The organism is Terrabacter sp. RAF57, from assembly GCF_052113925.1.
In the GTDB taxonomy this organism is placed as follows: domain Bacteria; phylum Actinomycetota; class Actinomycetes; order Actinomycetales; family Dermatophilaceae; genus Terrabacter.
In genome coordinates this window covers 1-54,808 of sequence record NZ_JBFRDT010000022.1, presented here as the reverse complement: position 1 = coordinate 54,808, position 54,808 = coordinate 1, and the positions used below count along the sequence as shown (strand labels likewise).

General features: G+C 71.5%; 58 protein-coding genes and 1 tRNA gene (1 of these 59 cut by a window edge). 26 read left to right on the top strand and 33 right to left on the bottom strand.

The features are described from left to right. On the bottom strand, positions 1-1,135 hold the 5' portion of the coding sequence (mshA, locus tag AB4Y83_RS19495; RefSeq protein ID WP_442297868.1) for a D-inositol-3-phosphate glycosyltransferase. It extends 215 nt beyond the left edge of the window; 1,135 of the gene's 1,350 nt are visible here — the first part of the coding sequence; it begins with the start codon at positions 1,133-1,135; its stop codon lies off the left edge, out of view. A gap of 96 nt (positions 1,136-1,231) precedes the next feature. On the opposite strand from mshA, the gene AB4Y83_RS19490 reads away from it, so the two are divergent. Both AB4Y83_RS19490 and AB4Y83_RS19485 read left to right on the top strand, forming a co-directional pair. Continuing rightward, positions 1,232-2,032, top strand: coding sequence for a class I SAM-dependent methyltransferase (locus AB4Y83_RS19490; RefSeq protein ID WP_442297867.1), 801 nt, complete (start codon positions 1,232-1,234; stop codon positions 2,030-2,032). 149 nt (positions 2,033-2,181) lie between these two features. Further along, positions 2,182-3,117, top strand: a complete 936-nt coding sequence (locus AB4Y83_RS19485; protein WP_442276283.1) for an MEDS domain-containing protein — start codon at positions 2,182-2,184, stop codon at positions 3,115-3,117. A 109-nt stretch (positions 3,118-3,226) separates the two neighbouring features. Here the strand turns inward: AB4Y83_RS19485 and AB4Y83_RS19480 are convergent, their stop codons facing one another. From AB4Y83_RS19480 to AB4Y83_RS19440, 9 genes are all read right to left on the bottom strand, one after another. Continuing rightward, a complete protein-coding gene (locus AB4Y83_RS19480) occupies positions 3,227-3,691 on the bottom strand; it encodes a phosphomannose isomerase type II C-terminal cupin domain (RefSeq protein WP_082619379.1) in 465 nt (154 codons plus the stop codon). Between the two features lie 75 nt (positions 3,692-3,766). Further along, a complete protein-coding gene (locus tag AB4Y83_RS19475; RefSeq protein WP_442276284.1) occupies positions 3,767-4,081 on the bottom strand; it encodes a DUF2516 family protein in 315 nt (104 codons plus the stop codon). Positions 4,082-4,167: 86 nt separating this feature from the next. Then, complete coding sequence (dtd, locus tag AB4Y83_RS19470) at positions 4,168-4,593, bottom strand: D-aminoacyl-tRNA deacylase (RefSeq protein WP_442276285.1); 426 nt, start codon at positions 4,591-4,593, stop codon at positions 4,168-4,170. Positions 4,594-4,623: 30 nt separating this feature from the next. Then, positions 4,624-5,616, bottom strand: a complete 993-nt coding sequence (locus AB4Y83_RS19465; RefSeq protein ID WP_442297866.1) for an asparaginase — start codon at positions 5,614-5,616, stop codon at positions 4,624-4,626. 107 nt (positions 5,617-5,723) lie between these two features. Further along, entirely contained in the window at positions 5,724-6,749 is a 1,026-nt protein-coding gene (locus tag AB4Y83_RS19460) for a hypothetical protein (RefSeq protein WP_442297865.1), read from the bottom strand. A 1-nt stretch (position 6,750) separates the two neighbouring features. Beyond that, positions 6,751-7,236: a helix-turn-helix domain-containing protein gene (locus tag AB4Y83_RS19455; RefSeq protein WP_442297864.1), complete on the bottom strand. Its 486-nt coding sequence runs from the start codon at positions 7,234-7,236 to the stop codon at positions 6,751-6,753. Between the two features lie 192 nt (positions 7,237-7,428). Further along, positions 7,429-8,283, bottom strand: a complete 855-nt coding sequence (locus tag AB4Y83_RS19450) for a 3-keto-5-aminohexanoate cleavage protein (RefSeq protein WP_442276289.1) — start codon at positions 8,281-8,283, stop codon at positions 7,429-7,431. A gap of 35 nt (positions 8,284-8,318) precedes the next feature. After that, positions 8,319-9,362, bottom strand: a complete 1,044-nt coding sequence (gene ygfZ, locus AB4Y83_RS19445) for a CAF17-like 4Fe-4S cluster assembly/insertion protein YgfZ (protein ID WP_442276392.1) — start codon at positions 9,360-9,362, stop codon at positions 8,319-8,321. 28 nt (positions 9,363-9,390) lie between these two features. Continuing rightward, positions 9,391-9,888: an FABP family protein gene (locus AB4Y83_RS19440; protein WP_030199640.1), complete on the bottom strand. Its 498-nt coding sequence runs from the start codon at positions 9,886-9,888 to the stop codon at positions 9,391-9,393. Positions 9,889-9,911: 23 nt separating this feature from the next. Between AB4Y83_RS19440 and AB4Y83_RS19435 the strand changes: the two genes are divergently transcribed. Further along, positions 9,912-10,283: a DsrE family protein gene (locus AB4Y83_RS19435; RefSeq protein ID WP_442276290.1), complete on the top strand. Its 372-nt coding sequence runs from the start codon at positions 9,912-9,914 to the stop codon at positions 10,281-10,283. 101 nt (positions 10,284-10,384) lie between these two features. Here AB4Y83_RS19435 and AB4Y83_RS19430 read toward each other — a convergent pair whose 3' ends face one another. Both AB4Y83_RS19430 and AB4Y83_RS19425 read right to left on the bottom strand, forming a co-directional pair. Then, complete coding sequence (locus tag AB4Y83_RS19430) at positions 10,385-11,221, bottom strand: hypothetical protein (protein ID WP_442276291.1); 837 nt, start codon at positions 11,219-11,221, stop codon at positions 10,385-10,387. 6 nt (positions 11,222-11,227) lie between these two features. Beyond that, a complete protein-coding gene (locus AB4Y83_RS19425; RefSeq protein WP_442276292.1) occupies positions 11,228-11,518 on the bottom strand; it encodes a MoaD/ThiS family protein in 291 nt (96 codons plus the stop codon). A 66-nt stretch (positions 11,519-11,584) separates the two neighbouring features. Here AB4Y83_RS19425 and AB4Y83_RS19420 point away from each other — a divergent pair, with 66 nt between their 5' ends. Beyond that, on the top strand, positions 11,585-12,292 hold the full coding sequence (locus AB4Y83_RS19420) for a response regulator transcription factor (RefSeq protein WP_442297863.1): 708 nt from the start codon (positions 11,585-11,587) through the stop codon (positions 12,290-12,292). Positions 12,293-12,382: 90 nt separating this feature from the next. On the opposite strand, the gene AB4Y83_RS19415 is transcribed toward AB4Y83_RS19420, so the two are convergent. Beyond that, a complete protein-coding gene (locus AB4Y83_RS19415) occupies positions 12,383-14,125 on the bottom strand; it encodes a bifunctional metallophosphatase/5'-nucleotidase (protein WP_442297862.1) in 1,743 nt (580 codons plus the stop codon). Positions 14,126-14,446: 321 nt separating this feature from the next. Between AB4Y83_RS19415 and mshD the strand changes: the two genes are divergently transcribed. Together mshD and AB4Y83_RS19405 are read left to right on the top strand one after the other, a co-directional pair. Then, on the top strand, positions 14,447-15,418 hold the full coding sequence (gene mshD / locus AB4Y83_RS19410) for a mycothiol synthase (protein WP_442297861.1): 972 nt from the start codon (positions 14,447-14,449) through the stop codon (positions 15,416-15,418). A gap of 44 nt (positions 15,419-15,462) precedes the next feature. After that, on the top strand, positions 15,463-17,823 hold the full coding sequence (locus AB4Y83_RS19405; protein WP_442276296.1) for an RNA degradosome polyphosphate kinase: 2,361 nt from the start codon (positions 15,463-15,465) through the stop codon (positions 17,821-17,823). Between the two features lie 77 nt (positions 17,824-17,900). Here the strand turns inward: AB4Y83_RS19405 and AB4Y83_RS19400 are convergent, their stop codons facing one another. Further along, complete coding sequence (locus tag AB4Y83_RS19400; protein ID WP_442297860.1) at positions 17,901-18,299, bottom strand: nuclear transport factor 2 family protein; 399 nt, start codon at positions 18,297-18,299, stop codon at positions 17,901-17,903. A 135-nt stretch (positions 18,300-18,434) separates the two neighbouring features. On the opposite strand from AB4Y83_RS19400, the gene AB4Y83_RS19395 reads away from it, so the two are divergent. The 5 genes from AB4Y83_RS19395 (at position 18,435) to pstB (ending at position 23,640) form a co-directional block, all read left to right on the top strand. Beyond that, positions 18,435-19,382 (top strand): NUDIX hydrolase, encoded by a 948-nt coding sequence (locus tag AB4Y83_RS19395; protein WP_442297859.1) that lies wholly within the window; start codon positions 18,435-18,437, stop codon positions 19,380-19,382. Between the two features lie 257 nt (positions 19,383-19,639). Beyond that, positions 19,640-20,761 (top strand): phosphate ABC transporter substrate-binding protein PstS, encoded by a 1,122-nt coding sequence (gene pstS / locus AB4Y83_RS19390; protein WP_442276299.1) that lies wholly within the window; start codon positions 19,640-19,642, stop codon positions 20,759-20,761. Positions 20,762-20,873: 112 nt separating this feature from the next. Further along, positions 20,874-21,881, top strand: a complete 1,008-nt coding sequence (pstC, locus tag AB4Y83_RS19385; protein WP_442276300.1) for a phosphate ABC transporter permease subunit PstC — start codon at positions 20,874-20,876, stop codon at positions 21,879-21,881. After that, positions 21,878-22,843 carry a phosphate ABC transporter permease PstA gene (gene pstA, locus AB4Y83_RS19380; protein WP_442276301.1) on the top strand — a complete coding sequence of 322 codons (966 nt, stop codon included), beginning with the start codon at positions 21,878-21,880 and terminating at the stop codon, positions 22,841-22,843. Before pstC ends, pstA begins: the two co-directional genes overlap by 4 nt. A gap of 20 nt (positions 22,844-22,863) precedes the next feature. Continuing rightward, the gene (gene pstB / locus AB4Y83_RS19375; protein WP_020145738.1) at positions 22,864-23,640 is read left to right on the top strand and encodes a phosphate ABC transporter ATP-binding protein PstB; all 777 of its coding nucleotides are present in this window, start codon (positions 22,864-22,866) and stop codon (positions 23,638-23,640) included. 132 nt (positions 23,641-23,772) lie between these two features. On the opposite strand, the gene AB4Y83_RS19370 is transcribed toward pstB, so the two are convergent. The 4 genes from AB4Y83_RS19370 to AB4Y83_RS19355 all read right to left on the bottom strand — a co-directional run bounded on the left by AB4Y83_RS19370 (position 23,773) and on the right by AB4Y83_RS19355 (position 26,649). Beyond that, positions 23,773-24,777: an inorganic phosphate transporter gene (locus tag AB4Y83_RS19370; protein WP_056771687.1), complete on the bottom strand. Its 1,005-nt coding sequence runs from the start codon at positions 24,775-24,777 to the stop codon at positions 23,773-23,775. Between the two features lie 7 nt (positions 24,778-24,784). Beyond that, positions 24,785-25,405, bottom strand: a complete 621-nt coding sequence (locus AB4Y83_RS19365; protein ID WP_442276302.1) for a DUF47 domain-containing protein — start codon at positions 25,403-25,405, stop codon at positions 24,785-24,787. A gap of 171 nt (positions 25,406-25,576) precedes the next feature. Then, the gene (locus AB4Y83_RS19360) at positions 25,577-25,777 is read right to left on the bottom strand and encodes a hypothetical protein (RefSeq protein ID WP_442276303.1); all 201 of its coding nucleotides are present in this window, start codon (positions 25,775-25,777) and stop codon (positions 25,577-25,579) included. Between the two features lie 260 nt (positions 25,778-26,037). Then, complete coding sequence (locus tag AB4Y83_RS19355) at positions 26,038-26,649, bottom strand: hypothetical protein (RefSeq protein ID WP_442276304.1); 612 nt, start codon at positions 26,647-26,649, stop codon at positions 26,038-26,040. Positions 26,650-26,701: 52 nt separating this feature from the next. On the opposite strand from AB4Y83_RS19355, the gene AB4Y83_RS19350 reads away from it, so the two are divergent. After that, complete coding sequence (locus AB4Y83_RS19350) at positions 26,702-27,553, top strand: hypothetical protein (RefSeq protein WP_442276305.1); 852 nt, start codon at positions 26,702-26,704, stop codon at positions 27,551-27,553. On the opposite strand, the gene AB4Y83_RS19345 is transcribed toward AB4Y83_RS19350, so the two are convergent. From AB4Y83_RS19345 to AB4Y83_RS19335, 3 genes are read right to left on the bottom strand one after another with little or no spacing between them, the layout of a single operon-like run. After that, positions 27,546-28,166 (bottom strand): LutC/YkgG family protein, encoded by a 621-nt coding sequence (locus tag AB4Y83_RS19345; protein ID WP_442297858.1) that lies wholly within the window; start codon positions 28,164-28,166, stop codon positions 27,546-27,548. The two genes, AB4Y83_RS19350 and AB4Y83_RS19345, sit on opposite strands and share 8 nt — an antisense overlap. Further along, on the bottom strand, positions 28,163-29,653 hold the full coding sequence (locus AB4Y83_RS19340) for a lactate utilization protein B (RefSeq protein ID WP_442297857.1): 1,491 nt from the start codon (positions 29,651-29,653) through the stop codon (positions 28,163-28,165). The genes AB4Y83_RS19345 and AB4Y83_RS19340 overlap by 4 nt, the downstream gene beginning before the upstream one ends. Beyond that, the gene (locus AB4Y83_RS19335) at positions 29,650-30,402 is read right to left on the bottom strand and encodes a (Fe-S)-binding protein (protein WP_442276308.1); all 753 of its coding nucleotides are present in this window, start codon (positions 30,400-30,402) and stop codon (positions 29,650-29,652) included. The genes AB4Y83_RS19340 and AB4Y83_RS19335 overlap by 4 nt, the downstream gene beginning before the upstream one ends. 86 nt (positions 30,403-30,488) lie before the next feature. Between AB4Y83_RS19335 and AB4Y83_RS19330 the strand changes: the two genes are divergently transcribed. Together AB4Y83_RS19330 and AB4Y83_RS19325 are read left to right on the top strand one after the other, a co-directional pair. Then, the gene (locus AB4Y83_RS19330) at positions 30,489-30,803 is read left to right on the top strand and encodes a hypothetical protein (protein WP_442276309.1); all 315 of its coding nucleotides are present in this window, start codon (positions 30,489-30,491) and stop codon (positions 30,801-30,803) included. A 125-nt stretch (positions 30,804-30,928) separates the two neighbouring features. Further along, positions 30,929-31,717, top strand: a complete 789-nt coding sequence (locus tag AB4Y83_RS19325; protein WP_442276310.1) for a sigma-70 family RNA polymerase sigma factor — start codon at positions 30,929-30,931, stop codon at positions 31,715-31,717. 94 nt (positions 31,718-31,811) lie between these two features. Here the strand turns inward: AB4Y83_RS19325 and AB4Y83_RS19320 are convergent, their stop codons facing one another. After that, positions 31,812-32,333, bottom strand: a complete 522-nt coding sequence (locus AB4Y83_RS19320) for a YbhB/YbcL family Raf kinase inhibitor-like protein (RefSeq protein ID WP_442276311.1) — start codon at positions 32,331-32,333, stop codon at positions 31,812-31,814. A 155-nt stretch (positions 32,334-32,488) separates the two neighbouring features. On the opposite strand from AB4Y83_RS19320, the gene AB4Y83_RS19315 reads away from it, so the two are divergent. From AB4Y83_RS19315 to AB4Y83_RS19300, 4 genes are all read left to right on the top strand, one after another. Continuing rightward, positions 32,489-33,424 carry an LPXTG cell wall anchor domain-containing protein gene (locus tag AB4Y83_RS19315; RefSeq protein WP_442276312.1) on the top strand — a complete coding sequence of 312 codons (936 nt, stop codon included), beginning with the start codon at positions 32,489-32,491 and terminating at the stop codon, positions 33,422-33,424. 122 nt (positions 33,425-33,546) lie between these two features. Beyond that, entirely contained in the window at positions 33,547-34,173 is a 627-nt protein-coding gene (locus AB4Y83_RS19310) for a hypothetical protein (protein ID WP_442276313.1), read from the top strand. Between the two features lie 124 nt (positions 34,174-34,297). Beyond that, a tRNA-Lys gene (locus tag AB4Y83_RS19305) sits at positions 34,298-34,370 on the top strand. 73 nt (positions 34,371-34,443) lie between these two features. Further along, positions 34,444-35,637 (top strand): thiolase family protein, encoded by a 1,194-nt coding sequence (locus AB4Y83_RS19300; RefSeq protein WP_442276314.1) that lies wholly within the window; start codon positions 34,444-34,446, stop codon positions 35,635-35,637. Between the two features lie 204 nt (positions 35,638-35,841). Here AB4Y83_RS19300 and AB4Y83_RS19295 read toward each other — a convergent pair whose 3' ends face one another. The 9 genes from AB4Y83_RS19295 to AB4Y83_RS19255 are packed head-to-tail and all read right to left on the bottom strand — an operon-like array spanning position 35,842 to position 44,825. Then, on the bottom strand, positions 35,842-36,585 hold the full coding sequence (locus AB4Y83_RS19295) for an SDR family NAD(P)-dependent oxidoreductase (protein WP_442297856.1): 744 nt from the start codon (positions 36,583-36,585) through the stop codon (positions 35,842-35,844). Beyond that, positions 36,582-37,823, bottom strand: a complete 1,242-nt coding sequence (locus AB4Y83_RS19290) for a sialidase family protein (RefSeq protein ID WP_442297855.1) — start codon at positions 37,821-37,823, stop codon at positions 36,582-36,584. The genes AB4Y83_RS19295 and AB4Y83_RS19290 overlap by 4 nt, the downstream gene beginning before the upstream one ends. Beyond that, positions 37,820-38,623 (bottom strand): HpcH/HpaI aldolase family protein, encoded by an 804-nt coding sequence (locus tag AB4Y83_RS19285; protein ID WP_442297854.1) that lies wholly within the window; start codon positions 38,621-38,623, stop codon positions 37,820-37,822. The genes AB4Y83_RS19290 and AB4Y83_RS19285 overlap by 4 nt, the downstream gene beginning before the upstream one ends. After that, the gene (locus AB4Y83_RS19280) at positions 38,620-39,612 is read right to left on the bottom strand and encodes an aldo/keto reductase (protein ID WP_442297853.1); all 993 of its coding nucleotides are present in this window, start codon (positions 39,610-39,612) and stop codon (positions 38,620-38,622) included. Before AB4Y83_RS19280 ends, AB4Y83_RS19285 begins: the two co-directional genes overlap by 4 nt. Continuing rightward, positions 39,609-40,457 (bottom strand): ATP-binding cassette domain-containing protein, encoded by an 849-nt coding sequence (locus tag AB4Y83_RS19275; protein WP_442297852.1) that lies wholly within the window; start codon positions 40,455-40,457, stop codon positions 39,609-39,611. The genes AB4Y83_RS19280 and AB4Y83_RS19275 overlap by 4 nt, the downstream gene beginning before the upstream one ends. Beyond that, positions 40,450-41,289, bottom strand: coding sequence for an ABC transporter ATP-binding protein (locus AB4Y83_RS19270; protein ID WP_442297851.1), 840 nt, complete (start codon positions 41,287-41,289; stop codon positions 40,450-40,452). The genes AB4Y83_RS19275 and AB4Y83_RS19270 overlap by 8 nt, the downstream gene beginning before the upstream one ends. Continuing rightward, positions 41,286-42,239: an ABC transporter permease gene (locus AB4Y83_RS19265; RefSeq protein ID WP_442276321.1), complete on the bottom strand. Its 954-nt coding sequence runs from the start codon at positions 42,237-42,239 to the stop codon at positions 41,286-41,288. The genes AB4Y83_RS19270 and AB4Y83_RS19265 overlap by 4 nt, the downstream gene beginning before the upstream one ends. Next, positions 42,236-43,168 (bottom strand): ABC transporter permease, encoded by a 933-nt coding sequence (locus tag AB4Y83_RS19260; protein WP_056771735.1) that lies wholly within the window; start codon positions 43,166-43,168, stop codon positions 42,236-42,238. Before AB4Y83_RS19260 ends, AB4Y83_RS19265 begins: the two co-directional genes overlap by 4 nt. A gap of 28 nt (positions 43,169-43,196) precedes the next feature. Next, complete coding sequence (locus AB4Y83_RS19255) at positions 43,197-44,825, bottom strand: ABC transporter substrate-binding protein (RefSeq protein ID WP_442276322.1); 1,629 nt, start codon at positions 44,823-44,825, stop codon at positions 43,197-43,199. Positions 44,826-45,073: 248 nt separating this feature from the next. Between AB4Y83_RS19255 and AB4Y83_RS19250 the strand changes: the two genes are divergently transcribed. From AB4Y83_RS19250 to AB4Y83_RS19240, 3 genes are read left to right on the top strand one after another with little or no spacing between them, the layout of a single operon-like run. After that, positions 45,074-46,507 (top strand): four-carbon acid sugar kinase family protein, encoded by a 1,434-nt coding sequence (locus AB4Y83_RS19250; protein ID WP_442297850.1) that lies wholly within the window; start codon positions 45,074-45,076, stop codon positions 46,505-46,507. Beyond that, positions 46,504-47,511, top strand: coding sequence for a 4-hydroxythreonine-4-phosphate dehydrogenase PdxA (pdxA, locus tag AB4Y83_RS19245; RefSeq protein ID WP_442276324.1), 1,008 nt, complete (start codon positions 46,504-46,506; stop codon positions 47,509-47,511). The genes AB4Y83_RS19250 and pdxA overlap by 4 nt, the downstream gene beginning before the upstream one ends. Positions 47,512-47,521: 10 nt before the next feature. Continuing rightward, positions 47,522-48,310, top strand: a complete 789-nt coding sequence (locus AB4Y83_RS19240) for a DeoR/GlpR family DNA-binding transcription regulator (protein WP_442297849.1) — start codon at positions 47,522-47,524, stop codon at positions 48,308-48,310. A 63-nt stretch (positions 48,311-48,373) separates the two neighbouring features. Here AB4Y83_RS19240 and AB4Y83_RS19235 read toward each other — a convergent pair whose 3' ends face one another. Together AB4Y83_RS19235 and AB4Y83_RS19230 are read right to left on the bottom strand one after the other, a co-directional pair. Then, the gene (locus tag AB4Y83_RS19235) at positions 48,374-50,779 is read right to left on the bottom strand and encodes a phosphoketolase family protein (RefSeq protein ID WP_442297848.1); all 2,406 of its coding nucleotides are present in this window, start codon (positions 50,777-50,779) and stop codon (positions 48,374-48,376) included. Positions 50,780-50,970: 191 nt separating this feature from the next. Beyond that, complete coding sequence (locus tag AB4Y83_RS19230) at positions 50,971-51,165, bottom strand: CsbD family protein (protein WP_056771749.1); 195 nt, start codon at positions 51,163-51,165, stop codon at positions 50,971-50,973. Between the two features lie 135 nt (positions 51,166-51,300). Here AB4Y83_RS19230 and AB4Y83_RS19225 point away from each other — a divergent pair, with 135 nt between their 5' ends. From AB4Y83_RS19225 to AB4Y83_RS19205, 5 genes are all read left to right on the top strand, one after another. Continuing rightward, on the top strand, positions 51,301-52,329 hold the full coding sequence (locus AB4Y83_RS19225; protein ID WP_442297847.1) for a cation diffusion facilitator family transporter: 1,029 nt from the start codon (positions 51,301-51,303) through the stop codon (positions 52,327-52,329). Continuing rightward, on the top strand, positions 52,326-52,838 hold the full coding sequence (locus tag AB4Y83_RS19220) for a methylated-DNA--[protein]-cysteine S-methyltransferase (protein WP_442276328.1): 513 nt from the start codon (positions 52,326-52,328) through the stop codon (positions 52,836-52,838). Before AB4Y83_RS19225 ends, AB4Y83_RS19220 begins: the two co-directional genes overlap by 4 nt. A gap of 105 nt (positions 52,839-52,943) precedes the next feature. Further along, positions 52,944-53,444 carry an RNA polymerase sigma factor gene (locus AB4Y83_RS19215; RefSeq protein ID WP_442297846.1) on the top strand — a complete coding sequence of 167 codons (501 nt, stop codon included), beginning with the start codon at positions 52,944-52,946 and terminating at the stop codon, positions 53,442-53,444. After that, a complete protein-coding gene (locus tag AB4Y83_RS19210; RefSeq protein ID WP_442276330.1) occupies positions 53,437-54,045 on the top strand; it encodes a methylated-DNA--[protein]-cysteine S-methyltransferase in 609 nt (202 codons plus the stop codon). Before AB4Y83_RS19215 ends, AB4Y83_RS19210 begins: the two co-directional genes overlap by 8 nt. Before the next feature lie 117 nt (positions 54,046-54,162). Then, entirely contained in the window at positions 54,163-54,642 is a 480-nt protein-coding gene (locus AB4Y83_RS19205) for a nitroreductase/quinone reductase family protein (protein ID WP_442276331.1), read from the top strand. Positions 54,643-54,808 lie beyond the last annotated feature (166 nt).

Below are 54,808 nucleotides of genomic sequence, written 5' to 3'. Positions count from 1 at the left end.
CGGTCCAGTCGGGGGTCGCGTGACCGTCGACGAGGACGCCGGCGTCTCCGACGGCGGTCGGGAGGCCGCCGACGTGCGCCGCGACGACGGGGGTGCCACAGGCCTGCGCCTCGATGGCGACGAGACCGAAGGACTCGGAGTGGCTCGGCACGAGGACGAGGTCGGCGGCGCGATACCACTGCGCGAGCACCTGGCGGTCGACCGGTGACACGAAGCGGACGACGTCGTCGATGCCGAGCGAGCGGGCCAGCTCCTCGAGCTCGTGGGGCCGGGTGAGGCCGCTGCCGCTGGGGCCGCCGAGGACGGCGACCGTGAGGCGCTCGCGGCGGGACGGGTCGCGGCGGAGCAGCTCGCCGGCGACCCGGAGCAGAACGTCGGGTGCCTTGAGCGGCTGGATGCGCCCCACGAACAGGAGCAGCTGACCCTCGACGGCCAGGCCCAGGGCGCGCCGGGCCTCGCTGCGGTCCCCGGGGGTGAAGGTCGTCAGGTCGACGCCCGGGGGGACGACGGACACCTTGGCCGGCGGGGCGGCATACAGCTCGATGAGCTCGCGGGCCTCGTCCTCGGTGTTGGCGATGAGGCGGTCGGCCGCCTCGACGACCTGGACCTCACCGATCTCGCGCCCGCGGGGCTCCGGCGGGTCGCCCTCGGCGAGGTGGAGGTTCTTGACGCGCGCCATCGTGTGCATCGTGTGGACGAGCGCGACGCGCCAGCGGTCGGCCGCGAGCCAGCCGACCTGACCCGAGAGCCAGTAGTGCGAGTGGACGAGGTCGTAGTGGTCCTCGGGGACCGAGAGCCCGGCCTGCATGATGCCGGCGGAGAAGGCGCAGAGCTGGCCCGGCAGGTCCTCCTTGGCGAGGCCCTCGTAGGGGCCCGCGGTCACGTGGCGCACGCGCACGCCCGGCACGAGGTCGGACTCGATCGGCGTCGCGCCGGTGGTGCGGCGGGTGAAGATGTCGACCTCGATCCCGCGGGCGGCGAGCTCCTTCGCGGTCTCGGCGACGTAGACGTTGAGGCCCCCGGCGTCACCCGTACCGGGCTGCTCGAGGGGCGAGGTGTGGACGCTGATCATCGCCACCCGTCTCGGATCGGCCGCCATCGGCATCCCTTCGTCCTGCGCGTCGTTCGTCGTCATGCTCTTCCTCGACTCAACCACACGCGCGATTCGATGTATTCCACGGTCCCCGGTGACCCCGGAGCACCTCCGACCGGCGCTGGCTAGGCTGCGGAGGTGCCCCCACGCCAGCGCCCCGTCGGCACCGTGACCCGTGGCACGACGAACCCGAACCGGCTGAGGCGGTGCGACCGGTGGATCGCCGGACCGCAGGCGTGGCGCCTCCGGCGCAGCCCGACACCCCCGGTCGTCGTCGACCTCGGCTACGGCGCCTCGCCCATCACGGCGGTCGAGCTGCACGACCGGCTGCGGCAGGTGCGCGCCGACGTCAGGGTCGTCGGCATCGAGATCGAGCCGGCCCGGGTGGCCGCCGGCAAGCCGCTCGAGCGGGACGGCCTGACCTTCCGACTCGGCGGCTTCGAGGTGCCGCTCGACGACGGCGAGCGTCCCACGGTGGTGCGCGCCTTCAACGTGCTGCGACAGTACGCCGAGGACGAGGTGCCGGCCGCCTGGGCCCTCGTCCAGGAACGCCTCGCGCCGGACGGCCTTCTCGTCGACGGCACGTGCGACGAGATCGGCCGCCGCGCGTCCTGGGTCGCGGTCGACAAGGCCGGTCCCGTCAGCCTGACGATCTCGCTGCGCATGGGCGGCCTCGGGCGCCCGTCCGACGTCGCCGAGCGCCTGCCCAAGTCGCTCATCCACCGCAACGTGCCGGGCGAGCCCGTCCACGCCTTCCTCGCAGACCTCGATCGGGCGTGGGCCCGTAGCGCGCCCCAGTCGTCGTGGGGCGCACGTCAGCGCTTCCTCGCCGCCGCGACGGAGGTCCGCGAGCGCTGGCCGCTGCTCGACGGCCCCTCGCGCTGGCGGCTCGGCGAGCTGACCGTGGACTGGACAGCGGTGGCGCCGCTCGGCCGCTGAGGCGGTTCGGGAGGTTTGCGCCCGTTTGGCCGTGGCGCCGCGCCCCGCCGGGGACTCACAGGAAACGCAGCCACCGACGGCCGTGCCGTCGGCGTACGCTCGGCACCATGTCGCACGGCGGCATGACCGCGTGGGGGCGAGGTCATGCAGTGAGTTTCTACACGCTCGACAGTGAGGGTTTCGGCGCCGTCGCGCGATTCGTCGCGGACGGGTGGGACCGGGACGATTGCGTCGTCGTCGTCGCCACCGCTCCGCACCGCGTCGCCGTCGAGGCGCTCCTGGTGGGGATGGGCCACGACCCCGCCGCGCGGGAGACCGCCGGCCGCTACCTCACGCTCGACGCCGAGGAGACCCTGGCCGAGCTGGTCGTCGACGGCCACCTGGACGCGGACCACTTCATGCGACGTGTCGGCGAGGTCGTCACCGAGGCCTCGGTCGCGGGGCGGCCGATCCGCGCCTTCGGCGAGATGGTCGCACTGCTCTGGCAGCGCGGACAGGTCGAGGTGGCCATCGACCTCGAGCTGCTGTGGAACCAGCTGCTCCGCGAGTACGACTTCTCGCTCCTGTGCGCCTACCCCACCGGGGTCTTCCAGCACGCGGAGCTCGTCGACGTGCGCCGGGTCTGCGACCTGCACACCGACCTCATGCCCGTCGGCGGCGCGTCCTCGACCGATGGCGCCCAGCTCGCGGCCGGCCACGCGTGCTCGCGCGTCTACCTGCCGACGGCCGAGTCGGTGCCGGCGGCCCGTCACTTCGTCGTCGACGTGCTGCGGGCCTGGGGCCACGAGAGCCTCACGGCCGACGCCGCGCTCATCGTCTCGGAGCTCGCGACCAACGCCCTCACGCACGCGGCCTCCCCGTTCCGAGCGATCGTCGACCGGCGTCGGGGCGGCCTGCGGATCGGTGTCGAGGACGCGGCCCTCACCCCGCTCCAGCGACGCGCCGCCGACGTCGACGACGTCAGCGGACGCGGCGTCGACATCGTTGCGGCGCTGTCCGAGCGGTGGGGCTACAGCCCCGTGCCCGGCGGCAAGGTCGTGTGGGCCGAGCTGCTGCTCGACCCGAGCCGGTCACGCGCCGGCTGAGCCCGCCGGACAGCGGCGTCCGTCGCTGCCGACCGTCCGCGGACAGCGGCATGCCGCCGGGCCGGGCCCGGCGGCATACGTTCGTCCGTGTGTCGTGCTGCGTGCATCCTCAGCGGACGTAGTCGTCCTCGAGGCGCTCGATGTCCGACTCGTCGAAGTGGCCGAAGCCGACCTCGAGGAGGCGGCCCGGGTGCTCGCCGGAGTTGCCCATGCGGTGGATCGAGTTGCGCGGGACCCAGACCGTCTCGCCCGGCTTGGCGCTCCACGTCCGGTCACCCACGGTGACGTCGATCGGCACGTCGAGGACCTGCCACATCTCACCGCGGTGGTCGTGGCGCTGGAGGGAGAGCCGGTGACCGGGCTGCACCGTGATGATCTTGACGGTGACCTGCTCGTTGGAGACGAACTGCTGGAACTCGCCCCACGGCCGCTCGGCGACGAAGATGTCCTCGGTCGGGTTGCGGTTGCCCAGGTCGTACTCGTCCGCGGTGTGACGCGGCGACGAGACGTTCTGGTGCTGGTGGGCGTCGAGCTCGTGGTCGACGACGGCAGCAGCAGGCTGCTGGTCGGACATGGTTCTCCTATCGGTTGTGAGTGCACCAGTGTGCCGTACGCGGAGGGCCCGGTGTCCCGAGCGGGCGCGTGAGGGTCACCACCCGGTGTTCGAGCGCCCCCCGATGCCCCTGACCTGCCGCAGCGCGGGGCGCACGTCGGCGAGGTAGACGGCGGCACCCACGAAGGCGAGCAGACCGAAGATGCTGAGCGGGTTGAAGAGCGTGACGAAGCCGATCGCGAGCGCGGCCCCGAGCAGCACGAGCCAGAAGGTCCGCGTGCGCTTGCCGGCGGCGACGTAGGCCTTCTCGGGGTGGCGCAGGGCGTCGACGAACGCGAAGACCTCGCACCCGAGCGCGACGACTCCCAGCACGAGGAGGACGACGTTCTGGAACCCCGAGTACAGCTGCATGGTGGAAGCGTAACCCGGCGACGGTCGCGCGACCCCTCCCAGCGGATTCCCAGACTCCCGCGAGGTCGGGTGCTGCGGTGCGCCGGTCAGGCGTCGACGACGAGGGTGAACGGGCCGTCGTTGACGAGCGACACCTGCATCATCGCGCCGAAACGACCCGTCTCGACCTCGATGCCCCTCCCCCGGAGCGCCGCCACGAGGTCGGCCACGAGCGGCTCGGCCACGGTCCCCGGTGCGGCCGCGCTCCACGAGGGACGGCGACCCTTGCGGGTGTCTGCGTGCAGCGTGAACTGGCTGACGACGAGGACGGGCGCCCCGGCGTCGGTGAGGCTCGCCTCGTCGCGCAGGATGCGCAGCTCGGCGATCTTGCGGGCCATCCGCTCTACCTGCTCGGGCCCGTCGTCGTGGGTGACACCGACGAGGGCCAGCAGGCCGGGGCGGTCGATGGCGCCGACGACCTCGCCGTCGACCTCGACCCGCGCGCTCGTGACGCGCTGGAGCACCGCCCTCATCTCGACCTCACGGGCCCGTCTCGATCCGGCTCAGACGCCGACGGCGACGACGGACCCGACGGGCTGGCCGTGGCCGAGCACCGGCTGGTGCTCGAGCACGGCGAGGACGTCGTCGCTGCCGACGCCGATGCGCCGCATCACCGCGGCGAGCAGCACGCTGCGGGCGCGCGACGAGCCGTCGGCGACCTTGACGGCGATGCCGCGGCCGTCGGGCAGGCCCGCGGCGTAGACGGCCTCGGCGCCGTCCTTGGCGATGAGGCCGTCGACGCCGCGGATCAGGGCGGTGACGTCGCGGTGCGTGCCGCCGAGGTACTCCGGGAAGTCCCGGATGGCCGTTGCGATCCGGGCCTCCGGCCCCTCGGTGGCCGCGGCGAGCCGGCCGAACGACAGCGCGAGGGCGCGGAGCGGGACGGCATGGATCGGCGCGCCGCACCCGTCGACGGCGACGGCGCTCGGCTCGGCGCCGGTCAGCTCACGCACCGTCTCGGTGACGGCCACCTGGAGCGGGTGCTCGGGATCGCGGTAGGTCGCGAGGTCCCACCCGTTGACGACGCACGTCGCGAGCATCGAGGCGTGCTTGCCCGAGCAGTTCTGCGCGATCGACTGTCGCGGGCGGCCGCTCGAGATCCAGCCGATGCGGGCGGACTCGTCGTAGGGGTAGTCGGGGGTGTTCTGCAGGTCGGCCTCGGTGAGGCCTGCGCCGGCGAGGATCTCGCGGGCCGCCTCGACGTGGAAGTCCTCGCCGGAGTGGCTGGCGCACGCGAGCGACAGGAGGCGGCCGTCGTTCGCGAGCCCGTTGCGGACCATCGCGAGCGCCTGCAGGGGCTTGCTCGAGCTGCGCGGGAAGACCGCACCGCTCGCGTCGCCGACCTCGAGCTCGACCGTGCCGTCGGGAGCCGTGACGACGGCCGTGCCGTGGTGCACCGACTCGACGAAACCGGCCCGCACGACGTGCGCGACGACCGGGGCGTCGGCGAGCGCCGCGCTGACATGGGTGGAGGACGGGGCCAGGAGATGGGACACGCCCCGCAGTATGCCGGAGCGACGCAGCGGGGCCGCCACCCCGGGTGCGGGGTGGCGGCCCTGTCGTGCCTGTGCCGCCGGGGGGACCCGGCTGGGGGCGCGGCCGGTCAGGCGCTCGGAGCCGTGGTCGACGTCGTGCTCGTGGCGGTCGACGCCTTCTGGGCCGTCTTCTTGGCCGGCGTGGCCTTCTTGGCGGCGGTCTTCGTCGCGCTCTTGGTCGCCGCAGCCGTCTTGGTGGCCGTCTTGGTGGCCGTCTTCCTGGCCGCCTTCTTGGCCGGGGCGACCTTGCGGGCCACCGTGGCCTGCGGGTCGTCGGTCGTGGCCGCGCTGCGGGCAGCGACCTTGCGGGTCGTCGTGGCCTCGACCTCGTTGGCCTTGCGCGTCGCCGCGGACTTCTGGGCCGCCGACTTGCGGATCGCCGTCTGGTGCGCGGCGGTGCGCTTGGCCGGGACCGGCGCGGCGGCCGACTCGACGGCGTCGACCGAGGCCGAGACCTGCGAGCCCAGCTTCGAGGCGTCCTTGACGACGGCGCCCTTGAGGGTCTTGGCGACCTTCTCACCCTCGCTCACGGCGGTCTCGGCGACGCGGCGACCCCGGGTCACCGTGGCGGTGCCGCGCTCGGCGAGGCCGAAGGCCGTGCGCTCACCCTGGGCGCGCAGGTCGGTGACGACCTTCTCGCCACGAGCCGCGGCGGCGTCGTACTGGTCCTTGGCGTTGCTCGCGATGACGAGGCCCTCGTTGAGGACGCGCGCCGGGAGGTCCTGGGCCCCCGTGACGAAGCGCTCGGCATACGTCGTTGCGAGCTTCTGGAGCGCGGTCGTGCGGCCCTGGAGGTCGATGATGCGCTTCTGGAGGTCCTTCTGCATCTGGTCGGCCTCCTTCTTGGCACCCTTGCGCAGGTCGACGGACTTGGCCTGCTTGCGTGCGACCTCGAGCTGCTCGCCCGCCGTGCGGACGGTGTCGATCGCGATGTTCGCGGCGCCGACGACGGCGTAGAACGGCGTCGGGTCGACCTGGACCTCGGGCATCCGGCCCTCGACCTGGACGAGCTGGCCGCGCACGTCGGCGACAGCGGCCTCGGCCTGCTTCTGGGCGTCCTTGACGGCCTTGGTGATCTTCTTGCTGAGTGCCATCTCAGTTCTCCTTCTCGTTGAGCTCGGGGGTCGCGGCAGCGGTCGTGCTGCGCGACGGGCGCCGGCGAGGTGCTGCAGCCGGCGTAGGTGGTGGGCTGGGTGGGCGTCGCGTAGGACGCGTGGTCTCGGGCGTCTCGTCATCGCCGACGAACGACAGGTAGATGTCGACGAGCACCGCGCGCTGCCGGTCGGTCAGGACCGGGTCGACCGCGATGGCGGAGAGGACGTCGGGCACGGCGGCAGGGTCGTCGGCCACCCGCTCGTCGAGGATGCCGGCCCGGACGTAGAGCGACTCGGCCGAGACCTGCAGCCCCTTGGCGATCTGCTGCAGGATCTCGGCGCTCGGGCGTTTGAGCCCGCGCTCGATCTGCGACAGGTAGGGGTTGGAGACGCCGGCCATCTCGGCAAGCTGCCGCAGCGACAGCTGGGCACTCTCGCGCTGTTCGCGCAAGTAGGCCCCGAGGTCGGGTAGCGGAAGCTTGCTCATGTCTCCATTGTGCTAACTACAGCAAGCAGATTGCAAACTCTGGGCAGCGTGAGACGTCCCACACCGTTTCGCGCGCTCCGACCAGAATCGCGAGACCAGAGCACMGGGCGCGGGAAGGAGTGCGCGCTGAAGGGACATGTCGCGCGCTCGGATCAGGAGCGCGCGAAACGAGGCAGCCCGCGCGTCGCGGCGTCAGCGGGTGCGGCGGTCCTTGATCGACAGGGCCTCGCGGGCCTCGGTGGTCGACATAGGGGGGCGCTGCATGACCGTGGCGATCTCGGCCGCCCGGGCCACGAGCTCGCTGTTGTGCGCGACCGGGCGACCCTTGGCATAGATGAGGTTGTCCTCCATGCCGACGCGGAGGTGACCGCCGGCCGACAACGCGGCCGCGACGATCGGCAGGTGCGCGCGCCCGATGCCGGTGGCCGACCAGCTCGTCACCTCGGGCGGGAGCATCGCGACGCCCGCGAGCAGCGCCTGCGGCGTGCCCGGCATCGAGCCCGGCACGCCCGTGACGAAGTCGACGTGGACCTTGCCGCCGAAGGGCAGGCCGCACTCGTCGATGAGCCGGCGCAGCGCGTGCACGTGGCCGAGCTCGAAGAGCTCGAACTCCGGCACGACCTCGCGCTCCTGGGCCTGGCGGTAGAGGTCGACCATGAAGCCCCACGGGTTGAGGAAGACGCCGTCGCCGAAGTTCGTCGTGCCGCACGTGAGCGAGCACGAGTCGGGGTCGGCGTCGAGGACGGTGAGGCGCTTCTCGAGCGGGTCGGTGATGGAGCCGCCGGTCGAGAGCTGGACGATGAGGTCGGTGGCCTCACGGACGCCGTCGACGGCCTCCTTGAGGAAGGCCGGCTCGAGCGTCGGCTGGTGCTCGCGGTCGCGCACGTGGATGTGGATGAGGGCCGCGCCCGCACGCTCGCACGCGACGGCGGTCTCGACGAGCTCCTCCGGTGTCGTCGGCAGCGCGGCGACGTCCGACTTGGCAGTCTCGGCGCCCGTGGGCGCGACGGTGATCAGGGTGCTCGCGGCGGCGCGTGCGGTGCTCATGCCGCACATCCTGCCAGCGCCCGGAGCGCCGTCGGTCAGGGGGCGACGATCGTCGTCTGCGCGGCCGACAGGTCGTCGACGAGCAGCTCGAGGGTGGGGTCGGTGTTGCGCTTGATGACGGCGAGGGCGATGGGCCCGTCGACGTGGTGGCGCCCGACGGAGGTGACACGTCCGACGACGCGGTCGCCAGCCCGGACCTCGCTCCCCTGGGCCGGCAGGACGTGGCCCGAGCCGTCGAGGTGGAGGAAGACGATGCGGCGCGGCGGTCGCCCGAGGTTGTGCACGCGGGCCACGGTCTCCTGGCCGCGGTAGCACCCCTTCTGCAGGTGCACCGCGGTGCGCAGCCAGTCGAGCTCGTGGACGATCGTGCGGTGGTCGGTCTCGAGGCCGAGCCGGGGACGCCAGGCGGCGATGCGGAGCGCCTCGGCTGCCCACAGTCCGGCCAGCGGCCGATCTCCCACGGCCGCAACGAGATCGGCGCGCGGGACGAGAACCTCGCGCCACGCGCGGTCGGTGCCGGGGTGCCCGTCGACCGGGCCGTATGCCGTCGTGTCGCCGACGAGGTCGGGCCACGGGTCTCGCCAGGCGAGGGGCTCGCCGCCGACGGACTCGCTGGAATGCGGCTCACCGAGCACGGCCCAGTCGTCGGTGACGAGAGCGACCTCGACGCGCAGCATGAAGCGCATCTTGTCGAGCCACTCGACGAGGGCCGGACCGGCGCCGGGCTCGGTCGTGATCCACGTCGTCGTGCCGTCGTCGACGAGGTGCAGCGAGTGCTCGACGTGGCCCTTGGGGCTGAGGATGAGGGCCTCGCGCGACTGGCGCGGCTCGAGGCCGAGGAGGTGCTGGGTCGTCAGCGAGTGGAGCCAGCTGAGCCGGTCGGGCCCGGTGACGGTGACGACGTCGCGGTGCGAGAGATCGACGACCGCGAGGCCCTCCTCGAGGAGGCGCTGCTCGCGCATGGGGTCACCGTGGTGCAGGGCGACCCCCGCCTCGAGACCCTCGCCGGCCACGGCACCCGGGCGCGACAGGAGCGGGCTCCTCGTCGTCGGGCGGGTCGGCAGCTCCAGGTCGCTCATGCCCGGTGGAACGCTCACGGCGTGCACCTCATTCCACGCGCTTGAGGGTGGCTGACACGTGGCTCTGGAGCTCCTGACCCACGGCGGCCATGTCCATGACCCAGAGGAGGTTGGACTCGACGAGGCCGTACATGCGGGTCGCGGCGTTGTACTCCTTGGCTCCCGGGGCGCGCAGGACGCCGTCGGTCTTGAGCTGGATCTTGGCCGGCTCGATCTTGCCGTAGTACAGCTCGAGGATGCCGGTGGGGTGCGCGAGGAGCAGCTCGACCTCACCGTTCTCGAGCGGACGCCAGAAGCCGGACTCGACCGCCGCCGGGCGCACCTTGGCTCCGTTCTCGGAGTCGAGGATCCAGGCCCGGCTCTCCCACTTGAGGAAGCCACGCCCGTCGTGCGTCACCTCGACCTCCTGGCCGAAGTGCGCGGACTCGATCGTCGGGTAGCCGACGACGCCCGCGCCCTCCCAGCGTCCGATGAGCCAGGCGAGGGGTCGCAGCGGCTCCGGGATGTCCTGGTCGAGGTTGAACATGCGCCCGATCGTAGCCTGATCCCATGGACACCCCCGCGCGCTCGCTCGTCGTCAAGGTCACCGCCGGCACCGAGGCTCCCGAGCGCCTCTCGCAGGCCTTCACCGTCGCCGCGACGGCCGTCGCGAGCGGCCTCGACGTGTCGCTGTGGCTCACGGGCGAGTCCACGTGGATGGCCGTCCCCGGACGCGCCGAGGAGTTCGAGCTGCCGTATGCCGCCCCGCTCGTCGACCTGCGCGACGCCGTGCTCCAGGGTGGCCGGCTCACCGTCTGCACGCAGTGCGCGGCCCGGCGCGACCTGACGCAGGACCAGCTCGTCGACGGTGCGGTGATCAAGGGCGCGGCGGTCTTCGTCGAGGAGGTCATGACCCCGGGTGCGCAGGCCCTCGTCTACTGACCCGAGGGCTCCGGCCTCTCGATTCACGTGACGCGGCCGGACGTGGCCTCTCGATGGTTGGCAGGGGCTGACGTGGCCTCTCGACGGTTGGGGATGGGGAGTCAGGTGAGGACGGAGAAGAGGTGGACGACGGCGCCGACGGCGAGCACCGACCCGGCACCGGCGCCGACCTGGCCCCGGACCGTCAGCATCGCCGGTTGCAGCGCGAGCACCCGGCGGAACGACCACGACACGGTGCCGACGGCGGCGCCGATCCCCAGCGCCTCGAGCGAGCCGACCTCGGAGCCGCGTGAGGCGACGACGGCCGCCAGCACCGCGGCCGCGAGCGCCACGAACCCGAGGAACGGCGTCGCGCCACGCACCCCGACGAGCAGGTCGGTGACGACGGCCGCCCCGACAGCCGCCATGGCCACGACCGCGACCGCCTGGCCCCGGTCGCTGTTGGCGGCGACGACCGCCGTGGTGCCGGACGTGACGACGACGAGGCCGCCGAACGACGAGAGCAGAGTCAGGACAAGCCCTTCACGGCCCGTCCGACGGACGAGCTGACCGGAGAAGGCGAGCAGGATGCCGAACGCGACCGCGGCCGGGACCCAGAGCAGGTCCTGGCGCAGCGCGCTGAGCACGATCGCGACGGAGGCCACGGCGAGCACGACGGTCGTCGCCGTCGGGGTCCACGACCCGGTGAGGAGCGGCCAGCCCCAGGCCACCGCGAGAGCGAGCGCGAGCGTCACACCGAGCGTCTCGGCATACCCCGTGCCCTGGGCGACGAGGAGGGCCACGGCGGCCACGAGCGTCGCGACGACGCTGACCCAGCGGATGCGGTCGGCGCCGGCGGGCGACAGCGGGAGGCGGAGCGACCCGGCGGCCACCGAGGAGTCGGAGGCGTCGGGACCGGGCTCGCGGAGGGCCGCGTTGTCCTCAGGCACGGGGGCCATTGTGCATCACCCGCCGGCGAAGGGCGGCAGGACCTCGACGGTGCCGCCGTCGGTCACCCGCGCCTCGCGACCGACCTTGCGCCCGTCGAGCAGGAAGCTCGCGACGCGCGCCACCCGGGCGAGGTCGGGGTGGTCGGCGACGGCCGCGTCGACGACCTCGCCCACCGTCGCGCCGGTGCGCGCCTCGCTGTCGACGCCGGCGGCCGCACGGGCCGCGGCCCAGTAGCGCACGGTGACGGTCGCGAGGGCCGGCCCGGTCGTCCCGACCGTGCGCGACTCGGGTCCACTCGGCGCCATCTCACTCCGTCTCATCGTTGGTGCGGTCTCATCCGCTGGTGACCAGTCTCGCCTATCCTGCATGAGATGGCCCGACTGCTGCTGCTCACCAACGCGCTGGCCCCCAGCGCCGAGGTGCTGCCTGCCCTCGGGCTGCTGAGCCACACGGTGCGCATCCTGCCCGCCGAGGCCACCGCCCTCGTCGACTCGCCCGACTGCGACGTCGTCATCATCGATGCGCGACGGGAGCTGGCGAGCGCACGCTCCCTGTGCCGGGTGCTGCGCACGACGGGGATCGGCACTCCCCTGCTGGCCGTCCTCACCGAGGGCGGCCTCGCTGGTCTGACGGCCGAGTGGGGCCTCGACGACGTGCTGCTCGACACCGCCGGGCCCGCCGAGGTCGACGCCCGCCTGCGCCTCGCCATGACGAAGGGTCAGGACGACGACGCCGACCTCGACCTGCCCATCACCTCGGGCGAGCTCGTCATCGACGAGTCGTCCTACTCCGCGAAGTTCCGCGGCAGCCCACTCGACCTGACGTACAAGGAGTTCGAGCTCATCAAGTACCTCGCGCAGCACCCGGGACGTGTCTTCACCCGCGCCCAGCTGCTCCAGGAGGTCTGGGGCTACGACTACTACGGCGGCACCCGCACCGTCGACGTGCACGTGCGGCGCCTCCGCGCCAAGCTCGGGCCCGACCACGAGGCGCTCATCGGGACGGTCCGCAACGTCGGCTACCGCCTCGTGCCAGACCGCGCCGAGGCCCAAGCGCCCGAGACCGCCGACGCTCCCTGACGCACTCGCGACCCCACCGACGCAGAGGTATGCCGCCCGGCTCGGTGAGCCGGGCGGCATACCCCGTCGTGCTGCCGGGTTCGTCCTTGATCAGCTGCCGGAGATCCGGGTCAGCGGACCCGGCGTGTAGCCGGTGGGGTTGAACGACGTCAGGTAGTTGGCGAACGCGTCAATGTCGAGCCCGCCGTAGTAGACGTTGGTGCCCTTCGTGAAGCTCGGGAAGCCGTCGCCGCCGCCCTGCAGGAAGTTGTTCGTCACGATGCGGTAGGACTGGCCGTCCACGAGGGGGCTGTTGTTCAGCGTCACCGGACCGAGGGTCGTCCCGGAATAGGTGTAGGAGAAGCCCTTCGAGACCTGGAGGATCTTCTTGCCGCTGCCGGAGTTGCTGCCGGTCCACTGCTGGCCGAGGATCTCCTTGATCTGAGCGCCGGTCAACGTCATGGACACGAGGTAGTTGTTGAACGGCTGGACCGTGAACGCCTCGTCGTAGGTGACATCGCCGGGCGCCTCGCCGTAAGGCGAGGTCGCGTAGGTCAGGTCGCTGCGGATGCCACCCGGATTCATGAACGCGATGACCGGCTTGTCGCCGCCAGTGATCACCGAGGGGTCGGCCAGCTGGGCGTCGGCGATGAGGTCGCCAAGTTGCGACTCACCCCCGGCGTTGATGCCGGCCCCGCCCTTGAGGACGTCTTGCGTGATGTGTCCGATCACCTTCGACGCGATGGGACGGACGAGCTCCTTGTACTGCTGGATGAGAGCCGTCTGGGCCGGGTCCTTCGTGTCGCGCGTGACGATCATGTTCGAGCCCTTGACCGAGCTACGCACGATGTCCTGCGTGCGTCGGTCGAACTGGAGGTCGGTCTCGGTGAAGAGCCGCCCGAACGAAGACGCCGAGGTCACGAGCCGGTCGTTGTGCGCAGGGTCCTTGACGTCACACACGTAGGGCTGGTGGGTGTGGCCCGACACGATCATGTCGATCTCGGGGTCGAGGCCGGCCGCGATGGGCAGGATCGCCGAGTCACTCTTGAGGCTCCCGCCGCCCTGGCAGGTGTAGTCGTAGGTCGGATTGGCCTGGTAGGTCTTTCCGTCCACCGGGCTGGTCCAGGGCTCCGAGTTGGGGGTGCCGCCCTGGTGGATGAGCACGACGATGGCCTTGACACCCTGCTTGCGGAGCACGGGCACGAGGGCGTTTGCTGTCTTGACCTCGTCGGTGAACTCCAGCCCCGCCACGCCGGAGGCGGTGACGATGTTGGGCGTGTCCTTAAGGGTCATGCCGATGAAGCCGATCTTCGCGCCATTGACGTTCTTGATCGAGTAGGCCGGCAGGATGGTGTTGCCCGAGGACTTCTCGATGACGTTCGCCGCGAGGATGTCGTAGCTCGCTCCGGGGAAGGAGCCCGTCGGGCAGGAGTTCTGGTTGTTGGCGCCATCGCCGTCGTCGATGCAACCGCCGTGCGCGAGCCTCTGGATCTCCTTGTAGCCCTCATCGAACTCGTGGTTGCCGACCGAGGTTACGTCGAGACCGAGCTTGTTCATGGCGAGGACCGTGGGCTCGTCGTGGAAGGCAGCGGACAGCAGGGGCGATGCGCCGACGATGTCACCGGCGGCGACGGTGAGGGTATTGCGATGGCCCTTGCGCGCCTCGGCGAGGTGTGATGCGAGGTACTCCACTCCGCCGGCATCGACGTTGACGTCGACAGGCTCGGCCGTGTTCTTGTCCTTGTCCACGTCGGCCGTGTCGGGCGCGTGGCCTACTGCGACGCGCCCGCTCGAGCCGCTGGGGGCCTCCAGGTTTCCGTGGAAGTCGTTGAACGACAGGATCTGCAAGTCCATGAGCGGACCTTGTGGGTCGCTCTTGTGCTGGCCGTTGTCGGCCACTGCGGGTGCAGCCAGTGCCGCTGCGGCACAAAGCCCGGCGACGGCGACGCCTGCGAGGCGTCGGGTGGTACGGGACATATGTCTCCCCTTGATCAGCTGTGTGGATCGGGTGCCCATCGGCACCCACGGAGGCTAGTGCCCGGAGAGTCGCCGGAGGGGCTTGCTGGGTAACGATGTTGTGAGCCGCATTCAGGGCCCCCGAGCCCTGACCGGACCCTAGCCGGAGCGGGCGACGGGCGGGAGTCCCCCGCCGGGTCGTTGTGGTGGAATCGCCGTATGCCGCGCCCCACCGTCGCCCTGCGCGACACGACGAACCCGCTCACCCCGGACGAGTCCGCCGCCGTCCTCGCGCTGGCCGCGGAGGCTGCCGACGCCGACGGGTCGGAGCCGCTGTCGGAGCAGTTCCGGCTGTCCGTGCGGGCCCGCGAGCACGACGGGGTCGGTCACCTCCTCGCGCTCGGGTCCGACGGGACGCTCGTCGGCTACGCCCAGTCGCGCTCGGGTGAGGGACCACCGTCAGGCGAGCTCGTCGTGGCGCCGGGGTCGCGCCGGTCCGGCGTGGGCACGGCGCTGCTCGCGAGCCTGCCTGACGGCATACGCCTGTGGAGCCACGCGACGGGAGCGGCGGCCGACGCCGCCACGGCGTTCGCCCGCGCCACCGGGCTCGTGCCGGTGCGATCGCTCCACGTCATGGGCCGCTCGCTCCGCGACGGGACCCCTTGGCCGGCCGCGTCGCTCGACCCGAGGTATGCCGTCCGCTCCTTCGAGCCCGGACGTGACGAGGACGCGTGGCTGGCCCTCAACGCGGCGGCGTTCGCGCACCACCCGGAGCAGGGCTCGCTGCGTCGGGCCGACCTCGACCAGCGGATGGCTGAGCCATGGTGGGACCCGGCCGGGCTCGTCCTCGTCGTCGAGGCCGCCGACCCCGACGTGCTCGCCGCCTCCCACTGGACCAAGGTCGACCCGCCGGACGGTGACGTCGGCGAGGTCTACGTCGTGGCCGTCGCACCCGACCGGCAAGGCCAGGGGCTGGGGCGCGCGGTCACGGTGCTGGGCCTGGACCACCTGCGCTCGCTCGGCCTGGCGCGCGTCGTGCTCTACGTCGACGAGGACAACGTCGCGGCCGTGCGCACCTACGCCGCCCTCGGCTTCGAGGACGTCGAGGTGCACCGGCAGTTCGCTCGGGAGGGCGAGGCGGGCGACGCGGCGGACCAGGTGGGTGGGGTCTCCTCGCCCGCCGTCGGCTGAGACGAGTTCACCCCCACGTCGCCTTTCGGTGCCACGATGGTCGCATGAGCACCGGCAGCCTCACCTCCACCGACCTGGACGAGCAGGACGTCGCCTCGGCGGACGCCCGCGACGCGAGACCGGACGAGGCCCCCACCGAGGGCGCGACCGAGTCGGCCGGCGAGTCGGCCGGCGAGTCGGCCAGCGAGTCGGCCGAGGTCAGCTCGTTCACGAGCACCGTCCCCAACCGGCGCATCCCGGCCCGCGCCCCGAACGGACGGTTCGTCGGCGCCGGAACGCAGGGCGACGACGAGGACGACCTGCCGGCAGACCGCTACCTCGAGCGCGAGCTGTCCTGGCTGCAGTTCAACGAGCGGGTGCTCCAGCTCGCCATGGACCCCGCCGTGCCGCTCCTCGAGCGCACCCGCTTCCTCGCGATCTTCGCCAACAACCTCGACGAGTACTTCATGGTCCGCGTCGCGGGTCTCAAGCGCCGCATCGCCACCGGGCTGGCCGTGCGCACCGCAGCCGGCCTCGAGCCGCGCGAGCTCATCGAGCGCATCGCCCGGCTCGCGCACGAGCTGATGCAGCAGCACGCCGGCGTCTTCCAGCACGACGTGCGGCCGTCGCTCGAGGAGCAGGGCATCACCGTCGTGCGCTGGGACGACCTCGACGAGGACGACCGCGAGCCCCTCCACTACTTCTTCGCCGAGCGCGTCTTCCCCGTGCTCACGCCGCTCGCCGTCGACCCGGCGCACCCGTTCCCCTACATCTCCGGCCTGTCGCTCAACCTCGCCGTGCTGCTCCAGAACCCCAAGACGGGCAGCGAGCACTTCGCCCGCGTCAAGGTGCCGCCGAGCCTGCCGCGCTTCATCCTCGTCGAGGAGGACCTCGACGCCGACGTGGTGCGCAAGCGCTTCGTGCCGCTCGAGGACGTCATCGCGAGCCACCTCGACCAGCTCTTCCCCGGGATGCTCGTGCAGGAGCACTTCAGCTTCCGCGTCACGCGCAACGAGGACCTCGAGGTCGAGGAGGACGACGCCGAGAACCTCCTCACCGCCCTCGAGAAGGAGCTGACCCGGCGTCGCTTCGGTCCGCCCATCCGGCTCGAGGTCGAGGACGACATCGACCCCAAGGTCCTCGACATGCTCGCCCGCGAGCTCCAGATCAGCGACCGCGAGATCTATCGCCTGCCGACGCCGCTCGACCTGCGCGGCCTCTTCACCATCGCCGACGTCGACCGCAGCGACCTCGAGTTCCCGAAGTTCTTCCCGCGCACCCACCCGGACTTCGCGCCGACCGAGAGCGCCAAGGCGATCGACCTGCTCACCGCCGTGCGCCAGAAGGACGTGCTCGTCCAGCACCCCTACAACTCGTTCTCGACGTCGGTGCAGGCCTTCATCGAGCAGGCCGCGAACGACCCGAAGGTCCTCGCGATCAAGCAGACGCTCTACCGCACCTCAGGTGACTCCCCGATCATCGACGCCCTCATCGACGCCGCCGAGGCCGGCAAGCAGGTCCTCGCCGTCGTCGAGATCAAGGCCCGCTTCGACGAGGTCAACAACATCTCGTGGGCCCGTCAGCTCGAGCAGGCCGGTGTCCACGTCGTCTACGGCGTCGTCGGCCTCAAGACCCACGCGAAGCTGTGCCTCGTCGTGCGCCAGGAGTCCGAGGGGCTCGTGCGCTACTGCCACATCGGCACCGGCAACTACAACCCGAAGACGGCCCGCGTCTACGAGGACTTCGGTCTCTTCACCACCGACCCGCAGGTCGGCGAGGACCTGTCGCGCCTCTTCAACCTCCTCTCGGGCTTCGCGCCCCGGAGCAAGTTCAAGCGACTCCTCGTCGCCCCGCGGTCGGTGCGCTCGGGCCTCATCGACCTCGTCGACGAGGAGATCGAGCTGCACCAGTCGCGCCGCGACGGCGCGCCGGACGGCCGGATCGTCATCAAGGCCAACTCGATCGTCGACGAGGCACTCATCGACGCGCTCTACCGGGCGAGCATCGCCGGGGTCAGGGTGGACATCTGGGTGCGCGGCATCTGCGCGCTGCGTCCCGGCGTCACGGGCCTGTCCGAGAACATCCGGGTGCGCTCCATCCTCGGCCGCTTCCTCGAGCACTCGCGCGTCTTCTGGTTCGACCACGGGGGCGACCCGCAGGTCTACATCGGCAGCGCCGACATGATGCACCGCAACCTCGACCGCCGCGTCGAGGCGCTCGTGCGCATCGTCGAGCCGAGTCACGTCGTCGAGCTCGCCGACCTCATCGACCTCGCCTTCGCCGAGACCACCTCCCGCTGGGACCTCGGCTCCGACGGCCGCTGGGTGCGCCACCACCTGTCGGAGGCCGGCGAGCCGCTCGACGACCTCCAGGAGAGGCTCATCGAGCGCCACGACAAGCGCCGCCGCAAGGCCCGCCGCCGCTGAGCACCACTGACTCGACGGCTCGACGGCTCGACGGCTCGGGAGTCAGCCCGCGTGGCTGTGCAGAACCGGCGCGCCGCTCAGCCGGTCACGGTGTCACCGTGGCGATGGGCGACGCGCCACTGGCCGTCCTCGAGTCGGTACACCTGTSTCGCTCGGAGGGTGTATGTCCGCGGCTGCCCGTCGACGCAGGCCGACGTGTGCTCGAAGCCTGCGGTGTAGGCCATGTCGCCCGCGACGTCGTGTGCGACGAGCTCGAACGCGTACGACGTGCAGTCGGAGAACGACCTGCCGAGCGATGCGAACAGCTCGTCGAGCTCATGCTGGCCCTGTGCATTCCCCCAGGCACCGAGCACGCTCACCGGCTCTCGGCGCGACCACAGCGCCCGTCGAGGGGCGGGGTCACCCTGGTGCAGGGCCAGCTCGGCGTCGTACAGCTCGGTCCTCACCCATGTCAGAAACCCGTCGTCGTCGCTCATCCATCCATGATGCGCCGGACACGCGCCGGCGCGCCGCGCGGCGGCCGCCTCGCAGACCTGCTGGGCCGACGCGCCTGCGGGCGGGTTGTGGCGCTCGGGCTGCCCACCGGCGCCTCATCAGGCAGACTGGCGCGCGTGGCCTCAGTGATCCCCGCCGCCGGCACGCTGCCCTGGCGGCGTCGCGACGGACGTCTTGAGGTCGCCCTCGTGCATCGTCCGAAGTACGACGACTGGTCCTGGGCCAAGGGCAAGCTCGACCCCGGCGAGCATCCCTGCGTCGCCGCGGCCCGCGAGACCCTCGAGGAGACCGGACTCGTCGTGCGCCTCGGGGTCCCGCTGCCCTCGGCCGAGTACCCCGTCCTCGACCCGACCGGAGGCCCGGCCACGAAGCAGGTGCACTACTGGTCGGCCCGCGTCACCGGCGGCACCGGCGTGCTCGAGCACGAGATCGACGAGGTCGCCTGGGTCGACGTGCGCACGGCACACGACCGGCTCGACTACGCCCGCGACCGTGAGCAGCTGCTCGCCCTCGTGCGCGCCGAGCGTGCCGACGAGCTGCGCACGTGGCCGCTCGTGTTCGTCCGGCACGCCAAGGCGACACCGCGGGGCAAGTGGCAGGGCGACGACCGGCGACGGCCGCTCGACGCCGTGGGGCGCGCCCAGGCGGACACCGTCGCCGCCGTGCTCGGGGCCTACGGCGTCACCCGTGTCGTCTCGTCGTCGTCCGCGCGCTGCGTCTCGACCGTCGAGCCGTATGCCGCCGGGCGGGGACTGCGCCTGCGCACCCGTGACGTGCTGTCCGAGGAGGGCTTCGCGGAGAGCCAGGTCGGGGCCGTCGGCCAGGTGCAGCGTCTGCTCGAGCGCGGTGACCCGGCCGCGCTCTGCAGCCACGGGCCCGTCCTGCCGACCCTCCTTGGCCTGCTCCACGCCCGAGTCGCGCACTCCCTGGAGCGCGTCGGCGTCGCGGAGCTGCTGCACGCCGCGGCGGAGGAGGCCATGCACAAGGGCGAGGTGCTCGTCTGCCACCTCGTCGGGCGAGGAGAGGACGCGCGCGTCGTCGACGTCGAGCGCATCGACACCTGACGCGCGCCGGACCTCGGGGACCCCTCTCGGCCCGTTTCGGGCCTGCCGAATCCTTCATCGTCGGTCGGCTCGGGCCGCCCCGCATCTCGAGCCGGCACCCCACCCCAAGACGTCGCCCGGCGTTCACCCTGCGTTAACCGCACGTGGACGACTCGTCATCCGGCCCACCTATGTTCGCGGTGGATCAACGTCCAACAACGTCGCTCGGATCTGACCGAACGACCACCAGGTACACCCCATCGAGAGGGATCACACTCGTGTCTGTTTCGCGTATCAGCGCTCTCGGCGCCATCGCCCTGTCCGGCGCTCTTGCGCTCTCGGCCTGCGCGTCCGAGAACAACGGCGCCACCCCCGGTGCCGGCTCGACCGCTGCTGGCTCGACCGCCGCCGGCGACTGCTTCAGCGGCGACCTCAAGGCCGAGGGATCCTCGGCCCAGAAGAACGCCATCGACGAGGCCATCAAGGCATACCAGACGGCCTGCCCCGACGCCAACATCGACTACCAGCCCACCGGCTCCGGTGCCGGCATCAAGCAGTTCATCGCCAAGCAGGTCGACTTCGCCGGGTCCGACTCGGCGCTCAAGACCGAGCCCAAGGACGGCAAGATCGAGGCCGACGACGCCAAGGCGTCCTGCGGCACCGAGGCCTGGAACCTGCCCATGGTCACCGGCCCCATCGCGATCGCCTACAACGTCAAGGGCGTCGACAAGCTCGTGCTCAACGCCGAGGTGGCCGCGAAGATCTTCGACGGCAAGATCACGACCTGGAACGACCCGGCCATCGCCGCGCTCAACAAGGGCGTCACGCTTCCCGCGACGCCGATCAAGGTCTTCTTCCGCTCCGACGAGTCGGGCACGACCGAGAACTTCACGAAGTACCTCAAGGCCGCCGCTCCCGACGCCTGGTCCTACGAGACCGGCAAGAAGTGGACCGGCAAGGGCGAGGGCAAGGAGAAGTCGGCCGGCGTCGCCACCGCGACGAAGGGCCAGGACGGCGGCATCACCTACGTCGAGCTCTCCTACGCCCAGCAGAACCAGCTCCCCATGGCCCAGATCGACACGGGTTCCGGTCCCGTCGAGCTGACCGCCGAGTCGGCCGGCAAGACGATCGCCACGGCCAAGCAGACGGGCATGGGCAACAACCTCGCGCTCAAGATCGACTACGCCACCAAGGAGGCCGGGGCCTACCCGATCGTCCTCGTCACCTACGAGATCGTCTGCTCGAAGTACGCCGACGCCGAGACGGGCAAGAAGGTCAAGAGCTTCCTCAAGACCTTCGCCTCGGACGAGGTCCAGAAGGGCCTCGAGGCCAAGGGCTACGCCCCGCTGCCGACCGAGGTCGCCACCAAGGTCCAGGCCGCGGTCGACGCGATCTCCTGAACCGCCTGACCCGGCTGGAGCGATCCGGCAGGGTCGTCCACGCAGGGGTGGGCGCCACACTCGGCGCCCGCCCCTGTGCCAGTACCCCGCAACCGAAGGAAGAGGCCTCCACGTGTCGACAGTGACGGGTGTGTCCGCCGCGGACCAGACTCCCGGGCCCGACGGGCGCCGACCCCTGCAGGCGGACCAGGCCTCCACGGGTCGCGTCGGCGACCGGCTCTTCGGCGGAGCCGCCACCGTCTCCGGCGTCCTCGTCATCGTGCTCGTGTCACTCATCGCGATCTTCCTCATCGTCCAGGCCGTGCCGGCGCTGATGGACAACTCGGCGAACTTCTTCACGAGCCGCGTCTGGGCGCCGGGTGGTGAGCAGCCCGCCTTCGGCATCCTCGAGTTCCTCTGGACGACGGTGACCGCCTCGACGATCGCCATGGCCCTCTCGGTCCCGGTCGGCGTCGCGGTGGCGCTCTTCCTGACGCAGTACGCGCCGTCGTGGATGCGTCGGCCCGCGGCGGGCCTCGTCGACCTGTTGGCCGCCGTGCCCTCGATCGTCTACGGCCTCTGGGGTCTCATCGCCTTCGCACCCGTGTTCAAGCCGGTGCAGTCGTTCATCCAGGACAAGCTCGGCTGGTTCCCGCTCTTCGCGCCGACCGGCATCAGCGGCGGGACGATCTGCTTCATCGGCGTCGTCCTCGCGATCATGGTCCTGCCCATCGTCACGGCGCTCTCGCGCGAGGTCTTCGACCAGACGCCCACGGCCCACAAGGAGGGCGCTCTCGCGCTGGGCGCGACCCAGTGGGAGATGATCCGCACGGCTGTGCTGCCCTTCGGCCGACCCGGTGTCATCTCCGCCTCGATGCTGGCCCTGGGCCGGGCCCTCGGCGAGACGATCGCCGTCACGTTCCTCGTGTCGGCCCTCGCCGACGGCAACCCGTGGTCGTGGTCGCTCTTCAACGGCGGCGAGACCTTCGCGTCGAAGATCGCGAACAACGCCTCTGAGTTCAGCAACCCGAACAAAACCGGTGCCTACATCGCCGCCGGGCTCGTCCTCTTCGTGCTGACCTTCGTCGTCAACAGCATCGCCCGCGTGGTCATCGAGCGCAGGAAGGCCTTCACCGAATGAGCACCGCCACCGACCGCCGCGTCCCCGACGACCAGGTCGTCCCCGGGGAGACGTCGACGCCCCCCGGCGGCCGTTCGGGCCGCGACGCCCTGTCGGAGATGAGCAACCCCCACCGGGCTCGCGCCGTCAAGGACGTCGTCGCCAAGGTCGTCATGTGGGCCGCCTTCTTCCTCGCCATGGTCCCGCTCGTGTGGATCCTCGGCACGGTCGTCGCCAAGGGCTTCCACATGCTCACGACGGCGACGTGGTGGACCGGCAACCAGCGCAACGTCAACTCCGACGACTTCGGTGGCGGAGCGCGGCACGCGATCGAGGGCACCCTCCAGATGGTCGGCTTCACCGCCCTCATCGCCGTGCCCATCGGCATCCTCACCGCCGTCTACCTCGTCGAGTACGGCCGCGGGCGCCTCGCCAAGGCGATCAGCTTCACCGTCGACATCCTCTCCGGCGTCCCGTCCATCGTCGCGGCGCTGTTCATCTACGCCGTGTGGGTGACCGCCTTCGGCTTCAGCCGCTCGGGGTTCGCCGCGGCGCTCGCGCTCGTGCTGCTCATGATCCCGGTCATCGTGCGGTCCACCGAGGAGATGCTCAAGCTCGTGCCCAACGAGCTGCGGGAGGCGGCGTACGCCCTCGGCGTGCCCAAGTGGGCCACGGTCGTCAAGATCGTGCTGCGCACGGCGTTCTCCGGCATCGTCACCGGGGTGCTCCTCGGCATCGCCCGCGTCATGGGTGAGACGGCGCCACTGCTGATCCTCGCCCCGTACACGAAGAACTTCCAGCGCGACCTGTTCAACGGCAACTTCCCGACGCTGCCGATGATGATCAACCAGGACCGTGGCGACTTCGCGCTCGCGACCGCGGCCGAGCGGATGTGGGGCGCGGCCCTCACGCTCATCCTGCTCGTCCTCCTCCTCAACGTCATCGGCCGTGCCATTGCGCACTTCGGTGCCGTCAAGAAGTAAAAGAAAGCGAAATCTGAACGATGGCCAAGCGAATCGACGTCACCGACCTCAACGTCTACTACGGCTCCTTCAAGGCCGTAGAGGGCGTCTCGATGACGGTCGAGCCCCGTTCCGTCACGGCCTTCATCGGGCCGTCCGGCTGCGGCAAGTCGACCTTCCTGCGCACCCTCAACCGGATGCACGAGGTGATCCCCGGCGGTCGCGTCGAGGGCAAGGTCATGCTCGACGACCAGGACCTCTACGCCAGCTCGATGGACCCCGTGACCGTGCGGCGCACGGTCGGCATGGTCTTCCAGCGGCCGAACCCCTTCCCGACGATGTCGATCTACGACAACGTCGCGGCGGGCCTGCGGCTCAACGGTGTCAAGAACAAGAAGACCCTCGACGGCATCGTCGAGCAGTCGCTCAAGGGAGCGAACCTCTGGACCGAGGTCAAGGACCGCCTGAGCAAGCCGGGTGCCGGCCTCTCCGGTGGCCAGCAGCAGCGCCTGTGCATCGCCAGGGCGATCGCCGTGCAGCCGCAGGTGCTCCTCATGGACGAGCCGTGCTCGGCCCTCGACCCGATCTCGACGCTCGCCATCGAGGACCTCGTCAACGAGCTGAAGAACGACTTCACCATCGTCATCGTCACGCACAACATGCAGCAGGCGGCGCGGGTGTCCGACCGCACGGCCTTCTTCAACCTCAAGGCCACCGGGGAGCCGGGCCGGCTCGTCGAGATCGACGACACGACGCGGATCTTCAACAACCCGACCGAGCAGGCCACGGAGGACTACATCTCCGGCCGCTTCGGCTGAGCCGCAGGACCTCCGGCCCGCTTCCGCCGGACCCGTCCACGTACGACCGTGCCCACCTGACCGTCGAGGTCAGGTGGGCACGGTCGTATGCCGTGGGCGCGGTCGTGTGCCGTGGGCGCGGTCGCGCGGCGGTCAGCGGAAGATCGAGCTGGCGTACCAGGCGAGGACGGCCACGAGACCGGCGCCCGGGAAGGTGAGCACCCACGCGCCGACGATGTTGCCCGCCACGCTCCACCGCACGGCCGAGAGCCGCTTGGTCGCTCCGACGCCCATGATCGCCGAGGTGATCGTGTGCGTCGTCGAGATCGGGGCCCCGAGCGCAAGCCCCGCGACGTAGAGGATCGAGGCGGCCGTCGTCTCGGCCGCAAACCCCTGGGGCGGCGTGAGGTCGATGATGCGCCGCCCCAGCGTGCGCATGATGCGCCAGCCACCGGCGTACGTGCCGGCGGAGATCACGAGGGCCGACAGCACGAGGACCCAGATCGGGACGGTGGTGCTGTTGTGGTAGCCCGAGATGTTGAGGGCGAGCAGCACGACGCCGGCGGTCTTGGCGGCGTCCTGGAGGCCGTGGCCGAAGGCCATCGCGGCAGCGGACGCGGTCTGCGCCAGGCGGAAGCCGCGCGTGACCCGGCCCGGGTTGGCGTTGCGGAAGATCCAGAAGATCGCCGTCATGAAGAGGTAGCCGACGACGAGCCCGATGAGTGGTGAGGCGATCATCGGGATGATGACCTTCTCCCAGATGACGGCCCACTTCACTGCGACGCCGGCCACGAGCGCGGCGCCAGCGAGACCGCCGATGAGGGCGTGCGACGAGGACGAGGGTAGGCCGAACCACCAGGTCAGCAGGTTCCAGCCGATGGCGCCGATGAGGGCGGCCGCGACGAGCCAGAGCCCGTCGACGCCCTCGGGCTGCTCGATGATGCCCGAGCCGATGGTCGCCGCCACCTTGGAGCCGAAGAAGGCTCCGAAGAGGTTGGCGATGGCCGCCATGGCCAGCGCCACGCGGGGCGTCAGGGCCCGGGTCGAGACCGAGGTCGCGATCGCGTTGGCGGCGTCGTGGAAGCCGTTGGTGTAGTTGAAGCCCATGGCCAGTGCGATGACCGCAGCGACCCCGAGGACGGGGATGGTGGTGTCCATCAGCGGGTCAGGACTCCTTGACCGCGATGCCCTCGACCACGTGGGCGACCTTCTCGAACGCGTCGGCGGCGTCCTCGAAGCCGTCCACGATGGCCTTGACCTTGATCACGTTGATCGGGTCGGGCGTGTTGACGAAGAGAGCGGCCACCATCTTGCGGTGGAGGGAGTCGGCCTGGTTCTCTAGGCGGTTGATCTCGATCCAGTAGCTCTTGAGGTCCTTCATCGACCGGAGGCGCGGCATCGCCTCCGCCGTGACCTCGGCCATCCGGGCCAGGATCTCGAACTGCTCCGCGAGACCCTCGGGGATCTCACCCATGCGGTAGAGCACGATGAGGTCAGCGGTCTCCTCGATGTAGTCCATGCAGTCGTCGAGYGACGCGGCGAGGTTGTGGATGTCCTCGCGGTCGAAGGGCGTGATGAACGAGCTGTTGACCTTGTTGATGACCTCGTGCGTCGCGTCGTCGGCAGCGTGCTCGAGCTCCTTGAGCCGGTCGGCCACCGCCTGCCGCTTGGAGGGCTCGACCTCGAGGAACCGGGTCAGCTCCCGGGTCGCCTCGACGAGGAGTTGGGCGGAAGAGGTGAAGAGGGAGAAAAAGCTCGTGTCCTGGGGTGTGAGGCGAAAACCCACGGGGGCGCTCCGGTCGATCGAGGTCTGGTCCGGGGAAGATGCTACGGCGTAGAAGTCACTCCGGCGCAACCCGGCGTCGATCCGGTGTTCATCCGGACCTGCCTGGCTGCTTCCGGGGCGACGAGCCGGGAGCATGCCGCTGCATCCGGTCGTGCGTGCGGACGGGAACGGTCACTCCGCCGGCGGCGTCGCCGGGGCGTCCGACCGGGTGCCGGAGACGCCCTCCGGGATGCCGAGCAGCTCGTCGACCTCGTCGGGAGTGAAATGGCGCGGGCTTGAGGAGGCAGCCACCACGAGGTCGCTCACGAGCTCGATCTCGTCGGCGAGTGCGACATCGAGCAAGTCACCGGACCGCTCCTCCTCGGGCGTCATGGGTCCAATCTAGGCGGCTGCCTGGTGGTCGGTGGGCCGAAGGCCCGAACGAGATGGGACGTGGACCCCTTGCCATGGGCCGACACCGAGCGCGCTGGGCCGAAGAGGTTGCGTCGGGTCGGGAGCGCCTCTCGGCACTGGGCCGCTCGTAGCGGCTGAATTTGGGACCCGGGGCTACCACGACCCGACGCGCGTCAAGGATAAAGCCGCCCGAACGGATCACCAAAGATGCATCGGCGCAAGACCCGTCGGTCGCCTGGTCAATCGAGCGCGTCGGCGCGCCACAGGCGAGCGCAGACGGTGAGATCCTCGGCCATGACGAGGACGTTCGCCGCCTGCTCGGCGGACTCGTCGCCCGAGGAGATGTCGGCGCGGCCGGCGGAGACGACGCGGCAGAAGGCCGAGGCCCGCTCGAGGGCGACGGCGAGGTCACCCTCGAAGACGCCGCGCAGCACCTCGTCGATGACGCGCCCCATCTCCTGGGGTCCGGGCGGCTCGGCGGCACCGGCCACGGCGTGGTTGGGGCCGGTGAAACGGATGCCGGCGGCATACTCCCGGCTCGCCTCGTCGGGCGCCCGCTGCACCCACTCACGGAGCACGTAGAGGCGCCACAGGGCGCCCGGGAGGGAGCGGGCAGGGCGCTGGGACCACAGCTCGGCGAGCGTCGACAGACCGATGTCGTCGACGAGCGCGACGAGCTTCTGCGTCACGACCGGGTCGGACGCCGCGCGGCCGGCGTGGACGAGCGCCAGCGCCGTCTCGTGGGCGACGTGGATCTGCTCGGTGGGGTCGTAGGCAGGACCGTGCGCCTCGAGGGCCGCCTCGCTGAAGAAGGCGGGCCGCCTGGGGGCGCGGTGGTCGCTCTCACTCATCCCAGCAGGCTAGCCCCCGGCACCCACGGCGCCGGTCTGGCACGCTGCGCTCGTGAGCTCCCTCATGCCGCGCCTCGACCGCGTCACCCGCACGTTCTGGCGCACGACGGGTCGGCCCGTCGAGCTGGCGGGCGCGCAGGCCTGGCTGGACGCGCCGGTCCACGACGGTGCCGTCGTCGGCGACGCGTGGCTGGCGAGCGCCGCGGCACGCTGGGGCGGTGAGGTGCGTGAGGACGTCGACGGCGCCGGCCTGCTCCCCGACCTGTCGGTGCTCGACGGGCCGGGTTTCCGCGCCGCAGCCCTGCATCCCGACGTCCGCGACTTCTACGAGCACACGTCGCGCTGGCGGATGGAGGTGTGGACGCAGTGGACCGCGGCCTTCCAGCCCGGCGGCGAGCTCGTGTCGCGCTTCTTCGGTCGACGCGTCCAGCAGCTGGCGCTGCCCATGCGCCCCCTCGACGTCGCCCACGGGATGGACAGCCGGGTCGCCGTCATCTCCGACGACAGCGGCCGGCAGCGGGCCGCGGGCTGGATCCGCTCGTTGCGCTCGACCGGCGAGTACGTCTACAGCGGGTGCTACGCGAGCCGGGTGCTGCCGGGCGCGGACCGCCCGAGCGTCCACGTGACCTTCCCGCTCGAGGCCGGCAACGTCCAGGTGTTCCTGCGCCCCACGGCTCTCCCGGACGGGTCGCTGCAGCTCGACTCGCCCCCGGGGCCGTTCGGCAGCGACGGCGCGTACGTCGTCGTGACCGACGACCGCCGCGCCCACGCCTCACGGGCGCCCGTCCACGAGCGCTTCCGCGTCTACGTCGACGGCGAGGGCGTTCTCCGCACCGACCACGAGCTGCGGATGTGGTCGGCCACCGCGGTTCGCCTGCACTACAAGCTCACCCGCGTCAGCTGACACCGTCAGCCGGGGGTATGCCGTCCGCCCCGCTGACGAGGACGACGTGGAGGGTCCGTGGGCCGTGGACGCCCTCGACGCGGCTCAGCTCGATGTCGCTCGTCGCCGACGGCCCGCTGATCCACGTCGTCGGGCTCGCCGGGTCGAGTCGCCTGACGGCGGCCGGGACGTCGTCGACGACCTGGTCGGCGCGGACGACGCAGACGTGGAGGTCGGGCACCAGTGTCAGCACCCGCCGCCCCTCCCCGGGACCGTGTGAGAGCACGATCRTCCCCGTCGTCGCGATCGCGACGGTCGCCGTGGTGACCACGGCCGTCGTCGCGTCGAGGTCCGCCGCGCTGAGGGCCGCATCCGGGACCGCGCCGGGGACGGCATAGGGCATCCCGTCGGGGACCACGACGGTGGCGCCCTCGGGAAGGGCTGCCTCGATGGCGGCGTCGACACCGTCCGGGCCGCACCGCACGACGGTGGCGCGATAGTCGGCCACCCGCTCGGCGAAGAGGTCGACGTCACCGTCGCGCTCGGCCCGGTCGAGCGCAGGTATGTCGACGGGACGCCGCGCCGACGCGATGGCGTCGCGGACCGCACCGAGGATCTCGTCGCGCGCGCTCACCGCGTGCCTCCGTCGGTGCGCTTCCACCAGGCGCGGAACGACTCCGCGGGCGGCGCGGGCAGGTCGCGCGCGTCGGTCCAGGCGGCGCCGGGGCCGGGCAGGCGACCGAGGAGCCGTCGGCCACCGGCACGCCTGTCACGACGGGCGATCCGCGAGATCGCGTCGAGGGCTCGACCGGCCAGGCCCGAGGCACGCTCGGCGGCGGCGAGACGCTCCCCGGACCCGAAGGTCGCGGCGGCCGCGCGCATGGCAAGGGCTTCGGGCTTGGGGACCCCCGACCGGTGGGCGTCGACGACCTGAGCGCGCAGGTCGACGAGCACGCTGGGGATGTCGATGCGCACGGGGCAGGCCTCGAAGCACGCCCCGCAGAGCGACGATGCATACGGCAGGGAGTCGGTCTGGTCGTCGTGGCCGACGCCCTTGAGGAGCGGGTTGAGGATGGCGCCGATGGGGCCGGGGTAGACGGAGCCGTAGGCGTGGCCGCCGGTGCGCTCGTAGACCGGGCACACGTTGAGGCACGCGGAGCACCGGATGCAGCGCAGGGCCTGGCGGCCGACCTCGTCGGCGAGCGCTCGCGTGCGGCCGTTGTCGAGGAGGACGACGTGCACCTCTTGCGGACCGTCGCCGGGCGTCACGCCCGACCACGTCGAGGTGTAGGGGTTCATCCGCTCCCCCGTCGACGACCGCGGCAGCAGGGTGAGGAAGACGTCGAGGTCGGTCCACGTGGGGACGACCTTCTCGATGCCGACGACCGACACGAGCACCTCGGGGAGGGTCAGGCACATGCGGCCGTTGCCCTCGGACTCGACGACGACGAGGGTGCCCGAGTCGGCGACGGCGAAGTTGGCGCCGCTGACGCCGACCTTCGCGCGGAGGAACTTCTCGCGCAGGTGCAGGCGGGCCGCCTCGGCCAGGCGTGCCGGGTCGTCGGTGAGGTCGACCGGCGCCGGCCGCCCGACTCGGCCCATCTCGCGCTCGAAGACGGCGCGGATCTCTGCTCGGTTGCGGTGGATGGCGGGCACGAGGATGTGGCTCGGGAGGTCGTCGCCCAGCTGGACGATGAGCTCGGCGAGGTCGGTCTCCCACGCCGAGATCCCTTGTGCCGCAAGGTACTCGTTGAGCTCGACCTCCTGCGTCGCCATCGACTTGACCTTGACCACCTCGTCGACCCCGTGGGCCCGGGCGACCTGCGCCACGACCTCGGACGCCTCATCGGCGGTGCGTGCCCAGTGCACGATGGCGCCTCGTGCGGTGAGTGACTCCTCGAGCCGGACGAGGTGCTCGTCGAGGTGGAGCAGGACGTCGTCCTTGATCGCGGCGGCCCGGAGGCGCAGCGCCTCCCAGTCGTCGACCTCGGCGACGACGGCCGCGCGCTTGGCCCGGATCGTCGTCGTCGCATGGGCGAGGTTGGCCCGCAGCTGCGTGTCGGCGAGGGCGGCGCGAGCGGCGGTGGGGAACGGCGGCATACCGACGAAGGTGCGGCTCATCGGGCGCCCCCGGGCGTCGCACCCTCCGTCGACGCGAGCACCTCGGCGAGGTGCATGACGCGGACCCCGGCTCGTTGCCGCGTCAGCAGGCCACCGATGTGCATGAGGCACGAGCTGTCGCCGGCGACGAGGACCTCGGCTCCCGACTCACGCACGTGCCGAGCCTTGTCGGCGCCCATGGCGACGGAGGTGTCGGCGTTCTTGAGCGCGAAGGTGCCTCCGAAGCCGCAGCACTCCTCGGCCCGCGGGAGGTCGAGGAGCCGGAGGCCGCGCACCGCGCGCAGCAACCGCTCGGGGCGGTCACCGACGCCGAGCATCCGCAGCGAGTGGCACGTCGGGTGGTACGTGACGGAGTGCGGGAAGGAGGCGCCGACGTCGTCCACCCCGAGGTCGTCGACGAGGAACTCGGACAGCTCACGCACCCGCGGCGAGATCTCGGCGACGGCGGCCACGAGGCCCTCGTCGCCCGAACGGCGCGCGACGACGGAGTGCTGGTGGCGGGCAGAACCGGCGCAGGACCCGGACGGCGTGACGATCGCGTCGTAGCCCTCGAACGCCCGCACGAAGGTGCGCACGACCGGGACGGCCTCGTCGAGGTAGCCCGTGTTGACCATCGGCTGGCCGCAACAAGTCTGGGCCGCGGGGAACTCGACGTCGACGCCCAGGCGGCGCAGCAGCGTCACGACGGCCTTGCCGGCGTCCGGGAACATCGCGTCGTTGAGGCAGGTCACCATCAACGCCACTCGCATACCCACACCCTCGCACAGCGCAGGTGGACGATGAGGTGAGTCGTCCGCGCCACCTGGGCGCGCGGACCCGGACGGTGGAGGTCGTCATGAGCGTCAAGGTGGAGCTTTCGGAGCTGGGCGAGGCGATGGGGCACCACGACTACGCGTTCCTCGTGTGTCTCGGCGATGAGCGGCCACACGTGCTCGGGGTGCGGCCACGTCTCGACGGCGACCGTCTGCTCGTCGACCGCATCGGCTCGACGGCCACGCGCCTCGTCGGCGAGCACCGCGGCGTCACGCTCGTCTTCCCGCCGCGGGAGGCCGGCGACCGGTCGCTCCTCGTCGACGGCACGGTCGCCGAGATCGGGGACGGAGAGCTCGTCGTGACGCCCGAGGCAGCCGTGCTCCACCGCCCCGCCTGAGGGCCTGCCCCGCCCGGTCCGGCCGGGCTGATCTGTTCAGCCCTTGTGCAATGTTGAGACTTTGTCTAAGGTTCCTCACGTCGGTCAAGCAAGCGCCGCCACCCACATCCCTGGATGGAGCAGACATGACCGACCCTTCGCGCGGTCCCCGCAAGGACGCCCGCACCCGTGACCTCATCACCACCGTCCGCACCTCGCACTCCGAGACCGAGAAGGCGCAGGCCCTCGAGACGGTGACCCGGCTGCACATGCCACTGGCCCGGTCCCTCGCGCACCGCTACGCCGGGAAGGGCCTCGACCGGGACGACCTCGAACAGGTCGCATTCCTCGCTCTGCTCAAGGCGATCCAGCGTTTCGACCTCTCCCAGGAGACCGAGTTCGGCGCCTACGCGACGCCCACCATCACCGGTGAGCTGCGCCGCCACTTCCGCGACCACGGCTGGCTCGTCCGACCCCCGCGCGGCCTGCAGGAGCGGCGGCAGCTCGTCACCGACGCCCGCACGCGCCTCGAGCAGACGCTCGGCCACGAGCCCACCCAGGACGACCTCGCCACGGCCCTCGAGCTGACCCTCGAGCAGGTCAAGGAGGCGCAGGTCGCCTCGACAAACCTTCGACCGGCCTCGCTCGACGCCACGACGACCGAGGGCGGCCGTCCGGTCCTCGACCTCGTCGACGCCCGCGCGGAGCACCACACGGACCCGGGCCTCGACGACGGGATCGTCGTGCGGACAGCGCTCAAGCGGCTGCCCCCGCGCGACCAGGAGATCGTCGAGCTGCGCTTCGCCCACGACATGACGCAGGCCGAGATCGCCCAGACCATGGGCCTCAGCGCCATGCAGGTGAGCCGGCTGCTGCGTCGGGTCCTCGCCGAGCTGCGCGTCCACCTCGAGTCCGCGGAGCTCATGAGCGCCTGACGGGCGGACCACCCGGTCCCGGAGCACGCAGCACGCAGCCCGCACCGCAGACGACGGCGGTGCGGGCTGCGCCGTCGTCCGGCGCCGCCGGGCGTCAGTGCTGGTAGGTGCCGTGGATGACGGCTCGGGCGAGCGTCTTGAAGGCGAGGTTGAACGAGACGACGGCCGGCGACGCCGAGTCGTCGACGCCGAGCGTCGGCTCCGAGACGGCGTGGACGACGAAGAAGTAGCGGTGCGGCATGTCCCCCTCGGGCGGGGCAGCGCCCATGAAGCCCGCCTCACCACCGTCGTTGCGCACGTGGAATGCCCTGCCCGGCAAGGCTGCCGACGCCGCACCCGTGTCGAGTGAGGTGACGTCGGCGGGCACGTCGACCAGCACCCAGTGCCAGAAGCCCGATGGGGTGGGGGCATCGGGGTCGAAGCACGTCACGACGTAGCTCTGCGTCCCTTCCGGTGCACCGCTCCAGGACAGCTGCGGGGACGTGTTGCCCTCCGCTGCCACCTGGTCGTCCTCGAGGGGCTGCCCATCGATGACGTCGGTGCTCGTCACCGTGAAGGAGGGCACCTGCGGCAGCAGGTCGTACGGGTTCGGGGCGACCGGTCGGTCCAGGCTCATGCGGTCCTCCTGCTCAGTCGTTGACGTCTGCACCATACCCACCGAGTCCGTATGCCGTCCCGGTCGGAGCGCGCACCCGTGGCCACCGCGGGCTGGCGCCATCTCACCCCGCGCGGGTGACGCCCGCGCCATGGGTCGTGCGCGGACAATCGGCCATGAGACGCATTCCTGCCCTGGTCAGCGCGTTGGCCACCCTCGTCGTGATCGCGGTTCTCGCCGCGTGCTCCGGCAGCGGGTCGGTGACCCTGCCGACGACGCTGCCGAGCATCAGCCGCTCGGCGCTGCCCTCCGCGAGCGAGCCGGCCGCCAGCGCGCCGGCAGAAGCGCCGACCTCCAGCGCGCCGGCCGTCACGCTCCCGGAGCTGCCGACCCGGACCGTCCCGGCCGAGACCCAGACCGTGACACAGACGCAGACGCAGACCAAGACGCAGACCCAGACGCAGACCCAAACGCAGACGCAGACGGAGACGAGGACCCAGACGGCCACGGTGACCCGGACCGAGACGGCCACGGTGACCGAGACACCGTCGGAGAGCGAGTCCCCCACGCCGGCCCCGACCGAGGCCGCGCCGGCGGCGCCCACCTCGGAGCAGGGGACGACCTGGTGGCCGTGGCTGCTGCTGCTCGTCCTGCTCGGCGCCCTCGCCTGGTTCCTGATCCGGCGGCGCCAGGCACAGGCGGAGCTCCAGGCCTGGGACGACCGACTGGCTGCCGCGGAGAAGGAGGCGTCCTGGGTCGAGGACTCGCTCACCACCCAGGTCCTCGAGCGGCGGAGTGCCGCCGAGGCGCTGCCGATCTGGACGGCCGCCCAGCCCCGACTGCTGGAGATCGACGAAGCCTTCCACACCCTGGCCACGGAAGCGCCGGACGGATCCCGCGCCGAACGGGTCACCGACGTCCGCGGGCTCCTGCGGGGCCTCGTGGAGGCCGTCGGCGCCGACCTCGCGACCGCCCCGACGGCCGACCCGGACCAGTTCCGGGCCCGTCGGGCCGTCATCGACTCGGCCCGGCGCGAGCTGCGCGCCACCCTCGGCCCCGTCGAGAGTCCGGCCGCCGCAGCGGGAACGGACCGGCCCGACACCAGCGCCTGACGCGCTCCGACGGCGCTGGCGCCGCGAAGACAGGGAGCCCGCCCCGCGTGGACGTCCCACGTACGACGCGATCCCTCGTTACGCTGAAGCTCACGAAACGTGACAAAGCAGACAGGGGTCCGATGCGCGAGCAGCGAGAAGCGCACAGCACCGACTCGGTGCGACCTGGGCCCACGCACCGGATGACGGGGCCGACGGCTCCGCCGTCCACGGGCGACGCCGCGCCGCAGGACGCGTGCGGCTTCCCGGTCTTCGCCGTGCGCGAGTGGGCCTCGCGTTACTACGAGCAGGAGCGGCTCGAGCGAGACGCCGCCTGGGGGCGCCTCGCCTGGCCCTTCGCGGTCGCACTCGTGCTCGCGGCCGGGGCCACCGCCGTGGCGTGGCGCTGGCCGGTCGGCGAGTCCGACCTCGGGCTGGGTCTGGCTGTCGTGCTGGCCGCCGCCGCCGTCGGCGTGACGACCGGCGGTCTGCTCCGGGTGAGGGCGATCCGCGCGCGGCGCGCCGTGGCCGCGGCCCGACCGGCCACCGTCGAGAGCCTCCCCGAGAGCGCCCGCGCGGTGGTGCTCGACTCCCCGCGCCTGCGCTTCCGTCGGCCTGCCGACGGTCCGGGCTTCGCGGCGCTGCGTGACGACGTCGCCGCCGCCGCGCCCATCGGGGAGTTCGCGGCCTCCGTGCTCGTGTGGTCCCTCGTGATGCGCGACCACGTCGACGGGACCCTCGAGGACTGGGTGCGCGGCCGCCACACCTGACACCCGCACCCGACACCGGGGCCGGGCGATCGCGCCTCGGCGGGTCGCGGGTTCGGCTGGGGTCGGGCGGTCGGGCATACTGACGGCGGGTTCGGAACGGTGCGAACGCGCCGAGTCGGACCACGGGCCTCTAGCTCAGTCGGTAGAGCATCGGACTTTTAATCCGCCGGTCGTCGGTTCGAGCCCGACGGGGCCCACGAGCGTGACGCCACGGCATACGACAGGCGTGCGCCTGCTGTGTGCCGTCCGCTCCGACAGGAAGTCACGACCGTGAACGACGCGTTCGTCTACGACGCCGTCCGCACCCCGTTCGGCCGCTTCGGTGGCGCCCTCGCGGCGACCCGGCCCGACGACCTCGGGGCGCTCGTCGTGCGGGCGGTCGTCGACCGGTCCCCCGGCCTCACCACCGACGCGGGTCTCGTCGACGAGGTCGTCTTCGGCAACGCGAACGGCGCCGGCGAGGAGAACCGAAACGTCGCGCGCATGGCGACCCTGCTCGCCGGCCTGCCGACGAGCGTCCCGGGCACGACGGTCAACCGCCTCTGCGGCTCGAGCCTCGACGCGGCGATCATCGCATCGCGGCAGATCGAGACGGGTGACGCCGACGTCGTGCTCGTCGGCGGCGTCGAATCCATGACGCGAGCACCGTGGGTGATGCCGAAGACCGAGAAGCCGTATCCCGTGGGCAATCTCGAGCTCTCGTCGACGACGCTCGGCTGGCGCCTCGTCAACCCGAGGATGCCGTCGGAGTGGACGGTGTCGCTCGGTGAGGCCACTGAGCAGCTGCGCGAGCGGCACGGCGTGACCCGTGAGCGCCAGGACGCGTTCGCCGCGCGGTCGCACCGACTCGCGGACGCAGCGTGGACCGAGGGCTTCTACGACGACCTCGTCGTGCCGGTCCCCGGTGTCGAGCTCGCCCGCGACGAGTCGATCCGCGCCGACACGACGGCCGAGCGCCTCGCCGGCCTGCGCACCTCGTTCCGCACCGAGGGTGGCACCGTCACCGCCGGCAACGCCTCGCCGCTCAACGACGGCGCCTCCGCGGTGCTGCTCGGGAGTGCCGGCGCCCAGGAGCGCCTCGGGCTCGCCCCGATCGCACGCATCGCCGGTCGCGGCGCGAGCGCCCTCGACCCGCAGTACTTCGGCTTCGCGCCCGTCGAGGCCGCCGAGCGAGCCCTCTCCCGTGCCGGTATCACCTGGACCGACGTGTCGGCCGTCGAGCTCAACGAGGCCTTCGCCGCGCAGTCGCTCGCCTGCGTCGACGCGTGGGACATCGACCCCGACATCGTCAACCGTCACGGCGGCGCCATCGCCATCGGCCACCCGCTCGGCGCGTCCGGAGGGCGCATCCTCGGCACGCTCGCCCGTGACCTGCAGCGCTCCGGGTGTCGCTGGGGCGTGGCGTGCATCTGCATCGGCGTCGGTCAGGGACTCGCCGTCGTTCTCGAGAACGTCACCTCCTGAGCTCTCGCAGCCCGGCCGGACCCGCCAGCCGGACCCGGCCACGCGGCAGACGCCCGGGACGCGCGACCTGCGGACGCGCGCCGAGTGCGGCCCCTACCCGGGAGTGCGCCCTCACCTCGGTGGTGCGGGTTGCAGCGCGCACCCCTGCGGGGAACGTGCACGCGTGCGCGACCCGCGGACGTCTGCCCGACGCGCCGGCGCGGCTCACGGCAGGGACGCGCCGCCGCACATGACGATGGTCTGACCCGTCACCATCGCGCCGGTCGGCTCGAGCAGGAAGCGGGTCAGGGCGGCGACCTCCGACGGCTCGACCAGCCGGCCGAGGGGCGGCACGACGGGTGGCACCGACGCCCGGTTGGGGTCATCGAGCATCGCCGTCCGCGTGGGCCCCGGCGCGACGACGTTGACGGTGATCCGTCGCGGGGCGAGCTCCGACGCCCATGCCCGCGCCATCGCCGCGAGGGCGGCCTTCGTCGCGGCGTACTGGCTCTTGCCGGGGACCCCTGTCATGGTCCGGCTACCGACGAGGACGACCCGGCCCTCGTCGCCGAGGACGCCGATGAGCCCGCCCACGACGAGCTCGGCGCCGCGCACGTGCACGGCCCACATGCGCTCTCCCTGCTCGGGTCGCAGGTCGCCGACGCCGGCGGAGTACTGCACACCGGCGGCGTGGACGATGGCGTCCACGCCGCCGGTCGCGGTCCCACGCACCGCGCGCACGGCCTCGTCGGCCGAGATCACGTCGGCCAGGTCGCACGGCACCCACGTGGCGGCGTCCGACAGCGCACCGCGCGAGCGGCTGAGCCCGAGGACGCGCCACCCGGCACCGACGAGGTCGTGGGCGATGGCGAGACCGATGCCCGAGCTGGCCCCTGTGACGACCGCGGTGCGTGTCGCGCGCCCGTCGCGTGGGGTGGCGGCCGGCTCGGGCCGCGTCGGCGCTGTCACCGGGATGGGCCCCGGCGGAGGCGGTCGACGACGTCGGCCGGCAGGTGCACGTGCTTGATGGCACGCCGGTGGTAGGTGTAGGCCACGTGCAGGTCACCGTCCGGGCCGGGCAGCACCGAGGGGTAGGACAGCTCGCGGTTGAGCCCGTCACGTGAGTTGTTGGACATGCAGTAGCCGTCGCCGGTCTCGAGGTCCACCTGAACGGGCCAGCTGCGCCCGTCGTCGGGGCTGAGGCCCAGCGTCATGGGCGCCCTCGGTGCACCCCAGAAGGCCGTCCGTCGACCTGCGACCTCGGCCGCCTCGGGCGACGGCTCCGCGACGACCGGACCGTCGAGTCCGTCGACGACACCCTCGTCGTCGATCTCGTCGTAGAGGGACACGCGGCGTTCGGTGGCGTCGAGCGCCGAGCTCCGGTTGAAGACTAGCGCGACCTCGCCGCCACCGACGGCGACGGCCTGGATCGAGGAGTTGTTGTTGGGCAGCGCGGTCGGAGTCGGCTCGGCCCACGTCAGGCCGGCGTCGGTCGACGTCGTCTCCCACACGTGGTCGGCCCAGCGGCTCCGGAAGCAGGCCCAGAGCGAACCGTCCTGTCGTGCAACGAGGTTCATGTGCACGCATCCGAGCGACCCCGGCACCGGCGCCTCGGTCCACGAGTCGCCGCCGTCGTCGCTCCACCACACGCTCGACGTGTCCTCGTTGCCGACCCACTTCTCGCCGGGCACGGTGACGCAGTTGAAGACGGGCAGCAGGATGCGGCCGCCAGCGGTCACGACGGGCAGCTGGCGCACGAAGACGCCACGGGCCCCCGTCGCGGGGAGCAGCACCGTCGGCGGCTCCCACGTGTCACCAGCGTCGTGCGAGACCCGTCGCCGCACCTCGGACGTGTCCTGGTTGCCGGCGAGCTGCGCGGTGTAGAGCAGCCAGACGTCGCCGTCGGGCGCCGTGAACAGGACCGGGTTCTGCTCCGATCGCGTCGGGTCGTCGCTCAGCGGCACGGGGGGGAGCCATGTGTCCGCGCCGGACGGCATACGACTGAGGTAGGCGGTGATGTCGCTGACGCCCTCCTGGGTGCCGCCGAACCACACGCACGCGAGGTCGCCGTTCGGAAGCCACGCGAGGTTGGCGGCGTGGCACTGCACCGTCGGGGTGGGGAGGTATGCCGTATGGCCGCCTCCGTCGCGCGGGCGCAGCACGCCGTCGGTCGGGAGCGCCTCGGCGGACGCACTGGAGACGCTCACGACTCTCCCCGCGCCGCCTTGAGGTGGGCCGTCGCGGCCTGCTCGAGGTGGATGAGGTCGGATGAGACGGTGGCGAGGGTGAAGCCCTGGCCGAGGCGCTTGGCGGCGACCTCACCGCTCGGCGTGTGGAAGCCTGCGGCGATGCCGGCAGCCTTGGCAGCGCCCAGGATCCGGTCGACAGCGGCCTCGAAGGCCTCGTCGACGGTGGGGTCGGTCGACGTCGCCCCACCCACGGCGATGCGCAGGTCGGAGGGGCCGATGTAGAGCCCGTCGATCCCCGGTGTCGCCGCGATGGCCTCGACGTTCTCGAGGCCCTGGGGCGTCTCGATCATGGCGAGCACGACGGTCGCCGCGTTGGAGTCTGCCGGGTTCGGGCCGATCCGCAGCTGCGACCGCATCGGGCCGTAGGAGCGGATGCCCAGCGGCGGGTACTTCGCGAACGACACCGCGCGGGCCGCGTCCTCGGCCGTGTTGACGAGGGGCACGATGATGCCGGCTGCGCCTGAGTCGAGGGCCTGCCCGATGAGGAAGGGGTCGTTGGCGCCGACCCGGACCATGCCGACGGACTCGCCGCCCGCGTCGATGGCCGTCATGCCGGCGAGGATGCCCTTGTAGTCGAGCAGACCGTGCTGGGCATCGAAGCAGACGTAGTCGTAGCCGAGACGGGCGAGCCGCTCCGTCGACGCCGGGGAGTCGATGATGACCCAGTAGCCGAGGATCGTCTCGCAGGCCCGGACCCTGCGGGCGTAGTCGAGCACCCGCTCGCGGCTGCGCCCCATCGCCGTGTCTCCGCCGCTCATCGGTTGTACCCCGGCATGGACCCGGCGATCGCCAGGCCTGCCTCGTCGCACGCGGCGATGACGTCGTCGGGGAGCGGACCGGCTTGTGCAGCAGTGATGTTGGCCTCCAACTGGTGTGGTTTGGATCCCCCGAGCAGCACCGACGTCACGACCGGCTTGCTCAGCAGCCAGCGCAGCGACAGCTCGGGGAGGGTGATGCCGGCCTCCGACGCGATGGCGCCGAGGGCCTCGATGACCGCGAACGTCTCGGCGTTCCAGTAGCGGTCCTTGTACATCGCCGCGAGTGCCGACGAGCCGAAACGCCCCTCGCCCGGCGACTCGGTGAAGGAGTGGCGTCCGGTGAGCAGGCCGCCGCCGAGCGGGTTGTAGACGATGGTCGCCAGGCCCTTGCTCGTCGCGAACTCGGAGTACTCCGCCTCGATGCGACGGGCGACGAGGTTGTAGAGCTGCTGGCCCAGGATCGGTCGTGGCGTGCCGAGGGCGTCGCACGCCGCGAAGACGTCGCCGATCTGCCAGGCCGAGAAGTTCGAGACACCGATCGCGCGGACCGTGCCCTCCTTGACGAACTCGCCCAGGGCAGCGACGGTCTCGTCGATCGGCACCGAGCGGTCGGGCTGGTGGAGGTAGTAGACGTCGACGTGGTCGGTGCGCAGCCGGCGCAGGCTGGCCTCGAGCGAGGCCCGCAGGCCTGCGGCCGAGAGGAGCGGGGCGTCACCCGCGTCGCCGGGGTAGATGCCGGCCTTGGTCGCGATCGTCGCGGCGTCACGCCGGCCGACGAGGATCTCGGCGAGCATCTCCTCACTGCGCCCGGCGGCATACCCGTTGGCGGTGTCGATCGAGGTGATGCCGGCGTCGAGCGCGGTGTCGACCATGGTGCGGGCCGTGTCGACGTCGACGGTGTCGCCGAACGTCATGGTCCCGAGGACGAGTCGCGAGAGCGGTCGGTCGAGACCGGGCAGGTCGGTGGTCGGGAGGGCTGCGGTGGTCATGAGGCCTTCTCGGTCTCGGCCGTGCGGGAGGCGGCGATGTGGCGGATGAGGTGACGCGGCTTGATGCCGGTCATGAGCCCCGGCTCGAGCGCGGAGCGGCGCAGACGCTGGGTGTACTCCTCCTGCGGCCGCGAGAGGAGGTCGTCGGTGCGCCCGCTCTCGACGATCCGGCCGGCGCGCATGACGACCGTGTCCTGCGAGATGGCACGGACGACGCCGAGGTTGTGCGAGATGAAGAGGTAGGTCAGGCCCGTCTCGGCCTGGATGTCGGCGAGCAGCTCGAGGACCTGTGCCTGGACGGAGACGTCGAGCGCACTCGTCGCCTCGTCGCAGACGAGCAGCTCCGGACCGGACGCGAGCGCCCGGGCGATGCCGATGCGCTGGCGCTGCCCGCCGGAGAACTCGGGGGGCTTGCGTTCGAGGGCCGTGCGCGGCAGTCCGACCCGCTCGATGAGCGCAGCCGCCTTGTCGCGCTGGGCCTGGCGCGACTTCTCCCCGCGCACCCGGATCGGCTCGGCGACGATCTCCTGCGCCGTCAGGTGTGGGTCGAGCGAGCCGTACGGGTCCTGGAAGACCATCTGCACCCGGTGGCGGATCGGGCGCAGCTGCTTCTCGGAGAGCCGAGCGAGGTCGGTGCCGTCGAGGTCGATGACACCGGAGGTCGGCGTCAGCAGCCGGACGAGCGCCTTGGCGATCGTCGACTTGCCGCAGCCGGACTCCCCCACGATGGCGAGGGTGCCGCCGCGCGGGACGCTGAAGGACACGTCGTCGACGGCGCGGAAGACGTCCTTGCCGGTGCCGTACTCGACGACGAGGTTGCTGACGGTGAGCAGGTCCTCAGCCATGGCTGGCCTCCTTGACGAGCGGCTCGCGGGCGCCCGGGTCCTCCCAGGGGCCGAGCTCGGGGATCGCTCCGAGCAGCTTCTGGGTGTAGGGGTGCTCGGGGTGGTCGACGACGTCGGTGACCGGGCCGCCCTCGACGAAGGCGCCCGCCTTCATGACGTGGACGCGGTCGCTCATGAGCCTCGCCACGCCGAGGTCGTGGGTGATGAGCAGCAGCGCGATGCCCGTCTGCTCCTGCAGCTCGAGGAGCAGGTCGAGGATGCCCGCCTGCACCGTGACGTCGAGCGCGCTCGTCGGCTCGTCGGCGACGATGAGGTCGGCGTCGGTCGAGACCGCCATCGCGATGAGGACGCGCTGGAGCATGCCGCCCGAGAGCTGGTGCGGGTAGGCGTCGAACTGCTTGGCGGGGTTGCGGATGTGCACCTGCTCCATGAGCGACAGGGCCCGCGCCTTCGCCCCGGCCCGGCCGAGGTCGGGATACTTGATGCGGACGGCTTCGGTCATCTGCCGGCCGATGGTGCGGATCGGGTTGAGGGCCGTCATGGGGTCCTGCGGGATGAGCGCCACGGCCCGGCCGCGGAGCTTGTCGATGACCTTCCGACTGCCAGTGACGTCCTGGCCGCCGATGCGGGCCTCGCCCGAGATGACCGCGAGGTCGTCGGGCAGCAGGCGCAGGATCGCCATCGCCGTCGTCGACTTGCCCGAGCCGGACTCGCCGATGATCGTCACCGTCTCGCCCTGGTCGATGTGGAAGCTGACGCCGTCGACCGCACGCACGACGCTCGTGCCGGTCAGCAGCTCGACCTGCAGGTCCGTGACCTCGAGGACTCTCATGTCTGGTCTCCCTTCGCGCGTCGCACCCGGTCGCGCAGGCCGTCTCCGACGAGGTTGACGCCGACGACGAGCAGCGCGATGGCCACGCCGGGCACGGTGACGAGCCAGGGCTTGCCGGTGACGAAGAGCTCGCGTCCGTCGGAGATGATGCCGCCCCACGTGGGGTACGGCCGCTGGACGCCCGCTCCGAGGAACGACAGGGCGCTCTCGAGCAGCACGGCCTGGGCGAGCAGCAGGAGCACGACGACGAGCACCTGCTGGAGGATGTTGGGGACGACGTGCCGGCTGAGGATCGAGAGCTTCGGCAGTCCGAGCACCCGCGCGGCCGCGACGTACGGCTTCTCCCGCTCGACGAGCACGAGGGCGCGGGTGATGCGCGCCGGCTCCGGCCACTGGGCGAAGGCGATGACGAGCGTGATCACGGGGATCGACGGGCCGAAGAGGGCGACGACGAGGAGCAGCATGAGCAGCAGCGGAAGTGCCATCTGCGCCTCGAGCAACCGCGAGATGATCGTGTCGACCCAGCCGCCGAAGTAGCCGGCGGCTGCGCCGGCGACGATGCCGAAGAGCCCCGAGACGAAGATCGCGAGGAAGCCGATCACGAGGGACGTCTGACCGCCGTGGAGGATGCGCGAGAGCAGGTCGCGTCCGTTGGGGTCGGTGCCGAGCAGGTGGCCCGCGCTGAACGGTGGCAGCGACGACTCACTCAGCCGGCCGACGATCGGGTCGGGCAGCGGGAGGACGTTGGCCAGGACCACGGGGAGGACGACCACACCGGCGCAGATCGCCCCGACCCAGATCTTCACGGTGCTGTAGCGGGCCCGGCGGGCCGCCGCCGACCGGCGCAGCAGCACCTTCGTCACGGCCGACTCGCGGCCGAGGATGGAGCCGGGGACCTCGGCGAGGTTCGGGACCTGCGGGTGGCCGGGCAGGTTCGTCGAGGTGGTCATGAGCTGGCCTCTCCGAGTCGGACCCGCGGGTCCATGAGCGGGTAGAGCAGGTCCACGAGCAGCTGCACGGCGAGCGCCAGGAGCACGGTGACGAGGACGGTCGCCTGGATGAGCGGGAAGTCGCGCTGCTTGAGCGCGTTGACGACGAGCTCGCCGACGCCCGGCCAGTTGAAGACGACCTCCACGATGACGACGCCGTTGAGCATCGCCGCGAAGCGTGTGCCCAGCGCGGTCACGACCGGCAGGGCGGCGTTGGCGAAGGCGTAGCGCCAGGTCAGCGCCCGCTCGGACACCCCGCGGGACCGTGCGACGGTCAGGTAGGGCGACGCGAGGTTGACGACCATCTCCCGGCGCACGAGCCGGGAGATGAGCGCGATCTGGAGGATCGCGATCGTGAGGGTCGGCAGGATGATCGAGGCGGCCGAGTCGAACCCCGACGGTGCGAACCAGTGGAGGTTCACGGCGAAGAGGATGAGCAGCACGAAGCCGATCCAGAAGTCCGGCATCGACTGACCGGCGATGGTGCCGATGTTGGCCCCCAGCTCGGGAGCCGTGTTGTTGCGGCGCGCCATCCACACCCCCAACGGGATCGCGACGACCGACGTGACGACGATCGCCGCGACCGCGAGGGTGATCGTGTAGGGCAGGCGTTCCAGGACGACGTCGAGCGCGGGGCGCTTGAAGAAGAACGACGTGCCGACGTCGCCCTGGAACAGGTGCTGCAGGAACGTCCAGAACTGCACGGGGATCGGCTGGTCGAGCCCGAACTGCTGGCGGATCGCCTCGAGCTGTTCCGAGCTCGGGTTCGGCGGCGCATAGTTGGCCGCGGGGTCGCCCGGGGCCATGCGGAGCAGGACGAACACGGTCGCCACGGCCAGGAAGGCCGTCAGGACCGTCTGGCCGACTCGTTTGAGGACGTACGTGAGCATGGGATCACCTTGGTCTGGTCGGCTGGGATCAGCCGGAGACGGTCACGGCGGCGAGGTCGTAGGAGTTCGTCGCCCGGAGGTTGAGGTTCTGGACGCGCTTGCGCTTGGCGAGGACGTTGTTCGGCGTCCAGGCCCACACGGCGGGCCACTGCGCCCAGATCTTCTCCTGGGCCTGCTTGAGCAGGTCGTTGCGCTTGGCCTCGTCGCTCTCGGCGGCGGCCTGGTCGAGCAGTGCGGTGATCTCGGGGACGACGAAGCCGTGGTAGGTGTCGCGCGTCTTCTCCTTCTCCGCCGTGCCGCCGTACTGGCCCTGCAGGTTGGTCAGCGCGAGCCCGGTCTGGTTGCCGTAGCCGTTGGCGAGGATGTCCCAGTCACCGGCCTCGCCGCGACGCCAGGCGTTGATCTCGCCGCCCTTGGGGATCATCTTCAGCTCGGCGGTGACACCGACGGCCGCGAACATCTGCGAGATGGCCTCGAGCACGCGCGAGGCACCGGCGAACTCGGAGTCCTCCCAGATGATGCGCACCTTGAGCCCGGACGCGCCGTTGTCGGCGAGCATCTGCTTGGCCTTGGCGGGGTCGTACGCGTATTCACCGGTCTTCGCGAAGCCCGCGAGCGTCGTCGGGACGACACCCTCGGCCGAGTTGACCTGGCCGTTCATGAGCGCCTTGATGAGCGACTCGTGGTCGACGGCGTAGGAGAGCGCCTCGCGCACCTTGGGGTTGGCGAGCGGGCTGCCGGCCGGCTTGCGGAAGTTGTAGAAGAGGTGGATCAGGCGCGTGCCCGGGGTCTCGATGACGTCGATGTCGGAGTTCGTCTTGAGCGACGTCGCGGACTCGGGCGTGATGGTGTCGATGACGTCGGTCTGGCCGGAGGTGATGGCGATGACGCGCGCGCCCTCCTCCTCCTGGTAGCTGACGTTGACCGTCTCGAGCTTGGCCGGCGTGCCCCAGTAGTTGTCGTTGCGCACGAGGCGGTAGGTGCCGGTGCCGGAGTCGGCACTCGCGATGGTGAACGGTCCAGTGCCGAGGCCGGTGCCGAGCTCCTCGGCCTTGTTGTCCTTGGCCGGCGTGATGAGGATGTTGGACATCAGCGAGTTGAGCGAGACGACGGGGCTCTTGGTCGTCAGGGTGAAGGTCGTGTCGTCGACCTTGGTGAAGGTCGGCTGCTCGGGGAACTGCGAGGCGACGTAGCCGGCCTTGACCTCGAAGTAGAGCTTGAGCGCGGTCTCGACGTCCTCGACCGTGACCTTCGACTTGTCGGAGTAGTGGATGTCGTTGCGCAGCTTGACCGTCCACTCGGTGGGCTTGGTCTGCTCGAACGACTCGGCGAGGACGAGCTCGGGGGTCAGCTTGTCGCCGATCTTCGTCAGGGCCTCACGGACGGCGCGCTGCACGGTGACGGCCGCGTCGTACTGGTTCAGCTTGTTGTCGAGGCTGACCAGGTTGCGGTTGAGCACGATGCTCAGTGTGCCCCCCGCGGCCCCTGCCCCGGCAGTGCTCGCGGTGGTGGCGGACTTGGGCCCGGCGCAGGCGGCGAGCGCGGGAGCGAAGAGCGCTCCGGCGCCGGCCAGCGAGGCGAGCTTGAGGATCGAGCGACGCGAGACCTCCCGCGTCGGCTGGTCAGACGTGGGAAGCAGAGCGGGCTGCTGGGGCATCGGGACTCCTCGTTGAGCGGTGGCCTCCCCGTCGGCGGCGCACGCTGCGCCCCTCGGGTTGGACCACCTTCGCACCATTGCGCGATTCGCGCAATACCTGTAGCGTTTTTTGTGAAGGGGCGGTTGGTCGTATGCCGTCCGGCGCACTCCCGCAGCACACCGCAGCACCCTTCACCACCATCTGCAGGGTCGCCAATCTCCTTGTCGCACAGCACGAAACGCGCAGGAAAGACCATGAGGAGGAGAACGTGAAGGCACTCGCCCTGGGCATCGTCGCCGATGATCTGAGCGGCGCCGCAGAGTGCGCATCCCACGCTCTCATGCGTGTTTCGCGCAGCACGGTCGTTCTCTCGGACTCGTCCTCGGCCATCGCAGCCGCGTCCGGTCGCCGACCCGACGCGAGCACCCCGGCCGGCGCCGACGACCCACTCGCCGTCCTCACCGTCGACACCGACTCGCGCCGTCTCCCCCACGCGGAGGCCGTGCGCGCGGTTCGCGCAGCCGCAGCCCTCGTCACGACGGCACCGGTCGTCGTCAAGAAGGTCGACTCGCTGCTCCGGGGACACGTCGCCGCGGAGGTCGCCGCCCTCGCCGAGGAGCTGCAGCGCACACCGGTCGTGGCCGTCGCCAACCCCGCGCTCGAGCGTGTCGTCGTCGACGGCGTGCTCCACGTCGGCGGCACGCCGCTGCACCACACCGACCTCTGGGCCGTCGAGCCGACCCCGGCGCCGGACCGGGTGGCCGCGGCCCTGCACCCGCTGGCCACCGTGCTCGTCCCGCACACCACCGTGCTGCGCGGCGTCGAGGCCGTCACGGCGGCCCTCGACGAGGCCGCGGGCACCGGCTTCGTCGCGGTCTGCGACGCCGTGACGGACGCCGACCTCGATGTCGTCCACGCCGCCGCCGTCGCCGCGAGCGCCGGGCAGGACGGCCGCACGCTCCTCGTCGGGTCCGGAGCCCTGGCCGACGCCGCCGTCCGTGCCCTCCCGCCGGACCAGCGCCGGGGCCCTGGGACGGCGGGCCCGGAGACCGACAACACACCCTCTGAGGGCCGCGGCGCCGAAACGGCGGCTGCGATGCGGCCCCCAGCGTCCTTCGGGTCCGTCGGGTCCGTGCGGTCCATGCTGCTCGTGCTCGGCTCGCGCGCGCCGGGACTCCCTGACCAGCTCGAGCGGCTCTCGGCTGCGCGCTCCACGCACACGGTGCTGCTGCAGCCCGACCGCCTCCTGACCCACCCGGGGGCCGTAGGCGTCCAGCTCGCCGAGCACTCCCGTGACGCTGTCGTCGTGGTGGCGCTCGACCCCGCCGCCCCCGCCGACCCGAGTCGGTCACGTGCCCTGACCGAGTCCCTCGCCGCCGCGGTCTCGCCCGTGGTCGACCACTTCGACGCGGCATTCCTCTCCGGCGGTGAGACCGCCCGCGCCGTCCTCGATCGCCTCGACGTGCCCGCCCTCGACGTCGTCGACGAGGTCGAGACCGGCACCGTCGTGAGCCGGCGCCCCGGTGGGCGGTTCGTCGTCACGCGCCCGGGCAGCTTCGGCGACCCGACCTCGCTCGTCCGCGTCGTCGAGCACCTGCTGGGGCCCACCACCGTGCCGCCGCAGGCCCCGCACCTCCGCACCTCATCGACCACCACCGCACCCCGCGCCACCCCCGGCGCGACCACCGAGGAGAACTCATGAGCGTCGCCCTTCCCCGCATCGCCGTGACCATGGGAGACGGCGCCGGCATCGGCCCCGAGATCATCGTCAAGGCCTTGGCCGACCCGCACGTGGCGACGATGGCGCGCGTCGTCGTCGTCGGTGACGCGCTGCGTCTCAAGCAGGCCGCTGACATCGCCGACGTCGCCGTCGACATCGTCACCATCGACGACGTCGAGGAGGCGAGCGAGATCCCCGGGCGCATCAACGTCATCGACCTCGCGCTGCTGCCGGCGGACCTCCCCTTCGGGCAGCTGTCGGCCGTCGCCGGCGACGCCGCCTACCACTACATCCGCGTCGCGTCCGAGCTGGCGATGGCCGGCAAGGTCCAGGCGATCTGCACCGCGCCGCTCAACAAGGAGGCGCTGCACGCCGGCGGCCACGTCTTCCCCGGCCACACCGAGCTGCTCGCCCACCTCACCGGCACGCCCGAGGTCTCGATGATGCTCTCGACCGAGAGGGTCAAGGTCATCCACGTGACGACCCACATCGGCCTCATCGATGCCGTCAACCGCATCGAGCCCGGTCTCGTCGAGCGCGTCATCCGTCGGGGCCACCAGGCCCTCGTCGACGCCGGCAACCCGACCCCGAAGATCGGCGTCTGCGGCATCAACCCGCACGCCGGCGAGAACGGCCTCTTCGGCTACGGCGAGGAGGCCGAGAAGATCGACCCCGCCGTGGAGGTCTGCCGCGCCGACGGCATCGACGTGCACGGCGCCCTGCCGGCCGACACGCTCTTCTTCCTCGCCGGTCGCGGCGACTACGACCTCGTCGTCGCGATGTACCACGACCAGGGCCACGGGCCGGTCAAGGTGCTCGGCCTCGAGGCGGGTGTCAACGTGACGATCGGTCTGCCCGTCATCCGCACGTCGGTCGACCACGGCACGGCCTTCGACATCGCCGGTACCGGCATCGCCGACCACCGTTCGATGATCGAGGCGCTGCGCCTCGGCGCGGAGATGGCGCCACGGCCCGTGGACGCCTAAGGTGCCCAGCGTGGCGAAGCACACCGCACAGACGCGTCGGGGCGAGATCGTCCGCCTCGCCACCACCAGTGGGCTCGCGAGCGTGGAGGAGCTCTCCGACCAGCTCGGCGTCACCGCGTCGACGATCCGGCGCGACCTCGCCAAGCTGACCGCCCAGGGCAAGCTGGCCCGCACCTACGGCGGAGTGATGAGCCTGGCCCACCATCCCGAGGCCTCACTGCGCCAGCGTCTCGGGGAGGCGCACGCGGCGAAGCGGGACATCGCCCGCTGGGCCGCCGACCAGATCGAGCCCGGGGAGACGGTGCTCCTCGACGCCGGGTCGACGATGGGCGCGCTCGCCGACGCCATCACCAAGACGCCCGAGCTGACCGAGCTGACCGTCGTCACGGCCGGCATCAGCGCCATGGGCACCCTCGCCGACAGCGTCGGCATCGACGTCATCGCCCTGGGCGGCCGGCTGCGGCCGCTGAGCCAGGCCTTCGTCGGGCCGCTCGCCGAGGCCGCCGTCCAGCGCCTCAGCTTCGACCGGGCCTTCATGGGCGCCGACAGCGTGCACGCCGAGCGCGGCATCTGCGAGGCCGACCTCGAGCAGACCCGGCTCAAGGAGCTGATGATGAGCCGGGCCGAGCACACCTACGTCCTCGCGCACGCCGACAAGCTCGGCCAGTCGCCCTTCCACGCCTGGGCCGTCATGCCACGCACGTGGACGCTCGTCACCGACGAGTCCGCCGATCCCGTGGCCTTGCAAGCCTTCCGCGACAACAGCATCGACGTCGTCATCGCACCCCGGCGCGACTGACGAGTCCACGTATGCCGCCCACCCGAGTGGGCGGCATACGCCCTCTGCCGTCGTGGCGGGCGGTCAGTCCTCGACGACCGTCGTCATGACCCAGTCACGCACCTCGGGCATGTCCTCGAGGTGCTCGACGATGTACTCGTGGTGCCTGTCGAGCTCGGCCTGGCACCAGGCCTTGACCTCGCTCGAGCCACGCACCTGGCGACCGGCGTTGTTGATGGCGTCCATGACGAGGGAGTAGCGGTCGACGCCATTGCGCACCACCATGTCGAACGGCGTCGTCGTCGTGCCCTCCTCGCTGAAGCCGCGCACGTGGAAGCGGTCGGCGTCGGGCCGCCCGTGGACGAGCTGGTGGATGGCGCCGTGGTAGCCGTGGAAGGCGAACACGACGTCGACGTGGTCGGTGAAGAGCTCGCCGAAGCGCACGTCGTCCATGCCGTGCGGGTGGCTGCGCACGCGCGGCAGGGTCATGAGGTCGACGACGTTGACGACGCGCACGCGCAGCTGCGGCAGCTTCTCCTTGAGGATCTGGGCCGCGGCGACGACCTCCATCGTCACGACGTCGCCCGCGCAGGCGAGCACGACGTCGGGGTCGCGGTCGCCGTCGTCGGTGCCGGCCCAGTCCCAGATGCCCGCGCCGGCCGCGCAGTGGGCGACGGCCTCCTCCATCGTCAGCCACTGCGGCTGCGGCTGCTTGTCGATGACGACGAGGTTGACGTAGTTCTTCGACCGGAAGCAGTGATCGGCCACGGAGAGAAGGCAGTTCGCGTCCGGCGGGAGGTAGATCCGGGACACCTCGCCGCGCGCGTTGAGCACCGTCTGGATGAGGCCGGGTCCCTGGTGCGAGAAGCCGTTGTGGTCGTTGCGCCACGCCGTCGACGTCAGGAGGATGTTGAGGCTCGGCACCTTGGCCCGCCAGTCGAGCTTGTTGGCCTCCTGCAGCCACTTGCTGTGCTGCACCGTCATCGAGGCGCTCACCATCGCGAAGGCCTCGTACGTCGCGAAGAGCCCGTGCCGGCCGGTCAGCGTGTAGCCCTCGAGCCAGCCGTGGCACGAGTGCTCCGAGAGCACCTCCATGACCCGCCCGTCGTGCGAGAGCTTCTCGTCCTGCTCCAGCACCCGCTCGGCCGTCATCCTGTCGGACACGTCGAAGACGGCGCCGACCCGGTTGCTGTTCGTCTCGTCGGGGCTGAAGAGCCGGAACGTCGTCGGGTTGCGCACGTAGAGCTCGCGCATCAGCTCGCCGAGGGCGCGCGTCGACTCCTCCCGGACCGCTGCCGGCGAGGGCACGTCCCGTGCGAAGTCGCGGAAGTCGGGGATGTCGAGCTCGGTGCTGAGGACCCCGCCATTCGCGTGCGGCGAGGCGCTCATCCGCAGGTCGCCCTCCGGGTTCGCCTGCAGCACGACATCGGTCGGCCTTCCCGACTCGTCGAAGAGCTCCTCGGGCCGGTAGGAGCGCAGCCAGGTCTCGAGGACCGCGAGGTGCTCGTAGTTGTCCTTGACACCCGAGAGCGGGACCTGGTGGGAGTGCCACGAGCCGGTGACGGCAACGCCGTCGACCTCCGCCGGCCCGGTCCACCCCTTCGGCGTGCGGAGCACGATGAGCGGCCACCGCGGCCGCTTCCCCATCGTCCAGCCATCCTCCCGTGCCTCCTGCTGGATGGCGCGGATCCGACCGTATGCCGTCGCCAGCGTCTCCGCGAAGCGCTCGTGCATGCCCGGGAGGTCGTCACCCTCGACCTCGAGCACGTCGTAGCCGTGCCCTTCGAGGAGGCCGCGCACCTCCGCCGGGTCCTTGCGTCCGAGCACCGTCGGCCCGGCGATCTTGTAGCCGTTGAGGTGCAGGACCGGCAGCACCGCGCCGTCGCGCCGCGGGTTGAGGAACGAGATGCCCTTCCACGAGCCCTCGAGGGGCCCCGTCTCGGCCTCCCCGTCACCGACGACGGCGAGCGCCAGGAGGTCGGGATTGTCCATGACGGCACCGAACGCGTGGACGAGGACGTAGCCGAGCTCGCCACCCTCGTGGATCGACCCGGGCGTCGTGACGGACACGTGGCTCGGGATGCCGCCGGGCGCCGAGAACTGGCGGAAGAGGCGACGCACGCCGTCCTCGTCGCACGTCACCTTCGGGTAGATCTCCGAGTACGTGCCCTCGAGGTAGCCGGCCGCGACGAGCGCGGGGCCACCGTGGCCGGGACCCGTGAGGTAGATCGCCTGCTGACCCGTGTGCCGGATGATGCGCGAGAGGTGCGCGTAGACGAAGGACAGCCCGGGGCTCGTGCCCCAGTGTCCGAGCAGGCGCGGCTTGATGTCGTCCGGCACGAGCGGCCGACGCAGGAGCGCGTTGTCCTTGAGGTAGATCTGCCCGATCGTCAGGTAGTTGCTGGCCCGCCACCACGCGTCCATCGAGGCGATCTCGTCGGCGGTCGGGGCCGGCACGGTGGCGGTCGTCGGGGTCTGGGTCGTCGTCACGGCGGGGCCTCTCGAGGGGTCGGCGATCGTGCGTCCCCACGAGCCTCACCGACGGGCGCCCTGCTGACAAGGGGTCGAAGGTCCCGCGACCGCGCGACCGGGCCGGACGGCATACGCCCTCGTCGACCGGCGCGGCCGGACAGAGCAGTGGGCCGGCCCCCGTCGGGACCGGCCCACCCCGCTCCGGAAGGTCAGCGGTTGAAGGCGTCCTTGACGTCTTCGCCCGCGTCCTTGAGCTGCTCGCCCCGCTGCTTGAGGTCCGCCGAGGCCTGATCAGTCTTGCCTTCGGCCTCGAGTCGCTCGTTGTCGGTGACCTTTCCGGTGGCTTCCTTGGCCTTGCCCTTCAGGTCTTCACCCATGTTCTTGGCCTTGTCTTCGGTACCCATGTCAGGGCTCCTTTCGCCGTCAGTCGGATACCACTCCCCCTACCCGGTCTCTGTCGATCGCCACCAGACCCGGCCCGGCGTCCAGGGATGAGCGCCACCTCGCCGATCGTCGGTGCCCTTTGCGACACTGGGGTCGTGTCAGCGAACGTCGGTCCCACGTCGGACCCGCCCCACGCGCCCGCGCCGTCCGGACGCGCGCCCCAGACCCGCGACCTGAGCCGGTTCGCCTACCTCTCGATCGCGGCTGCGATCGTCACCATCACGCTCAAGGTGATCGCATGGCGCATCACCGGCTCGGTGGGCCTGCTGTCCGACGCGGCCGAGTCGGTCGTCAACCTCGTCGCCGCCATCGCCGTGCTCATCGCGCTCAAGGTCGCGGCGATGCCGGCCGACAAGAACCACCACTTCGGCCACACCAAGGCCGAGTACTTCTCGGCGGCCGTCGAGGGGATGATGATCTTCGTCGCGGCTCTCGTCATCATGTACACCGCGGTCGAGCGCTTCCTGCACCCGCAGCCGATCGAGAACGTCGGTCTCGGTCTGGCCATCTCGGTCGTCGCCTCGGCGGTCAACGGCGTGGTGGCCGTCGTGCTGCTGCGCGCCGGGCGCCGCTACCGCTCGCTGACGCTGACGGCCGACGGCAAGCACCTCATGACCGACGTCTGGACGTCCGCGGGGGTYGTCATCGGGGTCGTCCTCGTCGCCCTCACGGGCATCGCACGCCTCGACCCGGTCATCGCGTTCCTCGTCGGCATCAACATCGTCTGGACGGGCTGGAAGCTCATCCGCGAGTCCACCGAGGGCCTCATGGACATCTCGATGCCCAAGGCGGACAACAGCGCGATCGCCGAGATCCTCGCCCGGTTCGTCACGCGCGAGGTCCACTTCCACGCGCTGCGCACCCGCGTCTCCGGCCACCACCGCTTCGCCGAGGTGCACGTGCTCGTGCCCGGCGCGTGGACGGTGCAGCAGGGGCATGACCTCATGGAGGAGGTCGAGGAGGCCGTCCACCGCGAGTTCGGGGAGATCGCCCTGACCTGCCACCTCGAGCCGTCCGAGGACCCCCGTGCCTACGGCGACTACGCGGCCGAGTTCCCCATCCCGACCCACGACGACATCGTCGCGTCCCACGGGGCGGCGACGCGAGGCGACGAGCAGGGATGAGCCGTGCGCACGTCGTCCTCCCCTCGCCCATCGGCGAGCTGACCGTCGTCGCCGAGGACGGCGCCATCACGCACCTGCTCATGGACGCCGCGAAGTACCGCCCTGACGACCCCGAGGTGCTCGGCGAGGCCGGTGACCCGGCCGACGAGCCGTTCGCGGCCGCGGCGGTCCAGCTCGCCGCGTACTTCACCGGCGCCCTGACCGAGTTCGACCTCCCGCTGGCGCCGCGGGGGGACGTCTTCCACCAGAAGGTGTGGGGGCTGCTGCGCGAGATCCCCTACGGCGAGACGCGCAGCTACGGCGACCTCGCGCGGGCGCTCGGCGACCGCAACCTCGCCCAGGCCGTCGGCACGGCCAACGGCCGCAACCCGATCGCCGTCGTCGTGCCGTGCCACCGCGTCATCGGCGCCGACGGCTCCCTCGTGGGGTATGCCGGCGGGCTGGGTCGCAAGCGCTTCCTCCTCGCGCTCGAGGAGCCCCCCGCCGCCGACTCCGGCCGCCTCTTCTGACCCTTCCCCTACTCGAGTGAGCGCCCCGCCCCACTCGAGTGAGCGCGCCGCCCCGTCCGTCACACTGGGACCTCACACTTCCGCGGGCCGGAGCGTCTACAGGGCATGAAGCGACCGTTCGAGCAGGCCGTCACCGAGCACGGGGCCGTCGTGCTGCGCGTCTGCCGCGCCGTGCTCGGCCCGATCGAGGCCGACGACGCGTGGTCCGAGACCTTCCTCTCGGCCCTGCGCGCGTGGCCCGACCTGCCCGACGACGCGAACGTCCGGGCGTGGCTCGTCACCATCGCGCACCGCAAGGCCGTCGACGTCGCCCGAGCGGGCGCCCGTCACGCGGTCCCGGTCGCGGCGGTGCCCGACGCCGCGGCCCCACGCGTCGACCAGCCTGAGGAGGCCCTGCCCGACGGGGACCTCTGGACGGCGGTCGCCGCACTCCCCGATAAGCAGCGCCTCTGCGTGGCCTACCACCACGTCGCCGGCCTGCCCCACCCCGAGGTCGCCCGCATCGTCGGCGGCACGCCCGCGGCAGCGCGCCGCGCGGCAGCCGACGGCATCGCGCGGCTCCGGTCCACGTACGCCACCTACGGAAGGGTGAGCACCCATGTCTGACAACCCGATCCAGCTCCTGACGGGGGCCGGCTCCGGAGAGGCAGAGCGCCTCGCCGTCCTCCACGCAGCCCTCGTCGACCGCGCCTCTGCGGAGTCCGCCGTCGACGTGACCTACCGCCTCGTCGACTCGCCCGTCGGGTCGCTCCTGCTCGCCGCGACCGAGCTCGGGGTCGTACGCGTGGCCTTCGAGATCGAGGACCACGACCGGGTCCTCGAGTCGCTCGGGTCGTCGGTCGGCTCGCGGATCCTCCGCGGCGGCGACCGACTCGATCCGCTGGCGCGCGAGCTCGACGACTACTTCACGGGACGACGGCGGGGCTTCGACGTCCCGCTGGACCTGCGGCTGGCACGCGGCTTCCGGCTCACCGTGCTGCGGCACCTGAGCGAGATCCCGTACGGCTCGACCGAGAGCTACGGCGAGGTCGCGGTGGCGTCCGGCAGCCCACGGGCCGTGCGGGCCGTCGGGTCGGCATGTGCGACGAACCCGTTGCCCATCGTCGTGCCGTGTCACCGCGTCCTCCGGTCGGACGGGTCCCTCGGCGGCTACCTGGGCGGTCTCCAGACGAAGGAGCGCCTCCTCGCCCTCGAGCACGCCGCCTGACCTGCGTCTGCGTGACCGGGCGCTCACTCGAGTGGGACGGGGCGCTCACTCGAGTGGGTTGGGGGCGGGTTCGGCGATCGGCCTCGCCGTCGGCTTCCGCGGTGTCATGCTGGGGCCGTGACCGACACGACGAAGCCCGCGGTCGAGGAGGCCCTGGCCCCCGCTGCGATGGTCAAGATCGTCAACCCGGTGCTGCGCTGGCTCCTGTCGTCTCCGCTGCACGGCATCGCGAGCAAGGGCCTGCTCGTGCTGCACGTGACCGGACGGCGTTCTGGCCGCGTCTACGACGTCCCCGTCGGCCGCCACGAGCTCGACGGGCAGCTGATGACCTACGGGGGCGGCGCCTGGCGCGCCAACCTGCGCGGCGGGGCCGACCTCGAGGTGACGATCGACGGGCGTCGACGCCGGGCGCACGCGGTCCTCGAGGAGGACCCGGACCGCGTGGCGGAGATCTTCGACCGGCTCCTCAAGGAGCTCGGACCCAAGCGCGCCAACCGCGTCGCCCTCAAGGTCAACGTCGACCGGCCCCCGACGCTCGACGAGGTGCGCGCGGGCACGGCGGGCCGCGCCGTCGTGCTCATCACGCTCCTCGACTGACCGTCGACCCCCGGCGGTTTCAGGGCGTGTGCGCAACGTTGAGTAGTTCGTTGAGTTTATGGGCGGGGGTGTGGAAGCCGAGGGTGGCTCGGGGGCGGGTGTTGAGCAGTTGTTCGACGTGGGCGATCTGCTCGTCGGTGACGGTGGTGAAGCTGGTGCTGGTGCC

Bases quoted from the DNA above. Each gene is read 5' to 3' on its own strand.
- AB4Y83_RS19405 (WP_442276296.1), top strand. From the start codon at position 15,463: ATGAGCACCGGCAGCCTCACCTCCACCGACCTGGACGAGCAGGACGTC.
- dtd (WP_442276285.1), bottom strand. From the start codon at position 4,593: ATGAGGGCGGTGCTCCAGCGCGTCACGAGCGCGCGGGTCGAGGTCGAC.
- AB4Y83_RS19435 (WP_442276290.1), top strand. From the start codon at position 9,912: ATGGACACCCCCGCGCGCTCGCTCGTCGTCAAGGTCACCGCCGGCACC.
- AB4Y83_RS19215 (WP_442297846.1), top strand. From the start codon at position 52,944: ATGAAGCGACCGTTCGAGCAGGCCGTCACCGAGCACGGGGCCGTCGTG.
- AB4Y83_RS19335 (WP_442276308.1), bottom strand. From the start codon at position 30,402: ATGCGAGTGGCGTTGATGGTGACCTGCCTCAACGACGCGATGTTCCCG.
- AB4Y83_RS19440 (WP_030199640.1), bottom strand. From the start codon at position 9,888: ATGTTCAACCTCGACCAGGACATCCCGGAGCCGCTGCGACCCCTCGCC.
- AB4Y83_RS19320 (WP_442276311.1), bottom strand. From the start codon at position 32,333: ATGAGCCTGGACCGACCGGTCGCCCCGAACCCGTACGACCTGCTGCCG.
- AB4Y83_RS19360 (WP_442276303.1), bottom strand. From the start codon at position 25,777: ATGACGCCCGAGGAGGAGCGGTCCGGTGACTTGCTCGATGTCGCACTC.
- AB4Y83_RS19480 (WP_082619379.1), bottom strand. From the start codon at position 3,691: ATGTCCGACCAGCAGCCTGCTGCTGCCGTCGTCGACCACGAGCTCGAC.
- AB4Y83_RS19420 (WP_442297863.1), top strand. From the start codon at position 11,585: ATGGCCCGACTGCTGCTGCTCACCAACGCGCTGGCCCCCAGCGCCGAG.
- AB4Y83_RS19475 (WP_442276284.1), bottom strand. From the start codon at position 4,081: ATGCAGCTGTACTCGGGGTTCCAGAACGTCGTCCTCCTCGTGCTGGGA.
- AB4Y83_RS19265 (WP_442276321.1), bottom strand. From the start codon at position 42,239: ATGACCACCTCGACGAACCTGCCCGGCCACCCGCAGGTCCCGAACCTC.
- mshD (WP_442297861.1), top strand. From the start codon at position 14,447: ATGCCGCGCCCCACCGTCGCCCTGCGCGACACGACGAACCCGCTCACC.
- AB4Y83_RS19370 (WP_056771687.1), bottom strand. From the start codon at position 24,777: ATGGACACCACCATCCCCGTCCTCGGGGTCGCTGCGGTCATCGCACTG.
- AB4Y83_RS19280 (WP_442297853.1), bottom strand. From the start codon at position 39,612: ATGACCACCGCAGCCCTCCCGACCACCGACCTGCCCGGTCTCGACCGA.
- AB4Y83_RS19210 (WP_442276330.1), top strand. From the start codon at position 53,437: ATGTCTGACAACCCGATCCAGCTCCTGACGGGGGCCGGCTCCGGAGAG.
- AB4Y83_RS19355 (WP_442276304.1), bottom strand. From the start codon at position 26,649: ATGAGTGAGAGCGACCACCGCGCCCCCAGGCGGCCCGCCTTCTTCAGC.
- AB4Y83_RS19330 (WP_442276309.1), top strand. From the start codon at position 30,489: ATGAGCGTCAAGGTGGAGCTTTCGGAGCTGGGCGAGGCGATGGGGCAC.
- AB4Y83_RS19325 (WP_442276310.1), top strand. From the start codon at position 30,929: ATGACCGACCCTTCGCGCGGTCCCCGCAAGGACGCCCGCACCCGTGAC.
- pstB (WP_020145738.1), top strand. From the start codon at position 22,864: ATGGCCAAGCGAATCGACGTCACCGACCTCAACGTCTACTACGGCTCC.
- AB4Y83_RS19460 (WP_442297865.1), bottom strand. From the start codon at position 6,749: ATGGCACTCAGCAAGAAGATCACCAAGGCCGTCAAGGACGCCCAGAAG.
- AB4Y83_RS19340 (WP_442297857.1), bottom strand. From the start codon at position 29,653: ATGAGCCGCACCTTCGTCGGTATGCCGCCGTTCCCCACCGCCGCTCGC.
- AB4Y83_RS19315 (WP_442276312.1), top strand. From the start codon at position 32,489: ATGAGACGCATTCCTGCCCTGGTCAGCGCGTTGGCCACCCTCGTCGTG.
- pdxA (WP_442276324.1), top strand. From the start codon at position 46,504: ATGAGCGTCGCCCTTCCCCGCATCGCCGTGACCATGGGAGACGGCGCC.
- ygfZ (WP_442276392.1), bottom strand. From the start codon at position 9,362: ATGAGCGACCTGGAGCTGCCGACCCGCCCGACGACGAGGAGCCCGCTC.
- AB4Y83_RS19285 (WP_442297854.1), bottom strand. From the start codon at position 38,623: ATGAGCGGCGGAGACACGGCGATGGGGCGCAGCCGCGAGCGGGTGCTC.
- AB4Y83_RS19455 (WP_442297864.1), bottom strand. From the start codon at position 7,236: ATGAGCAAGCTTCCGCTACCCGACCTCGGGGCCTACTTGCGCGAACAG.
- AB4Y83_RS19230 (WP_056771749.1), bottom strand. From the start codon at position 51,165: ATGGGTACCGAAGACAAGGCCAAGAACATGGGTGAAGACCTGAAGGGC.
- pstA (WP_442276301.1), top strand. From the start codon at position 21,878: ATGAGCACCGCCACCGACCGCCGCGTCCCCGACGACCAGGTCGTCCCC.
- AB4Y83_RS19425 (WP_442276292.1), bottom strand. From the start codon at position 11,518: ATGGCGCCGAGTGGACCCGAGTCGCGCACGGTCGGGACGACCGGGCCG.
- AB4Y83_RS19450 (WP_442276289.1), bottom strand. From the start codon at position 8,283: ATGAGCACCGCACGCGCCGCCGCGAGCACCCTGATCACCGTCGCGCCC.
- AB4Y83_RS19255 (WP_442276322.1), bottom strand. From the start codon at position 44,825: ATGCCCCAGCAGCCCGCTCTGCTTCCCACGTCTGACCAGCCGACGCGG.
- AB4Y83_RS19415 (WP_442297862.1), bottom strand. From the start codon at position 14,125: ATGGACTTGCAGATCCTGTCGTTCAACGACTTCCACGGAAACCTGGAG.
- AB4Y83_RS19275 (WP_442297852.1), bottom strand. From the start codon at position 40,457: ATGGCTGAGGACCTGCTCACCGTCAGCAACCTCGTCGTCGAGTACGGC.
- AB4Y83_RS19310 (WP_442276313.1), top strand. From the start codon at position 33,547: ATGCGCGAGCAGCGAGAAGCGCACAGCACCGACTCGGTGCGACCTGGG.
- AB4Y83_RS19260 (WP_056771735.1), bottom strand. From the start codon at position 43,168: ATGCTCACGTACGTCCTCAAACGAGTCGGCCAGACGGTCCTGACGGCC.
- AB4Y83_RS19270 (WP_442297851.1), bottom strand. From the start codon at position 41,289: ATGAGAGTCCTCGAGGTCACGGACCTGCAGGTCGAGCTGCTGACCGGC.
- AB4Y83_RS19430 (WP_442276291.1), bottom strand. From the start codon at position 11,221: ATGGCCCCCGTGCCTGAGGACAACGCGGCCCTCCGCGAGCCCGGTCCC.
- AB4Y83_RS19220 (WP_442276328.1), top strand. From the start codon at position 52,326: ATGAGCCGTGCGCACGTCGTCCTCCCCTCGCCCATCGGCGAGCTGACC.